60 protein-coding genes and 1 tRNA gene (2 of these 61 running past the window's edge) are annotated in these 57,671 nt (G+C 34.2%); 35 read left to right on the forward strand and 26 right to left on the reverse strand.

Features of this window, described 5'->3' with window-relative positions; translation table 11 throughout:
* The 9 genes in view from moaA to moaCB are tightly spaced (at most 39 nt apart) and all read left to right on the forward strand, a layout consistent with a single transcriptional unit that may run on beyond the window.
* Positions 1-261 carry the end of a GTP 3',8-cyclase MoaA gene (gene moaA / locus ASG22_RS08840; protein ID WP_055983102.1) on the forward strand. 720 nt of this gene lie to the left of the window's left edge, so the window shows 261 of its 981 coding nt (coding positions 721-981); the start codon falls outside the window, past its left edge; its stop codon occupies positions 259-261.
* Positions 261-842 (forward strand): NTP transferase domain-containing protein, encoded by a 582-nt coding sequence (locus ASG22_RS08845; RefSeq protein WP_055983103.1) that lies wholly within the window; start codon positions 261-263, stop codon positions 840-842. Before moaA ends, ASG22_RS08845 begins: the two co-directional genes overlap by 1 nt.
* Positions 839-2,023, forward strand: coding sequence for a gephyrin-like molybdotransferase Glp (gene glp, locus ASG22_RS08850; RefSeq protein ID WP_238586885.1), 1,185 nt, complete (start codon positions 839-841; stop codon positions 2,021-2,023). The genes ASG22_RS08845 and glp overlap by 4 nt, the downstream gene beginning before the upstream one ends.
* A gap of 39 nt (positions 2,024-2,062) precedes the next feature.
* A complete protein-coding gene (locus ASG22_RS08855; RefSeq protein ID WP_055983105.1) occupies positions 2,063-2,797 on the forward strand; it encodes a sulfite exporter TauE/SafE family protein in 735 nt (244 codons plus the stop codon).
* A gap of 1 nt (position 2,798) precedes the next feature.
* Positions 2,799-3,296 carry a molybdopterin-binding protein gene (locus ASG22_RS08860; RefSeq protein WP_055983107.1) on the forward strand — a complete coding sequence of 166 codons (498 nt, stop codon included), beginning with the start codon at positions 2,799-2,801 and terminating at the stop codon, positions 3,294-3,296.
* Between the two features lie 2 nt (positions 3,297-3,298).
* Positions 3,299-3,526 (forward strand): MoaD/ThiS family protein, encoded by a 228-nt coding sequence (locus ASG22_RS08865; RefSeq protein WP_055983109.1) that lies wholly within the window; start codon positions 3,299-3,301, stop codon positions 3,524-3,526.
* A 1-nt stretch (position 3,527) separates the two neighbouring features.
* The gene (locus ASG22_RS08870) at positions 3,528-4,649 is read left to right on the forward strand and encodes a ThiF family adenylyltransferase (RefSeq protein WP_055983111.1); all 1,122 of its coding nucleotides are present in this window, start codon (positions 3,528-3,530) and stop codon (positions 4,647-4,649) included.
* On the forward strand, positions 4,633-5,073 hold the full coding sequence (locus tag ASG22_RS08875; RefSeq protein WP_055983113.1) for a molybdenum cofactor biosynthesis protein MoaE: 441 nt from the start codon (positions 4,633-4,635) through the stop codon (positions 5,071-5,073). The genes ASG22_RS08870 and ASG22_RS08875 overlap by 17 nt, the downstream gene beginning before the upstream one ends.
* A 1-nt stretch (position 5,074) precedes the next feature.
* Positions 5,075-5,983 carry a bifunctional molybdenum cofactor biosynthesis protein MoaC/MoaB gene (moaCB, locus tag ASG22_RS08880; protein ID WP_055983114.1) on the forward strand — a complete coding sequence of 303 codons (909 nt, stop codon included), beginning with the start codon at positions 5,075-5,077 and terminating at the stop codon, positions 5,981-5,983.
* Positions 5,984-6,020: 37 nt separating this feature from the next.
* On the opposite strand, the gene ASG22_RS08885 is transcribed toward moaCB, so the two are convergent.
* Together ASG22_RS08885 and ASG22_RS08890 are read right to left on the reverse strand one after the other, a co-directional pair.
* The gene (locus ASG22_RS08885; protein WP_055983116.1) at positions 6,021-7,157 is read right to left on the reverse strand and encodes a cysteine desulfurase family protein; all 1,137 of its coding nucleotides are present in this window, start codon (positions 7,155-7,157) and stop codon (positions 6,021-6,023) included.
* 191 nt (positions 7,158-7,348) lie between these two features.
* The gene (locus ASG22_RS08890) at positions 7,349-7,762 is read right to left on the reverse strand and encodes a winged helix-turn-helix transcriptional regulator (protein WP_055983118.1); all 414 of its coding nucleotides are present in this window, start codon (positions 7,760-7,762) and stop codon (positions 7,349-7,351) included.
* A 107-nt stretch (positions 7,763-7,869) separates the two neighbouring features.
* On the opposite strand from ASG22_RS08890, the gene ASG22_RS08895 reads away from it, so the two are divergent.
* The 3 genes from ASG22_RS08895 to ASG22_RS08905 all read left to right on the forward strand — a co-directional run bounded on the left by ASG22_RS08895 (position 7,870) and on the right by ASG22_RS08905 (position 10,916).
* The gene (locus ASG22_RS08895) at positions 7,870-8,961 is read left to right on the forward strand and encodes an alkene reductase (protein ID WP_055983120.1); all 1,092 of its coding nucleotides are present in this window, start codon (positions 7,870-7,872) and stop codon (positions 8,959-8,961) included.
* Positions 8,962-9,136: 175 nt separating this feature from the next.
* Positions 9,137-9,904, forward strand: coding sequence for an SDR family oxidoreductase (locus ASG22_RS08900; RefSeq protein WP_055983121.1), 768 nt, complete (start codon positions 9,137-9,139; stop codon positions 9,902-9,904).
* Between the two features lie 10 nt (positions 9,905-9,914).
* Positions 9,915-10,916 (forward strand): NADP-dependent oxidoreductase, encoded by a 1,002-nt coding sequence (locus tag ASG22_RS08905; protein ID WP_055983124.1) that lies wholly within the window; start codon positions 9,915-9,917, stop codon positions 10,914-10,916.
* A gap of 140 nt (positions 10,917-11,056) precedes the next feature.
* Here the strand turns inward: ASG22_RS08905 and ASG22_RS20735 are convergent, their stop codons facing one another.
* Together ASG22_RS20735 and ASG22_RS08910 are read right to left on the reverse strand one after the other, a co-directional pair.
* Positions 11,057-11,188 (reverse strand): hypothetical protein, encoded by a 132-nt coding sequence (locus tag ASG22_RS20735; RefSeq protein ID WP_117590784.1) that lies wholly within the window; start codon positions 11,186-11,188, stop codon positions 11,057-11,059.
* Between the two features lie 161 nt (positions 11,189-11,349).
* Complete coding sequence (locus ASG22_RS08910) at positions 11,350-11,721, reverse strand: hypothetical protein (RefSeq protein ID WP_055983126.1); 372 nt, start codon at positions 11,719-11,721, stop codon at positions 11,350-11,352.
* Between the two features lie 471 nt (positions 11,722-12,192).
* On the opposite strand from ASG22_RS08910, the gene ASG22_RS08915 reads away from it, so the two are divergent.
* Positions 12,193-13,131 carry an IS1595 family transposase gene (locus ASG22_RS08915; protein WP_082504976.1) on the forward strand — a complete coding sequence of 313 codons (939 nt, stop codon included), beginning with the start codon at positions 12,193-12,195 and terminating at the stop codon, positions 13,129-13,131.
* Between the two features lie 94 nt (positions 13,132-13,225).
* On the forward strand, positions 13,226-13,540 hold the full coding sequence (locus ASG22_RS08920) for a hypothetical protein (protein ID WP_055983131.1): 315 nt from the start codon (positions 13,226-13,228) through the stop codon (positions 13,538-13,540).
* 1 nt (position 13,541) lies between these two features.
* Here the strand turns inward: ASG22_RS08920 and ASG22_RS08925 are convergent, their stop codons facing one another.
* The 8 genes from ASG22_RS08925 to ASG22_RS08960 all read right to left on the reverse strand — a co-directional run bounded on the left by ASG22_RS08925 (position 13,542) and on the right by ASG22_RS08960 (position 21,568).
* On the reverse strand, positions 13,542-13,745 hold the full coding sequence (locus ASG22_RS08925) for a hypothetical protein (protein ID WP_055983133.1): 204 nt from the start codon (positions 13,743-13,745) through the stop codon (positions 13,542-13,544).
* A 90-nt stretch (positions 13,746-13,835) separates the two neighbouring features.
* Positions 13,836-14,795, reverse strand: coding sequence for a polysaccharide deacetylase family protein (locus tag ASG22_RS08930; protein ID WP_055983134.1), 960 nt, complete (start codon positions 14,793-14,795; stop codon positions 13,836-13,838).
* Positions 14,796-14,813: 18 nt separating this feature from the next.
* Positions 14,814-15,287, reverse strand: a complete 474-nt coding sequence (locus ASG22_RS08935; RefSeq protein ID WP_055983136.1) for a nuclear transport factor 2 family protein — start codon at positions 15,285-15,287, stop codon at positions 14,814-14,816.
* Between the two features lie 101 nt (positions 15,288-15,388).
* Positions 15,389-16,762: an alginate export family protein gene (locus tag ASG22_RS08940; protein WP_055983139.1), complete on the reverse strand. Its 1,374-nt coding sequence runs from the start codon at positions 16,760-16,762 to the stop codon at positions 15,389-15,391.
* Positions 16,763-16,800: 38 nt separating this feature from the next.
* Positions 16,801-17,733 (reverse strand): MBL fold metallo-hydrolase, encoded by a 933-nt coding sequence (locus tag ASG22_RS08945; RefSeq protein WP_055983141.1) that lies wholly within the window; start codon positions 17,731-17,733, stop codon positions 16,801-16,803.
* Positions 17,734-17,844: 111 nt separating this feature from the next.
* On the reverse strand, positions 17,845-19,614 hold the full coding sequence (locus tag ASG22_RS08950) for an amidohydrolase (RefSeq protein WP_055983143.1): 1,770 nt from the start codon (positions 19,612-19,614) through the stop codon (positions 17,845-17,847).
* Positions 19,615-19,739: 125 nt separating this feature from the next.
* Positions 19,740-20,750, reverse strand: a complete 1,011-nt coding sequence (locus ASG22_RS08955; protein WP_082504977.1) for an alpha/beta fold hydrolase — start codon at positions 20,748-20,750, stop codon at positions 19,740-19,742.
* A 29-nt stretch (positions 20,751-20,779) separates the two neighbouring features.
* The gene (locus ASG22_RS08960; protein WP_055983145.1) at positions 20,780-21,568 is read right to left on the reverse strand and encodes an alpha/beta hydrolase; all 789 of its coding nucleotides are present in this window, start codon (positions 21,566-21,568) and stop codon (positions 20,780-20,782) included.
* 251 nt (positions 21,569-21,819) lie between these two features.
* Between ASG22_RS08960 and ASG22_RS08965 the strand changes: the two genes are divergently transcribed.
* The 4 genes from ASG22_RS08965 to ASG22_RS08980 all read left to right on the forward strand — a co-directional run bounded on the left by ASG22_RS08965 (position 21,820) and on the right by ASG22_RS08980 (position 27,559).
* Positions 21,820-24,054, forward strand: a complete 2,235-nt coding sequence (locus ASG22_RS08965) for a histidine kinase dimerization/phosphoacceptor domain -containing protein (protein ID WP_055983147.1) — start codon at positions 21,820-21,822, stop codon at positions 24,052-24,054.
* Positions 24,055-24,059: 5 nt separating this feature from the next.
* Entirely contained in the window at positions 24,060-25,991 is a 1,932-nt protein-coding gene (locus ASG22_RS08970) for a sigma 54-interacting response regulator (RefSeq protein WP_055983149.1), read from the forward strand.
* A 162-nt stretch (positions 25,992-26,153) separates the two neighbouring features.
* Positions 26,154-26,906, forward strand: coding sequence for an SDR family oxidoreductase (locus ASG22_RS08975; RefSeq protein WP_055983151.1), 753 nt, complete (start codon positions 26,154-26,156; stop codon positions 26,904-26,906).
* Between the two features lie 71 nt (positions 26,907-26,977).
* Positions 26,978-27,559, forward strand: coding sequence for a TetR/AcrR family transcriptional regulator (locus tag ASG22_RS08980; RefSeq protein WP_055983153.1), 582 nt, complete (start codon positions 26,978-26,980; stop codon positions 27,557-27,559).
* Between the two features lie 444 nt (positions 27,560-28,003).
* Here the strand turns inward: ASG22_RS08980 and ASG22_RS08985 are convergent, their stop codons facing one another.
* Complete coding sequence (locus ASG22_RS08985; RefSeq protein ID WP_055983155.1) at positions 28,004-29,542, reverse strand: hypothetical protein; 1,539 nt, start codon at positions 29,540-29,542, stop codon at positions 28,004-28,006.
* A 1,027-nt stretch (positions 29,543-30,569) separates the two neighbouring features.
* Positions 30,570-31,331 carry a hypothetical protein gene (locus ASG22_RS08990; protein WP_055983156.1) on the reverse strand — a complete coding sequence of 254 codons (762 nt, stop codon included), beginning with the start codon at positions 31,329-31,331 and terminating at the stop codon, positions 30,570-30,572.
* A gap of 1,101 nt (positions 31,332-32,432) precedes the next feature.
* Here ASG22_RS08990 and ASG22_RS08995 point away from each other — a divergent pair.
* From ASG22_RS08995 to ASG22_RS09010, 3 genes are all read left to right on the forward strand, one after another.
* On the forward strand, positions 32,433-32,696 hold the full coding sequence (locus ASG22_RS08995) for a hypothetical protein (RefSeq protein WP_055983159.1): 264 nt from the start codon (positions 32,433-32,435) through the stop codon (positions 32,694-32,696).
* Positions 32,697-34,129: 1,433 nt separating this feature from the next.
* Positions 34,130-34,258, forward strand: coding sequence for a hypothetical protein (locus ASG22_RS21480; RefSeq protein ID WP_262483949.1), 129 nt, complete (start codon positions 34,130-34,132; stop codon positions 34,256-34,258).
* 277 nt (positions 34,259-34,535) lie between these two features.
* Positions 34,536-37,814 carry a glycosyl hydrolase gene (locus tag ASG22_RS09010; protein WP_055983166.1) on the forward strand — a complete coding sequence of 1,093 codons (3,279 nt, stop codon included), beginning with the start codon at positions 34,536-34,538 and terminating at the stop codon, positions 37,812-37,814.
* Between the two features lie 61 nt (positions 37,815-37,875).
* On the opposite strand, the gene ASG22_RS09015 is transcribed toward ASG22_RS09010, so the two are convergent.
* The 3 genes from ASG22_RS09015 to ASG22_RS09025 all read right to left on the reverse strand — a co-directional run bounded on the left by ASG22_RS09015 (position 37,876) and on the right by ASG22_RS09025 (position 41,242).
* The gene (locus ASG22_RS09015) at positions 37,876-39,168 is read right to left on the reverse strand and encodes a nucleoside hydrolase-like domain-containing protein (protein WP_055983168.1); all 1,293 of its coding nucleotides are present in this window, start codon (positions 39,166-39,168) and stop codon (positions 37,876-37,878) included.
* Between the two features lie 178 nt (positions 39,169-39,346).
* The gene (locus ASG22_RS09020; protein WP_055983170.1) at positions 39,347-40,159 is read right to left on the reverse strand and encodes an AraC family transcriptional regulator; all 813 of its coding nucleotides are present in this window, start codon (positions 40,157-40,159) and stop codon (positions 39,347-39,349) included.
* 57 nt (positions 40,160-40,216) lie between these two features.
* Complete coding sequence (locus ASG22_RS09025) at positions 40,217-41,242, reverse strand: SDR family NAD(P)-dependent oxidoreductase (protein ID WP_055983172.1); 1,026 nt, start codon at positions 41,240-41,242, stop codon at positions 40,217-40,219.
* A gap of 186 nt (positions 41,243-41,428) precedes the next feature.
* Between ASG22_RS09025 and ASG22_RS20970 the strand changes: the two genes are divergently transcribed.
* The 5 genes from ASG22_RS20970 to ASG22_RS09060 form a co-directional block, all read left to right on the forward strand.
* On the forward strand, positions 41,429-41,626 hold a 198-nt coding region (locus tag ASG22_RS20970; RefSeq protein WP_238586886.1), incomplete at its 3' end, for a hypothetical protein.
* 1,951 nt (positions 41,627-43,577) lie between these two features.
* On the forward strand, positions 43,578-43,931 hold the full coding sequence (locus ASG22_RS09045; protein ID WP_055983178.1) for a hypothetical protein: 354 nt from the start codon (positions 43,578-43,580) through the stop codon (positions 43,929-43,931).
* Between the two features lie 253 nt (positions 43,932-44,184).
* Positions 44,185-44,649, forward strand: coding sequence for a DUF2628 domain-containing protein (locus ASG22_RS09050; RefSeq protein WP_082504978.1), 465 nt, complete (start codon positions 44,185-44,187; stop codon positions 44,647-44,649).
* A gap of 92 nt (positions 44,650-44,741) precedes the next feature.
* Positions 44,742-45,155 carry a hypothetical protein gene (locus ASG22_RS09055; RefSeq protein WP_055983183.1) on the forward strand — a complete coding sequence of 138 codons (414 nt, stop codon included), beginning with the start codon at positions 44,742-44,744 and terminating at the stop codon, positions 45,153-45,155.
* Between the two features lie 459 nt (positions 45,156-45,614).
* The gene (locus tag ASG22_RS09060; RefSeq protein ID WP_055983185.1) at positions 45,615-45,923 is read left to right on the forward strand and encodes a hypothetical protein; all 309 of its coding nucleotides are present in this window, start codon (positions 45,615-45,617) and stop codon (positions 45,921-45,923) included.
* 381 nt (positions 45,924-46,304) lie between these two features.
* On the opposite strand, the gene ASG22_RS09065 is transcribed toward ASG22_RS09060, so the two are convergent.
* From ASG22_RS09065 to ASG22_RS09080, 4 genes are all read right to left on the reverse strand, one after another.
* Positions 46,305-46,907: a hypothetical protein gene (locus ASG22_RS09065; RefSeq protein WP_131726176.1), complete on the reverse strand. Its 603-nt coding sequence runs from the start codon at positions 46,905-46,907 to the stop codon at positions 46,305-46,307.
* 5 nt (positions 46,908-46,912) lie between these two features.
* Entirely contained in the window at positions 46,913-47,290 is a 378-nt protein-coding gene (locus tag ASG22_RS09070; RefSeq protein WP_131726177.1) for a hypothetical protein, read from the reverse strand.
* A gap of 229 nt (positions 47,291-47,519) precedes the next feature.
* Positions 47,520-47,894 (reverse strand): hypothetical protein, encoded by a 375-nt coding sequence (locus tag ASG22_RS09075; RefSeq protein WP_131726178.1) that lies wholly within the window; start codon positions 47,892-47,894, stop codon positions 47,520-47,522.
* 26 nt (positions 47,895-47,920) lie between these two features.
* Positions 47,921-48,463 carry a hypothetical protein gene (locus ASG22_RS09080; protein WP_055983193.1) on the reverse strand — a complete coding sequence of 181 codons (543 nt, stop codon included), beginning with the start codon at positions 48,461-48,463 and terminating at the stop codon, positions 47,921-47,923.
* Between the two features lie 666 nt (positions 48,464-49,129).
* On the opposite strand from ASG22_RS09080, the gene ASG22_RS09085 reads away from it, so the two are divergent.
* The 5 genes from ASG22_RS09085 (at position 49,130) to ASG22_RS09095 (ending at position 51,167) form a co-directional block, all read left to right on the forward strand.
* The gene (locus ASG22_RS09085) at positions 49,130-49,552 is read left to right on the forward strand and encodes a hypothetical protein (RefSeq protein ID WP_055983195.1); all 423 of its coding nucleotides are present in this window, start codon (positions 49,130-49,132) and stop codon (positions 49,550-49,552) included.
* Positions 49,553-49,599: 47 nt separating this feature from the next.
* Entirely contained in the window at positions 49,600-49,842 is a 243-nt protein-coding gene (locus tag ASG22_RS21650; protein ID WP_409991375.1) for a hypothetical protein, read from the forward strand.
* Positions 49,761-50,279, forward strand: a complete 519-nt coding sequence (locus tag ASG22_RS09090) for a recombinase family protein (protein WP_055983197.1) — start codon at positions 49,761-49,763, stop codon at positions 50,277-50,279. The genes ASG22_RS21650 and ASG22_RS09090 overlap by 82 nt, the downstream gene beginning before the upstream one ends.
* A 319-nt stretch (positions 50,280-50,598) precedes the next feature.
* A complete protein-coding gene (locus ASG22_RS20845) occupies positions 50,599-50,871 on the forward strand; it encodes a recombinase zinc beta ribbon domain-containing protein (RefSeq protein WP_117590786.1) in 273 nt (90 codons plus the stop codon).
* The gene (locus ASG22_RS09095; RefSeq protein WP_055983199.1) at positions 50,865-51,167 is read left to right on the forward strand and encodes a hypothetical protein; all 303 of its coding nucleotides are present in this window, start codon (positions 50,865-50,867) and stop codon (positions 51,165-51,167) included. The genes ASG22_RS20845 and ASG22_RS09095 overlap by 7 nt, the downstream gene beginning before the upstream one ends.
* A 63-nt stretch (positions 51,168-51,230) precedes the next feature.
* On the opposite strand, the gene ASG22_RS09100 is transcribed toward ASG22_RS09095, so the two are convergent.
* Positions 51,231-51,310: transfer RNA gene (locus tag ASG22_RS09100), tRNA-Leu, on the reverse strand.
* 79 nt (positions 51,311-51,389) lie between these two features.
* Entirely contained in the window at positions 51,390-52,157 is a 768-nt protein-coding gene (locus tag ASG22_RS09105; RefSeq protein WP_055983201.1) for an MBL fold metallo-hydrolase, read from the reverse strand.
* Positions 52,158-52,211: 54 nt separating this feature from the next.
* On the opposite strand from ASG22_RS09105, the gene ASG22_RS09110 reads away from it, so the two are divergent.
* Together ASG22_RS09110 and ASG22_RS09115 are read left to right on the forward strand one after the other, a co-directional pair.
* Positions 52,212-53,639: a hypothetical protein gene (locus ASG22_RS09110; RefSeq protein ID WP_055983202.1), complete on the forward strand. Its 1,428-nt coding sequence runs from the start codon at positions 52,212-52,214 to the stop codon at positions 53,637-53,639.
* A gap of 12 nt (positions 53,640-53,651) precedes the next feature.
* Positions 53,652-54,101: a GAF domain-containing protein gene (locus tag ASG22_RS09115; protein WP_055983204.1), complete on the forward strand. Its 450-nt coding sequence runs from the start codon at positions 53,652-53,654 to the stop codon at positions 54,099-54,101.
* Between the two features lie 123 nt (positions 54,102-54,224).
* On the opposite strand, the gene ASG22_RS09120 is transcribed toward ASG22_RS09115, so the two are convergent.
* From ASG22_RS09120 to ASG22_RS09130, 3 genes are all read right to left on the reverse strand, one after another.
* Complete coding sequence (locus ASG22_RS09120) at positions 54,225-54,962, reverse strand: ABC transporter substrate-binding protein (protein ID WP_055983206.1); 738 nt, start codon at positions 54,960-54,962, stop codon at positions 54,225-54,227.
* A gap of 26 nt (positions 54,963-54,988) precedes the next feature.
* The gene (mgtE, locus tag ASG22_RS09125) at positions 54,989-56,332 is read right to left on the reverse strand and encodes a magnesium transporter (protein WP_055983208.1); all 1,344 of its coding nucleotides are present in this window, start codon (positions 56,330-56,332) and stop codon (positions 54,989-54,991) included.
* Between the two features lie 95 nt (positions 56,333-56,427).
* A complete protein-coding gene (locus ASG22_RS09130) occupies positions 56,428-56,979 on the reverse strand; it encodes a hypothetical protein (RefSeq protein ID WP_055983210.1) in 552 nt (183 codons plus the stop codon).
* Positions 56,980-57,151: 172 nt separating this feature from the next.
* On the opposite strand from ASG22_RS09130, the gene rpsO reads away from it, so the two are divergent.
* The gene (rpsO, locus tag ASG22_RS09135; RefSeq protein WP_027386233.1) at positions 57,152-57,421 is read left to right on the forward strand and encodes a 30S ribosomal protein S15; all 270 of its coding nucleotides are present in this window, start codon (positions 57,152-57,154) and stop codon (positions 57,419-57,421) included.
* A 244-nt stretch (positions 57,422-57,665) separates the two neighbouring features.
* Positions 57,666-57,671, forward strand: the start of a protein-coding gene (locus ASG22_RS09140) for a polyribonucleotide nucleotidyltransferase (protein WP_055983212.1). It continues 2,283 nt past the right edge of the window; the window shows 6 of its 2,289 coding nt (coding positions 1-6); its start codon is at positions 57,666-57,668; the stop codon falls past the right edge of the window.

Consider the following 57,671-nt stretch of genomic DNA (forward strand, 5'->3'; position numbering starts at 1 on the left):
ATCAGTACGATGAGCCAGCCGTTTTGCGATACCTGTAACCGGATGAGATTAACTGCCGACGGGAAATTAAAAAACTGCCTTTTCAGTAAAGAGGAAACCGATTTATTGGGAGAGCTACGAAAAGGTAAAGATATTTTACCATTAATTCAACAGACAATGATAAAGAAAGCAAAAGCTTTAGGTGGACAGTTCAGTGGTGTTTTTGAAAATATCGATGCATCAAAATTGGAAAACAGAAGTATGATCACAATCGGAGGATAATGGAAACAGCAATACTTATTTTAGCAGCAGGAAATTCTTCCAGACTTGGCGAACCAAAGCAGTTATTGAATTTTGAAGGGAAAACACTATTGAAACACGTAGTTGAAGAAGCTTTGAAAGTTTCTAAATCCGTCGTTGTCGTCACAGGTTCCAATCATTTTCAAATTTCAAAGGAAATAGAAAATCTGCAAGTTAAAATTATTGAAAATATGAATTGGAATGAAGGGATGGGTTCATCGATCAAGATTGGAGTTAATCAACTTTTAGATTTATTTCCAACGGTTGAAAACTGCATTATTTCGGTTTGCGACCAGCCATTTATTAAAGCACCAGTTTTTTCTGAACTCATTCAAAAGCAGAAAGATTCTCAAAAAGGAATTGTTGCCTCGAAATACTCTGAAACTTTAGGAACTCCGGTTTTATTCACTAAAAAATATTTTAAAGATCTTTCAGAACTTTCCGGACAGGAAGGTGCCAAAAAGTTACTCCCAAAATTTAAAGACGATATCGCCAAAATCAATTTTGAAAAAGGCGAAATTGATATTGATACGCAAAGCGATTACCAAAAATTAATTCAATGAAAATGATTTCTGTAAACGAGGCAAAACAAATAATTCTACAATTTGCTTTACCAAAAAAAAGCAGCGTGATAGATATTTCCGAAGCGTTTGGATTGGTAACTTCTGAGGATATCATCGCATCAACCGATATTCCAAATTTCGCACAATCGTCCATGGATGGTTATGCAATGAAATTTGCAGATAAAAATAAATCACTTTCAGTTATTGGTGAAATGGCAGCCGGAGTTTCAAAGCAATTGAAAATTGAAAATGGTGAAGCCACAAGAATTTTCACGGGTGCTCCTTTACCCGAAAATGCCGATACGGTTGTAATGCAGGAAAAAATTAAGTTTGAAAATAATTTATTGTTGATTGAAGATGAAAATCTGACGCAGGGAATCAACGTTCGCCAAAAAGGTGCTGAAGTGAAGAAAGGAGAAGTTGCCATGAAAGAAGGTACGTATCTTTCCGCTGCCGCCATTGGATTTCTGGCAGGAATTGGATGTTCAGAAGTTTCAGTTTATACGCCGCCGAAAGTTGCAATTATTCTTACAGGAAATGAACTTCAGGATCCGGGAAATCCATTAGAATTCGGGCAGGTTTACGAAGCCAATTCATTTCAGTTAAAAGCAGTTTTACGTCAAATTAGAATTAAAAATATTGAGGTTTTCAGAGCTGAAGACAATCCTGAAGAATTACATAAAGTCTTAGAAAAAGCAATCGAAGACAATGATGTTGTTTTATTGAATGGCGGTGTAAGTGTGGGCGATTACGATTTTGTAACTCAGGTTGCCGATACTTGTGGTGTCGAGGAAAAATTTCACAAAATAAAACAAAAACCCGGCAAACCTCTTTTCTTCGGAACCAAAGAAAATAAACTGGTTTTCGGACTTCCCGGAAATCCTTCCTCATCATTGACTTGTTTTTACGAATATGTTTTACCTGCACTCGAAAATTGTATGGGATTACCTTCAACTTTGATAGAAACAGAAGCAAGGGTAACTCATGATTATTCAAAACCTGCGGGATTAACACATTTTCTGAAAGCTTTTTACAGCAACGGAAAAGTAATTCCGCTTCATGCGCAGGAATCATTCCGATTGCATTCATTTGCGCAGGCAAACTGTTTTATTGTATTGCCTGAGGAATCTTTAGGTTGCAAAGAAAATGAACACGTCATAATTCATCTTTTACCAAAATAATTGAATTAAAAAAGTAAATAAACTCAATTCAAAAAGCATATGTCTGTAGAAATATTTTATGTCATTCTTTTTTTCGTCGCATTCTTGTACGCAGCAGTCGGACACGGCGGTGCCAGTGGTTATTTGGCATTAATGGCTTTGTATGGCGTTGCGCCCGAAGAGATGAAACCGACAGCTTTGGTTCTCAATCTTTTTGTTTCATTGACTTCATTTATTCAGTATTATCGTGGCGGTTATTTCTCCAAAAAACTCTTTATACCGATTGCTGCAGCCTCGATTCCGCTGGCATTTATTGGAGGAATGATTACGGTTGAAGAAAATATTTACAAACGAATTCTTGGGATTTTACTTCTGTTTCCGGTTATCCGTTTTTTCTTTTTTAAAAATGTAGAAGACAGCGAATTGAAACCTCACAATACTACAATCGCAGTTGTCACAGGTGGAGTTGTAGGTTTACTTTCCGGAATGATTGGCATTGGTGGCGGAATCATTCTTTCACCCATTTTGTTATTGCTTTGCTGGACGAATCAAAAGCAAACCGCAGCAATCAGCGCCGCTTTTATCTTCGTTAATTCTATAGCAGGACTTGGCGGAATGATTACTCAGGGAATATCGTTTACCGGCGATATGATAATGTATATTGTTGTGGCATTCAGCGGTGGATTATTGGGGGCGTATTTAGGTTCAAAAAAATTCAATCAGAATGTTTTGAAATATGTTTTGGCTACGGTTTTACTGATGGCATCTTATAAATTATTATTAACAAAAGCTTAGTATGAAAATTCTATCACTTATTATTTTATTTTTGGGTTTAACATTAAACGCACAGGCTTCCAAATCGATTTCTGTAATGGGAGATGTCGTGAAACCACTGACAATCAGTTTTAATGATTTGAAAAGTTATCAGACACATTCTCTCGACAGTTTGGTGATTTACAATCATAAAATGGAATATAAAAGCACGCTCAAAAAAATAAGTGGAGTTTTACTTAAAGATGTCTTGGCAAAAATTGATTTCAAAGCAGATTCTCCAAAATTATTAAGCGAATTTTACTTGGTTTGCATCGCCGATGATGGTTACAAAGTAGTCTTTTCCTGGAACGAAATTTTTAACAGTAGGAACGGAGACCAGGCGCTCATCGTGACTGAGCTTAACGGTTCTGATGTTTCTCAACTAAAAGAAAATATAATGTTAGTTACGCCAACCGACAAAGCAACCGGAAGAAGATATGTGAAAAATCTTTCCGGAATTTTAATTCAACAAGTGAAATAATCATGGAAATAAAAATAATTGCATTCGGTCAGATTGCAGAAATTACAGGAAAGGAATTGATGTTGGAAGCAGGAGATATTGATTCATTAAAACTTCATTTAATTCAAAAATTTCCCGAACTTTCGGATAAGAAATTGGCGTTTGCAGTCAATAAAAAATTAACACAGAATAATGTAACTTTAAATCAAAATGATGTTGTGGCTCTGATGCCGCCTTATTCCGGAGGATAAAATGGAAAATGATAACGAAAGATATGCCCGACATTATGCTTTGTCTGACTTCGGTTTTGAAGGTCAGCATAAACTGCTGAATGCAAAAGTTTTGGTGATTGGCGCTGGCGGTTTAGGTTGTCCGGTTTTACAATATTTGGTGGCTGCAGGAGTTGGAACGATTGGAATTGCAGACCACGACCATATTTCGTTAAGCAATCTTCAGCGGCAAACTTTGTATTCTACAGACGATGTTGGAAAAAAGAAGGTAGAAGTAGCTTTTTTAAAACTTGAGCAATTAAATACGGAAATTAATATTACAACGTATCCGATAGAATTAACGTCAAAAAATGCCTGGAATATCATTTCAGAATATGAAATTATTGTCGATTGTACCGATAATTTTGCGACTCGTTATCTGATAAATGATGCGTGTGTTCTTTTAAATAAACCTTTAGTATTCGGAGCAATTTATAAATATGAAGGTCAGGTTGCTGTATTTAATTTAAATTTAAAAAAGAGCAAACCTGTAAATTACAGAAATCTTTTTCCCAATCCTCCAAAACCGGAAGATGTTCAGAATTGCAATGAGGTAGGGGTTTTAGGCGTACTTCCTGGAATGATTGGGATGATGCAGGCGAATGAAGTCATTAAATTAATTACAGGTTTAGGCGACGTTTTGGATGGAAAACTTTTAACATTCAATATGCTTAATTATGAGATTTTCACCGTTGATATTTCCAATGAAGATTCGGTTGAAAATTTGATTCCTGAAAATAGGGAAGCTTTCGAATTAACCGATTATGAGTTTCTTTGTGGAATTTCAATTAAAAATATCGAAGATTTAAGTCCGGATGATTTCATTAAAAAAAATTCGGCGGAAAATACAATTACTATTGATGTTCGAGAAGTCGGAGAACTGCCAAAAGCTGATTTTGAGCATATTCAGATTCCACTTTCAGAATTAAATGATAAATTGACTGAAATAAAACGTGAACACATTATTTTATTCTGTCAAAGTGGAAAAAGAAGTTTGAAAGCGGCGGAGATTTTGATGGAATATTTCGGAACTCAAAAAAAGATAAGCCATCTGAAAGGTGGAATGACAGCGTTAGAGCAGAGAAAAAATGAGCAGAACAATTAAAAATATATTTAATGAAGGACCGATCAGTCCAACTTTTATTTCTGAAAGTATTGCAAAGCATGCCTCGAAAAAAGAAATCGGTGCGCACAGCATTTTTCTCGGACAGATTCGGGAGGATGTTGTTGGTGGCAAAACCGTTACAGCAATTGAATACACGGCGTATGAAGAAATGGTTTTGGAAAAGATGCACGAGATTCGTGAAGCGATATTTGTAAAATATGATCTTACTTGTATGCACGTTCATCACAGTTTGGGAATCATAAATGCAGGTGAGATTTGCCTTTTTGTTTTTACCTCATCAAAACACAGAATTGCAGCAATGGAAGCCTGTAATGAAATTGTAGAACTTATAAAATCAGAGCTTCAGATTTGGGGCAGAGAAATTTTTAATGATGAATCTCATCAGTGGAAAGTAAATAAATAATATGGTCGACATTACACATAAATCATCCACACTTCGTAAGGCGATTGCGACAGCGACAGTGAAAACTTCTTCTCTTGAAACCATTTCGGCAATTGAAAACCGGACGGTTCCGAAAGGTGATATTTTTGAATTTTCCCGGGCTTCGGCATTGTTTGCGGTAAAAAAAACAAGTGATGTTATTCCGGATTGTCATCCGTTGCCGGTAGAATTTACTTCCATTACTTTTAAAATAGAAAATTTATCGGTTATTATTTCTGTTGAAGTTCATACCATTTATAAAACCGGAGTTGAGGTGGAGGCGATGCACGGCGCATCTGTAGCAGCATTGGTGATGTACGATATGCTGAAACCGATTGATAAAAATGTGGAAATCCAGAACATCCGTTTGCTGGAAAAACAAGGCGGAAAATCTGACAGTAACAAATTTATTAATTCTAATTTGAAAACGGCTGTCATTGTTTGTTCAGATTCTGCATTTAAAGGAGAAAAAGAAGATACATCGGGCAAAACGATTTGTAATTTATTAGAAAAATATCAAATTAATGATATTGATTACCAGATTATTCATGATGATTTTAATACCATCCAGTCTTCGTTGATTGGCTGTAAAGAAAAGAATTTTGATTTGGTTATTTTCACCGGCGGAACAGGACTTTCATCCAGAGATGTCACTCCGGATGCAGTTTTACCGTTAATTGACAGAAATATTCCCGGAATTATGGAAACCGCCAGAAGTTACGGACAACAGCGAATAAAAACGGCGATGCTTTCACGCGGAGTTGCAGGATTTTCAGGAAAAACATTGGTTTTGACTTTACCAGGCTCCAAAAAAGCAGTAGAAGAATCTATGGAAGCACTTTTTCCTCAGCTATTGCACGTTTTTCAATTGAATGAGAATCAGATTCATTAAAGAAAATATCCTAAATATTTGATCAAATGAGATAAATTTATGTTCGCAACTGATGGACTAGTTCGGTAACTTTTTTAATGGTAAAATCAATTTCCTCTAACGTTGTAAACCGTCCAAGGCTAAAGCGAATGGAACTCAAAGCATCGTCGTCTGATAAACCTAAAGCTTTCAGAACGTGCGAAGGTTTTGAGGTTACAGACGAGCAGGCAGAACCGTTTGAAACCGAAATATTTCCTAAAGACATAATCAGCTGTTCAGACCAAACTCCTGGAAAACAGATATTGGTTGTGTTATACATTCGGTGACTGACTGAGCCGTTTACAAAACTGTCTTCAATTTTCAACAATTCTGTTTCAAGTTTATCCCGAAGTTGGCTGATTCTTATTTCATCATCTTTCATTTCTGCCTGTGCAATTTCGCAGGCTTTTCCCAAACCGATAATTCCGGGTACATTTAAAGTTCCGCTTCGGTAATTTTTCTGTTGACCGCCGCCGTGAATCTGAGCATTAAGTTTAAGCTTAGATTGATTCGAAACATACAGCGCTCCAATTCCTTTCGGACCGTAGAATTTATGAGCTGATATCGTCAACATATCTATCCCCAAATCAGTGACATCTATTGGTATTTTGCCGACAGCCTGAGTGGTATCACATAAAATAATCGCACCTTTGGAATGGGCAATTTCTGATATTTTTTTAATGTTTTGTATCGTTCCTGTTTCATTATTTACCATCATAACAATGACAATGAGGGTGTTATCATCAATTTGATTTTTGAGATTTTCAATATTGATAAGACCATCTTGTTCTACAGGTTCATATTTGACATCATAACCAGCGGCTTCCATAAAAGCACAGGTATCTAAAACCGCTGAATGTTCGGTTGAAAATGTGATGATTTTTTTTCGGTCTAAATGCTGTAATCCCTTTATTGCTAAATTGATACTTTCCGTTGCGCCGGATGTGAAAATAATTTCATTCTGTTTGGCTCCGATAAGGTTTGCTGTCTGAAAGGTCGCATTTTCTACAGCTTCTTTCACGTTCAAACCATCGAGATGTATGCTGTTGGCATTTGAATAATATTCGGTAAAATAGGGAAGCATCGCATCCAACACACGCGGATCTATTTTTGTAGTGGCGTTATTATCCAGATATATCCTCTGATCGTTTAGCATAAAATTCTAAATGTTTTCAGTAATTTTTCTCAAGTTAAAAAATCAAATCGAGATAAAAAATTCTTCTTTTAAAATGTTAGTTTTTTAACTTCGAAATACAATATTATTAAGGGAGAAAACTTATGCAATTTTCTCTGACTAAATGATAAAATTCTCAAAATTATTACTTCATCGAAAGTCCTTTTTTATAGTCATAAATCAGCTGAAAGCTCATCCATCTGTTTTCGGACAAATCCTTCCTTATCCTTCTTTGTCTCGTCCAATACCCATCTTTGATTTTCGGGAATTTCAGAATATTTTTCCGCCCATAAATTGATTTCAATTAACAGTGGAAGTAGATTAATCCCCTTTTCTGTAAGTTTATACAAGACTTTTGCTTTGCTGTCCGGATGATTCTGCTTACTGATGATGCCGTTTTCTTCAAGCATTAAAAGACGTGATGCCAGAATATTGGTAGCGATTTTCTCCTCAGATTTTAAAAAATCACCATAGGTACATTGTTTTGAAAACATAAGATCCCTCACGATCAGCAAAGACCATTTATCACCCCAAACATCTAATGAACTGCTGATAGGGCAGTCTGACCGCTTTTTTGTAGTTGACATAAATTTATTTTAATAAATATTAAAAAATCCACTTGCGTTTCAAAAGTAATTATTTACCTTTGTACTTGCAAAACGCAAGCAAATTTACGAATTTAATTTTAATAATAATGGAAAACATACTTTTTGATGCTTTTAAAAGCGATAATCTGGATTTAAAAAACCGAATCGTAATGGCTCCGATGACCAGAAGCCGTTCCGATAATCAGGAACACAAAGCTACCGGACTTACAGCACAATATTACGAGCAAAGAGCATCGGCAGGCTTGATTATAACGGAAGGAACCTTCATCAGTCCCGAAGCTGTCGGCGTTGTCAACGTTCCGGGAATCTACACTCAGCAGCAAATTGACGGCTGGAAGCTAAGCACAGAAGCCGTTCACAAAAAAGGAGGTAAAATCTTCGCTCAACTCTGGCATACCGGCGCTTATTCGCATCCGGATCTTCACGAGGGCAAAAACCCATTGGCACCTTCCAACGTCAATCCTGAGCAGCAGATTTTTACACCGACAGGTTTCCAGCTTTCCGGAGAGCCACAGCCTATGACAACAGAAGATATCAAACGAACAGTCAATGATTTTAAACAGGCGGCAGTTAATGCTTTTGAAGCAGGTTTCGATGGAGTAGAACTTCACGGAGCCAACGGTTATCTCCTACAGCAGTTTTTTAGCAAAAATAGCAACCTGAGAACCGATGAATACGGTGGTTCAGTAGAAAACAGGGCAAGAATTCTTTTTGAAATTCTGGATGCCATCAGAGAAGTAGCAGATCTCCGAAAAGTCGCTGTCCGTCTGAATCCTTCTCTCAACGGTATTATGGGAATTTTGGTGGATGACGAAACGATTGAGCTTTACAACTACATTGTCAACAGATTAAACGATTATAATCTGGCATATTTACACCTTATAGAGCCATTCACCGATGTTTCCGGGAATTCCGAAGCGATCCAGGAAGTGGCAAAACATTTCCGTAAAATCTACAAAGGAACCATTATTATCAACCGTGGTTTTAACAAAGATACGGCTACGAAAGTTCTTCAGGACGGCGATGCGGATCTGGTTTCTTTTGGGGTTCCGTTTATTGCAAATCCAGATTTGGTAGAACGTTTCAAGACCAATGCACCGCTTAGTCAGCCGGAAGAGAGTACTTTTTACACACCGGGCGAAAAAGGATATACAGATTATCCTGTGCTTCAGAATTAGAATGATTTGGGCGACCGGGCGGGCTTTTCGCTATATCTTTTGTTCCGCTGAAGCTCCACAAAAGGATGTCGCTGCAATCCCTGTCGCAGATCGTTCATCAAAACAAACATTCATCTCATTCACCATCAAAATAGATTTCAATTTTGATGGTGAATTTTAAACAAAAATAATTGCTATGAATCTAAAAGGAAAAACAATTCTTATTACGGGTGGTGCTTCAGGAATCGGATTTGAAGCCGCAAAACAATTTTTAGAGATTGGCGCTAAAGTCATTGTGACAGGCAGAAATCAGGATAAACTGAACGATGCTAAAAAAAGATTTCCAAATCTTACAGTCATCAAAAGTGATGTTTCCAAAGCGGAAGATGCTAAGGCACTTTTTAAGAAAGTTTCTGAATTGGGTGGCATCGATATTCTGTATAATAATGCGGGAGTTGGTGTGCCGCCAATGAATTTAGGGATTCCGAATGAGAAACACATTGAAAATGCAGCTTACGAAATGGAAGTGAATTATTTGGGGGTTATCCGTCTGAATAATTTGTTTTTAGAGATGCTGAATTCAAAAAAAGATGCGGCAATCATCAACACGACTTCTATCCTGAGCTATGTTCCATCTTTAACAGAAGCAACCTATTCTGCTACCAAAACAGCTTTGGCATTCTACACAAAATCGTTGAGAGAACACCTGAGAATCATCAAAAGCAATATCAAAATATTCGAACTGCTTCCGCCGGTCGTGGATACAGAAATGACTGCTGCTAGAACTGATAAGAAGATAACGCCTGCGGAACTTGTAAAAGCTTTAATTTCAGGATTACAAAAAGACCAATACACCATTCGAGTGGGAGACTCAAAAATCATCTACTTCCTGCATCGTTTTTTTCCTAAATTAGCTTTTGGATTAGTGAACCCCAAAAATTCCGAACAGTCTCTGAAAAAATAAAAATAATACTATGAAAGCATACTATATCAAACAATATAAGAAAGGTGGCGATCTTCAGTTTGGTGATCTTCCTAATCCTACGATAAAGGACCATCAGGTTTTGGTGGAAATCCACGCTGCGAGTGTGAATCTTTTGGATTCAAAAATAAGAGACGGTGAGTTTAAAATATTGCTTCCCTACAAAATGCCGCTTGTCTTGGGGCATGATGTGGCTGGAATCATTAGAGAAGTTGGTTCAAAAGTCAAAAATTTCAAAGTTGGAGACGAGATTTATTCCCGACCTTCGGATTATAATATCGGAACTTTTGCAGAATTTATCGCTATAAACGAAGAAGATATAGCCCTAAAACCAAATAATCTGACGATGGAAGAAGCAGCATCTATTCCTTTGGTGGGCTTAACGGCTTGGCAGGCTTTGGTAGAAAAGGCAGATCTGAAAAAGGCAGATAAAGTATTCATCCAGGCGGGTTCCGGAGGTGTGGGAACATTTGCTATCCAGCTGGCTAAACATTTAGGACTGAAGGTTACAACTACAGCGAGTGAAAAAAGTTTTGATTTTTTAAAAACCTTGGGAACAGATGTTTTAATTGACTATAAAACACAAAATTTTGAAGATATCCTAACCGATTACGACTTTGTTCTGAACAGTCAGGATGCAAAAACGTTGTATAAATCATTTGATGTGGTGAAAAAAGGAGGGAAAATCATTTCAATTTCCGGACCGCCAACACCGCTGTTGGCAGATGAGCTCCATTTGCCGTGGTACATAAAGATTATTCTTAAATTTTTAAGCAGCAAAGTGAGAAATAAAGCCAAAAAGGAAGGAATCAATTACGATTTTCTTTTTATGAAAGCCAGTGGAAATCAGCTCAAAGAAATCACCAAATTAATAGAAACCGGGATTATAAGACCTGTTATTGATAAAGTTTTTGAATTCAGTCAAACCAACGAAGCTATGAAATATGTGGAAAGTGGCCGGGCAAAGGGAAAAGTGGTCATAAAAATCAGATAATATTTTTATATACATTAAGACTAAGGGAAAATAAAATCCGTTAATTGAACATATTCACTTTTCCCTTAACATAATTTCTTTTACTCCACCTTTTGTAAAAATTATAGAATTATATATTCCTGTTTTTCAAGTATATATTTTCATCCTTTTACGGTTCCCGGAATATCGCCTGGCTGAGTAGATCTGGACCGAGTCATAGGCGCCATTACGAATCTGTTCTCTAATTGGTTTTCTCCTAATTGATAAGGTTGAAATAATTGATTATACTTCATCTTGATATTATTAAATGGTTATAGTTTTCTTAAGTTTTAAGGATGATCGAAATTGTAATTAATTAAGGCACCTACATACTATTTTACACTAAGTTAAAATACAAATAAATAAGAGCCTATCTAATTAGATAGGCTCTTAAATGTCTTATTTCTTTATTTGATTAATCTCCATAACTATCTTGAATTACCAGCCATTTATGATGTATGTCATTATACCTATCACTTTGATTCCAAGTCATTGATTTCCCAACAGATAACAGTCTTATTTGTACATCATACATTGGTTTGATTATTTTAGGATAATTTTTTTCTACATAAGTTGTGCTTTTATGTTTTTTAACAAGAGTTACATATTGATCTGTCAATGAATTGTATTGAGTTAATGCTTTATTGACATCATTAATAAACTTTTGTTTTTGTTCATTAGCGTATCGTTGAGAATATTCTCTTTCTTGTTTGTATTGCTGATATGACTTTTGTGCTGATACATATATGCCACAGAATAGAACTGTTACATAAATAATTTTCTTCATAATTTTTTAAAATTGTTTTAATAGTTTAAACTCCACAAAGCTATTTTGTAGATAGATAATTTCCTTACGGATTTCCGTAATACGGATAAACATAAATTGATTTTGTTTTCTTCTGAGTTCCGAAGAAGAGTTGTTATTAGATAAAAAGAAAGCGTGGAACTGCTAACAAATTCTATCTAACGGGCTCTGGTAAGCCTTGGACTAAAATAAGTAGCAGCCCACGCCATAAGAGTATAGCGTAGGTCAGTCTACTTATTATCGTCCTAAATTAAATTTACCAGATTCGTTAGAGACAATAAGTTAAACGTTTTCTATGTGTTCGAAAATGTCTTATTAGGATTTCATATATCCGTAATATTTAACAAATATAAAGAGTTTTTTCAAAGTTGAAAATATCATGTGTTTTTTTAGCGCAACATTAGCTCTTCAATCTTATAATTCATTCATAAAACGGATAGTATTCTTCTAACAATAGAAGATATGAATATTTTTAATGAACTAAAAATCAAATCATTAAAACAATTAATTTTGACGTTTTCGGATGAACAAACGTGCATTAATTTTTTAGAAAAGATTTTTTGGGATGGAAATCCAGTTTCGCCTTTTGATAAAAGTTCAAAAGTTTATAAATGTAAAGGGAATAGATACAAGTGTAAAAACACAGGAAAATATTTTACAATAAGAAATATTGGAATTTTTAAGAATTCAAACCTTAAGCTTCAAGATTGGTTTATCGCAATATGGTTATTTACAAGTCATAAAGGTGGTCTATCATCAATGCAATTGCAAAGAGAGCTGAATTTGACACAGAAAACGACATGGTTCATTCTTAAAAGATTAAGAGAATGTTCCAAATTTGAAAATCAACATTTTTTATCTGGAGAGGTTGAAATTGATGAAACCTACGTAGGTGGCAAAAATAAAAATCGTCATGCAGACAAGAAAGTAAAACATTCACAAGGACGTAGTTTTAAAGACAAAGTTCCTGTTTTAGGAATGATTGAGCGTAAAGGTAAAGTTGTTGCTCATGTGGTAGAATCTGTAAGTGCTGAACAATTAGAACCTAAAATATTAGAGACAATAAACTTATTTGATACTGTCTACACAGACGAATGGAAAGCATATAATGACTTACATAAATATTATAATCATTCAATTGTAAATCATGGTAAGAAAGAATATGTGAATGGTAATACAAGTACAAACTGTATTGAGAATTTTTGGGGGAATTTAAAGCGTGGAATTATTGGTGTCTATAGAGTTGTATCAAGAAAACATCTTCAGAAATATATCTTTGAATTTGTATTCAGACACAACACAAGAAAGATGAGCCCGAGTGAAAGATTTATACACTTGATTTCAAATGTCAAAGGATGTAATTTGACTTATCAGAGACTTATAGCTAAATAAAAATCTCACTATAATGAAAAATAGTGAGATTTTATTGTGGGTTTCCGTAATCAATGTATGGTGATTTCTTTGTAATTTTGTGAAAATTAAAATTATGAAACAATATCATTTATCTTATGATACAAAAGAAAAAAGAGAAAAAATTTTAGAAGTTATATTTGAACATACTGAAGTAAGAAAAGTAGAATCATTTTGTGAAAGTACATTAATTTTACATTTCGAGAAATCTCAGCCTAATCTCTTTAATACATTATCAAATAATTTAGGTAAAAACTTTTATTTTGTAGTGTCTTTAGTTACTCAAATTAAAGATCCTTCAGATAATTCTATCAAAAATATTATTAAATATAAACCAGTTCCTAATTTAAATGATAATCTACAAATTGAGTTGGAAAGATTTAAAAAATAAATTAAAGTAAATTAGTATCTTCAAGTATTTCATAATGATAAAATTCTTTCAAATAAAAAGCAATTAAAGTTCCATCAACTTTAACAAAATTTTTATTGTTGGTTAGTTCAATTGATTTTGGTTGTTTTTTATATCTAACAACATAATCTAACCATACAAACGATTTCCAAAAGAAATTAAAGATTTTTAGTTTTAAAAAATTCATAACACATAGTATTTAAAGTTATTTTTATATACTATGTGTTATGAATTTTGATTTTTAAATTAAGTGTAAAATAGTATGTAGGTGCCTTAATTAAAATTCTCGGATTACGGATTTGTCATTATAAGCCATTTCTGCAATTTCGTCTTTGCGTTTAAAGCTGACTCCTTTATGATGTTTGATATAATTCATAATTTCAGTAGTTGCTGCAACCATTTGCGGTGTTCCGCCAATGCGGTCGTGAAAACTGATAGACATTTGACGTTGTTTCTTTTCAGATTCCTGGTAAAGTTGATCAAATTCCAGCTTAACCTGGCGAATAAACTGGTCTGCACTAAAATTTTTTCCTTCGATCAAAACAATGTCATTACATCTTATGGTATAAGGAACAACTGCAAATTCTTTCCCTTTTATTCTAATTAAAAAAGGTTCATCGCGGCTCAAATCATCGATATGATATTTGAAACCCAGTTCCTGCAAAATCTCCAGTGTATTGGCTCCACGTCTGAGCCAATTGGCGTTGTAACCGACAGGAGTGAAACCAGTCACTTTTTTAATCGCATCAGCACCATCTTTAATGAATTTCTTTTCGGTTTCGTAAGACATCGAGTATTGCGTTGCCCAATTCATACCATGTGCAGCTGCTTCATGGCCTCTTTCCACAATTTCTTTAGCAAGTGCCGGATTTTTCAGTACTGCTGATCCTACCATATGCGAGGTAACTTTTATTCCAAGCCTATCCCAATTGTCAAGCATTCTGGGGATTCCTTCTTTGTAACCATATTGATACCAGGTTTCTCCAGGAAGATCCACAAATCCTTTTTGCATATTTTGAGGGAATGGACTCTCAGCATTTACCGGTTGTCCGCCGGCTTCAAACTGCATTGATACCGAAACCACCAAACGTGAACCGTCTGCCCACTTTGCACTTTCATTTTTATAATCAACATTTTGATCAATATTTGGAGGAGATGCGAATACTTTTAAAGGTTGTACAAGGCCTGCAAGTCCAATTAGACTTGTTTTCTTTATAAAATCTCTTCTGTTACTCATTGTTATTAGATTTTAAATTTATTGAAATGCCTTTTCGATGATCAAAGTTTCTTCATACATAGAAAATTGGGTTATCAAATTATTTTCTACGGTAATGTGCATGGCAAAAGGCATCTTAAAATGTTTTTCGGTTTTCTTCACAGTTCTTTCAACCATTCCAAATACCGCAACCTGATTGCCTCGAAGCAAAAAAGATTGAGCTTCAAACTTATCAGATCCTTCAACAAAATAGGTGAAAAGTGTTCTGAATAATGCTGAAATCTCCTCTCTTTTGGAACGGTGTCCTGTCCAGGGCATATATTTGGATTCAAAAATATACCAGTCGACTTTCTCAGCCACAACCGACGATATTTTTTCCGGATCTTTTGATCCTACGTATTCAAAGAATTTTTCTACCGTTTGTTTTGTCTTAATTTCCTGATCAGTAAAATTCTGTGCCTGCGCAGGAAAACTGAAAAGCAGAATGAATATGAATAGTTGTAAAGTTTTCATTTTGATTGATTTATAAAGGTTTTAATGAGTTTTTTGAACAATTACACCTTAGTTTACCATCCTGATTTCTATGACAAACTAAGAGGTTAATCTTTCAAGAATTAAAATCGGACCTGTGAAGTAATTCCCGTAAAGAATATATTTTTTCCTATTCCTGAAGCTTTGATATAATCTTTTGCCAGGAACCAAGTCGCTTCGAGCCTGAAATAAAGAAATGGAGTAGGCTCCCAGATAATTTCACTTTCAAGCTGATTGCCGATTTTCTTTTTTGTCGTGGTATTTGACGGGTAAATCATAGAAGTGTTTGGCGCATAAATCCCATCATTTCCACTGTATCGCCAAAACATATCGTAATCAACCACCCAATCGATGTTTTTGGTGATTTCAAAACTGATGGAAGGATGAAGATCAATAAGGTTGGAAGGTCCAATCACAGAAGCCAATCCAAAATAGGCACCTCTCGGGAAAAGCGGATTGAAAGTCTGCAATTTTGAATCACCTTCATATTTGTCTCCGCTTATCACTTCAGTTTTGAAGCCGATTTCCGGATGAAATTTTATGGAATTAAAACGATAACCTGTATTGATTGAAGCTGTCCATGCATTGATATCTTTGCTTCCAACATCACCAAATTGATACACCGCTTCTCCATCATAACGCCAGCTTTCAGATTTCCCCCAAATCCTTGCTCCTAAAGAATGACGAATTTCCTTTCCCATTGCGTCGTTAAAATTAGCTTTCAATCTTTCATATCCTAAATAATAAAGATCAATATTTTTAACAACCGGGATTTTATTAAATACGAAATAACTTCCCCAGAATTGTCGATCCTGATTAGAATTGTCATCGAAAATTCCATCTTTTGCCACAACATAATGACTGAAAAATAAATCGGCGGAGACATTTTCTTTTCCTGCCATCACTTTTACGCCGTCGAAAGATTGTCGGTTGTTGGGACCATCACGAAGCGCTACTAAACGTTGCGAACCATACGAAAGTTCCTGCCTTCCTGCCCTCACAATCAATCTTTTACCGTTTTCATTAATGAAATTAAAATCTGCAAAAGCCTGATGAACGTCAAGAGGATTTTGATCGATCGGGCTCGGATCGATTCTTCCGTCCGCCAAACTGCTCTGTACCTGAACAAAAGCTCTGAAAAATTTTCCTGCATGAAAATCGGTGTGGAGGAAATATCGCGATAATACATAACCGTCATTGTCCTGTTCGCCATCTCCCCAGTTCTCATTTTTAGCATAGAAATATTGAAATCTGATATCGCCTCCAAAACTGAAATAGATATTTTTTGATTTGTCTGCCGGGAGAAACTTCATGGTTTTGTACCAATTTCCTTTTGTTGAATCTTTCTTTAGAAAACTGTAATCTTCATCTTGCCGACTCGATTTAAAAGACGGATATTCCTGTGCAAAGCATGATAATGGAATCAATGAAACCAGTAATAACAGTTTATTTTTCATAATCAAATAGTTAAAAATTAATTATTGCTAATAGTTTGTTAATTAATGTTTTGCTTAATGTCTTTATAAGCATTCGGAATATTAAAATTGAAATGTAGCCAGTTGAAAAGTTCGTAACCTTTATCAAATTCTTTCATGGTTACGGTTGCTTTTGTCTGTTCCAAACTCAATCCTTTTTTCACAGCTTCTTCTACATTTTTCTGCAAAGCTGTGACGTAATCAATTGTGTACTTAATACCTGCTTTATTAGTAATTCTTCCATGTCCGGGAACGACAATATCTTTATCAGAAATCATATTATAGATTTTGTTGAGGTTTTTCACGGGTTCGAGGAAATAACCGTCAAACAACCATGGAATTGCCGGACTTTCCGCAATAAAAGGATTTCCAGCCCATAAAACATTTCCCGTAGGAGATTTAAGATAAACAAAAAGATCCGCCGGAGATTGCGCAGTTCCTACATTAATGATCTCAACGATATTTCCTTTTCCAATATCGATTTTCATGGTTTGATTGATGGCAATTGTAACATCTGCAGGCCTGTAAACACTTTCTTCAATGCCACGCCCGCTTCCAAAAAGTCCTATCATAAACTGTTTGATATTATCATAATTCTTTGAAAGATTTTCTTTGCAGAATTCATTTTGAATAATAATGGTTTCTTTTGGCAGGAGATAATTTCCAAAGCAATGATCGCCGTGATCGCTTGTGTTAATCGCATAAACAATAGGCTTATTGGTCACTGATCTGATTAATTTATATAACTGATCGTACAATCCTTTACTTAGCATTGTTTCAATTAATAAAACACCTTTGTCACCTACAATAAATCCCGCTGAGGTTGCTTGCGGAATCCCTTTTGTGGTTTCGGTTTCGGTGGTGCTTGGTGAAACTGTGTATACATTTTCTGAAATTTTATGGAGTTTCAAAGTCACTTTATTCGCATCCCAGATTGGTAGGTGTTTGGGCATAGCGAATTGTGCGTAAATATTGTTAGTGAGCAAGCAAAATGCAAAAATCAATAGTATTGAAGTTATTTTTTGAAGTTTCATAAGGGTAGTTTTTGAATTGTTAAAATGGTTTTAAGGTTTTTTCACATAACCGCCAAAATATTTTACCGGCGACCATTCTGGAATTACCGGTTCAATTCCCGGATCATATGTTTTAAAATCTCTTGCGCCGTAAACAACTTTTCCGTTTACAACCGTTAAGTCAGATTCAATATTTCTGACTTTATCATTCGGAATTGTAAAATAATCTTCTGATAAAATGGAGAAATCGGCATACATTCCTTTAATCAATTTTCCTTTGTCTTTTTCCTCTCCGGAGAACCAGGCGCTTCCCGAAGAGTATAATTGTAACGCTGTGAACTTGTCTAAAATCTGGTCTTTTGGCCAGAATTGCATTCCTCCTAAGGTTTTTCCGGTAATTAACCAATGCATCGCCATCCAGGGATTATAGGTTGAAATTCTCGTGGCATCAGTTCCCATTCCGACAGGAATTCCCATTGCCAACATTTTCTTGATGGGAGGCAATTGAGTTTTCGGCGTACCATACAATTTTTCGTATAATTCTCCCTGAAAATACATTCTGAACTGAACGGCAATTGCGCCATTAAGCTTTTTCACTCTTTCCAATTCCTGCGGTGTAATGGTTTCAGCGTGATCGAAAAACCAACGCAATCCGTTAAAAGGGGTGTCTTTATTTACTTTTTCAAATACATTAAGCATTCTGTCGATCGATTCGCCATACGTTGCGTGCAGCCGAAACGGCCATCTGTTTTTAACAAGAAGCCTGATAATCGGTTCAAGATCGCTTTCCATTTCGTCTGAAAGAACAATTCTTGGTTCGAGAAAGTTTTCAAAATCGGCAGCTGAAGCCACGATATTTTCTCCGGCACCTTCTTCAGTGTACCCATTGGCAACCAAAAGATTGTCATTTTTATTAATGATCGTTTCTTTCACCCACTTTTCATAATCCTCAAGTTCTTTTCCTTTTTGTTGAGCAAACAGATAGTAAGAAATTCTAAGATTCAGCTTTCCTTGCTTTGCAAGTTCCATTGAAGTTGAATAGTCTGCCGGGAAATTTTGGGAACCGCCTGCGGCATCAATAACAGAGGTTAATCCAAACCGATTGAGTTCACGGTTAAATTGAAGTGAACTGTTGATTCTTTCTTCAGGCGTTAATTTAGTGGTTAATCCCAAAGTGGTGTAAATAGCTTTCGGCGTTTCTTTGGCGAACATCAGACCTGTCAGGTTTCCGTCTTTATCCTGTTCTAAAACACTTCCTTCATAATGGATGTCTTTGCTGTAGCCTAAAACTTCAATTCCTTTTTTATTCAGAAAAGCTTTTCCATATAAATAAGTGATAAAAACGGGTTTGTCCGGAACGGCAGCGTTGATTTCTTCAATGGTAGGTTGTCTTTTTTCCTCAAATCCATACTCATTCCAGCCTCCAATTACTTTAATCCAAACTCCGGGAGGCGTTCTTGCAGCCTGCTCCTTGAGCATTTCCATAGCTCTTTTCAAAGTTTTTATCCCATCCCAACGCAATTCTGCATTGTAATTAAGGCCTTCACGAATAACGTGAATGTGACTGTCATTCAAACCTGGCACTACGGTTTTGCCTTTAGCATCAATAGTTTTAGTGGATGAGTTCTTATATTTTTCCAGGATATTTTTTGAAGTTCCGGTCTCTAGAATGATTCCTTCTTTTGTTGCAATTGCCTGAGCAAATTCTCCGGCTTTTTGCATCGTGGCAATTTTACCGTTATAAACAATAAGGTCTGCTTTTTCCTGGGCCTGTATCAGCAGAGCAAAGGAAAATAATAAAAGTAGAAATAGTTGTTTCATAAATCTGTAAGTATATTTTAACTTAAAAATGTATAGTAGTAATGTCTCAGAAACCGCAAGGCGCAACGTCGTTTATTGCGCCTGTTGGGTTTCCACTATAAAGGGGAATAGATATATAACAAGATTTATTTTGAAAGAAAAAATGCTAATAAGTCTTTCTGTACCTGAGCGGTGTTTTCCTGAACAATCCAATGTCCTGCACCCGCAATTTTAGATTCAGTTACATTCTCTGCAACAAGTTTAGAATGATCTTTTAAGAATGCTGCCGCAAAATATTCTCCGCCCATCGCCAGCAATGGCATTTTTAGTTTAGTCTGCATCAGGACCAAATTGTCTTTTCCATCCTGAGGGAAATTGGCAAACCATTTGAAGCTGGATCTCGCACCATCTTTCACGGAATAAGCACGGATGAATTCTGTAGTTTCTTCGGCTGTGAAAGGATCTTTTGCGTGACCAACAACCGGCCAGAAATTGGTTAAATATTCTTTTTCTTTTCCGGTCACGATATCTCCTGAAGCAGGCCAGGCGAAAAATCCGAACCACCAAGCTGAAGCTGAAACCTGTGACCATACAGGCTCTACTCCAGGAAGCAGTGCATCCATCAAAGCTACTTTTTTAACCTCGTCACCATATTGTGCTGCATAAGCGTAAGCCACCATCAATCCAATGTCGTGTCCCGCAAGATTGATATTGTTGTAACCTAATTTTTTCACAAGTTCGTGGATGTCTTTCGCCATATTTTTTTTGTCATAACCTCCATACGGTTTATCAGACTCACCAACTCCTCTTAAATCAGGTGCAATGACGGTGAAGTGTTTGGAAAGTTCAGGAAGGAGACGATTCCACATAAACCAGTTTTGACCAAAACCGTGGATCAATACTAAAGGTTCACCTTTTCCTCCGATTACATAATGTATTTTAACCCCATTCACCATAGCGGTCTGGTGTTTGAAATTAGCAGGTGGGTTGGCAGGCTTTGGATCTGTTTCAAGCAATAAGGTTTTTGTATTTGCTGAATCTGTCTTTAATGTAACTTCTGCTTTAGTGAAAGAAGTAAGTAAAAAAAAGTTAATTGCCAATAAGCTTAAAAAAAACGCTCTGTTTTTTTGATTGGGATTTGTAATAAGTGATTTCATAATTGATAATTTAAATGAGTTATAATTTTTTAATTTTTATTTTCCTGAAGCCATTCTGAAATATAGAGCGCGACTTCCTGCCACCCAGGCTGTCCCAAAACGAAGTGATTTCTGCCCGGAAAAGCTTTAAAGTCGGTCACCGAATTTTTATCGCTATATTTTTTGTAATTATCGAGATTCAACTGTTTTGGAATGGTGTGATCATTTTCACCCGCGATAAACAGCAAGGGAGAATGTGGCCTGCTAAATTCTACTTTTGCAGCTGATGTTATTGTATCTCTCACAACCAGTTTAGATTCTGGAATTGATAACTGTTGATAACCCTTTTCCTGCCACTCCAAGGGAAGTCCGTTGGCAAATGCGTACTGCCATTGCTGGAAGCTCATCTGAAATGTTTTTTTCGTGGAAGTGAAAAATCCCAGCGGACCCCAACCTGCTTTTAGAAAAGAAAATTTGAAAGTCATAATCCCCTGCGGAGGAACAGAATGAATTGCCACAACTGATGACGCCAAACCTTTTTGATTCAAAATTTGACCAATTAGACCACCAATAGAATGACCGATAATGATGGGTTTTTCATCAAATGATCTGGCAATTTCTCCGAAATGATCAATCAATTGTGTAAGTCTAATGGAGGCTACTTCTGCATCTGGATGTCTTTTTCGCAAGATCTCCGGAGATGCATCTTTGAATGGCCAGGGTGGAGCAATGGTTTTGTATCCTTTGTTATTGAAGAAGTCTTTCCATTCGTTCCAACATTCGTTGCTGACGAAGGCTCCCGTAATAAATAGGATGGTTTTTCGGTGGTCTGTTTGCATAACTGAGTTTTATATGGTTGTTATGCCATCAACCTTGACAAAAATCGAGCATTATATTTAATCGATTTATAATCAGCGATTTGTAAATTTTTCTCAATTTTTAATCCAACGATATATCGTTGTAAAACGAAAAATAGTAGCTGTATTTCGTTGGCTGAAAAGCTTAAATTTTTTCTTATTAAGCATTGTATTTCAGTACCTTAAATTGTAACTTGCCTCTTTGCTTTATTACATTCAATACGTTGAAATCGATGAAATCATATTTACGTTTTACCGACTTTTTAGTGGTTTTAATTTTAATTTTTCTTCCTGTCTGTTTTGAGGCAAAGAATAATGATATTACCAAATACAATGTTGAGTTGGCAGAAAGACAATTGAAATCTCTTGATGATGATAGAGAAAAGGTAGATATGCTTTTAGCATTAGGAAATTATTATTTTGAAAGGGATAAATACAATCTTATGCCTGTCACGAAAGCAATCAACTATTCTAATAAAGCTTTTGAACTCAGTAAAAAACTCAGATACAAAAAAGGTATCGGAGCATCTTATTTATTGAGTTCTATGCTTGAGCAGCACGATAATCATTTTGTTAAGAGCCATTCTTATGCTGTTGCCGCGATAAATAACCTCAGAGATATCAATGAATATGATCTCATAGGAGAATCCTGGATAATGATCTGGTCAAGCAAAACACTAATGGGACTTAAATATGAAGACCGGATTATTTACCTTGACAAAGCAATCGGCTATTTTGAAAGATCAGGAAATAAAAAACGTCTTGGAGACTGTTACAGAGAAAAAGGTGACATTTACCTTTTGTTAGGAAATGGTATCGAATCACTTAACTGCTTAAAAAAATCATTGTCATTATATCAAAAAAGCAATTATAAAAATTTAGAGAATCTTTATGATCTGTTGGGAGCTATTTACATTTTTTTAGGAGATTATAAGGAAGGGTTAAAATATTGTTTTCTGGCTCTCAATACTACTGAAAAAGTGGGTAATAAGAAAGAATTTAATTACGTGATTTACAATAGAATTGGTATGGCGTACGAAGAAATGACTGATTATGATAATGCCTTACTCTACTATCAGAAATCTTTACAGATCTCTGAAAAATTTAAAAATACTGATGATATCAAAGCAATTGTAGGAAATATCTCCCACACAATGCTAAAAACTGGCCATTACGATGATGCTTTGAAACTCATTACTAACATAAAAAAGAAATATAAAGCTATTGGAAATGGCAATTCTTTTAAGTTGGACTGTATTACAATCCGCATTTTTTTACATAAGAAACAGTATGATAAAGCAGTTCCTTATCAGAAAAAATTAGTTTCCAATATAGACTCTGTGAATGATTATGATATTTTGGCTTTGATATATACCACTTTAGTTGACCTGAATTTAGCTCTAAAAAACTACGAAAATGCTGAATTTTACAACCGGCTTCAATACAATATCTGCAAGAAAATTAATAAAGACAGTTACTTCGCAGATTTTAATCTCTGGGAATATAAAATAGATTCGGCAAGAGGAGATTTAAAACCAGCGTTAGAACATTACAAGGAGTACGTGAGATTCAGTAAAAAGTATTTTGATGAAAAAAAATCAAAAGAAATCAGTAAGCTGAATGTTCTTTATGAAACTGAAAAGAAAGATAGATATATCAGCAATCTCACCAATAAAACTACCTTACAGAATGCCAGTCTCGAAAAAGCATCTTTAACTAGAAATATTATGTTAGGAGGCTTCATTGTGTTAATGTTTTTTGTATGTTTTCTTTATAGAGCATATCGTCTGAAGCAGAAAAATAATCTAATTCTAAGCCGGCAGCAGGATCAGATAAAACAGACTAATACCTCACTCAATAATGCCATCACAGAGAAAGAATGGTTGCTGCGGGAAATTCATCACAGGGTAAAAAACAATCTGCATATGGTTGTCGGATTATTGGCCAGCCAGAATGAATATTTGGAAGGTAGAGAAGCGATTGAAGCCAATTTAGAGAGCCAAAGAAGGGTAGAAGCGATGTCGATGATTCATAATAAACTCTATCAGTCGGAAAATCTTTCGATGATCGATATGCCCTCGTATATTTTAGATTTGACTTATTATTTATCTGATTCTTTTGATGTCAGAAAACAAATAAGATTTTCTCTAAATATTGATAAAGTAGATTTTCCGTTATCGCATTCTGTTCCTATTGGTCTGATTTTAAATGAAGCAGTGACCAATTCCATCAAATATGCTTTTCCAAATAAGGAGCAAGGTGTCATCACAATCAATTTAAATAAGGAAAATGAAAAATTCCGACTCACGGTTTGTGATGACGGGATTGGAATTCCAGAGCCAATCGATATTGAAAACTCGAAATCTTTAGGTTTAAAATTGATGAAAGGTTTGAGCGAAGATATTATGGCAGAATTCCGCATAAGCAATGAAGCAGGAACAAAAATCGAATTAATTTTTACAATTTAGAATCAATGAATACAAACACAAAAATACTGATCGTAGAAGATAATTTTGTGGAAGCTAATCACTTAAGATTAATGTTGAAAAATGCTGGATATACTGTTTCGGGAATTGCACGAAGTGTCGATGATGCCAAAGAAAATATTGCCAAAGAAAAACCGGGTCTCGTACTGCTCGATATTTTTTTAACAGGGAAAGAGACAGGAATTGATTTAGGTAAATTTTTGAAAGAAGAAAATATTGGTTTTATCTATTTGTCCGCCAACTCTGGTCAGGATATTTTGAGTGATGCCAAAGCAACCCATCCTTACGGTTTTCTTGTGAAACCATTTCGTGAGCAGGATCTTTTAATTATGATGCAGATTGCAGGTTATCATCAAAAACATAATGTAGAATCTTCTATCAGAAAAGAACAATTGTTTCAGAGACAGCTTAAAGATCTGATTTCAAATTTCGGAACCTGGGATCAATATCTGATGCAGATCTGCACGGCTTTACAACCTTTAATTCCATACGAACTGATGATTGCCAATTATGTATCGGATGAAACTCCGAAAAATATTTTTTTCGGTTTTCTCAGAACAGGTTTTAATGAGTATCAAAAAATCACCTTGGAAAGTCTGCAGGAGCTCACGAACTTAAAACTCCACGAGCTGGAATTGATCCTGAAAAACACAACGACCGAAAATAAAATCATCTGCAGTAATGAATATGATTTTCAAAAGAAAAAAATGGAACCCACATTGCATAAAATCGCTGGAAATCATCTTGGTATGAAATCAAATCTAACGCTGCCAATTCCTTTGTCCATCACGAAAAAAGGTAAATTTGTATTTTCATTTTACAGCAAAAACTCTTCTGTATTTGATGAGGATCATTTGGAGATTTGCAAAAGACTGCAGGATAATTTTATTTATAATGTAGAGAATATTATTGCCAGTCAAATCGTCGAAAGTCAAAAATCAGTCACAGTAAAACCATTAGAAAATCAATTTGAAGGAATTATCGGGAAAAGTCCTGTTTTGCTTAGCGTTTTTGATAATATAAGTCAGGTTGCACCAACAGACACTACTATTCTGATCACCGGCGAAAGCGGGACAGGAAAAGAGAAAATTGCTACTGCTATTCATAATTTATCGTCGCGGAAAAATCAGCCTTTTGTCAAGATAAATTGTGCGTCACTGCCTTCCAGCTTAATAGAAACAGAACTTTTCGGACACGAAAAAGGTTCATTTACAGGAGCTTTGCATCAACATATCGGGAAATTTGAGCAGGCAGACAAAGGCACTTTATTTTTAGATGAAATAGGGGAGATTCCGTTGGATGTTCAGGTAAAATTACTGAGGGTTCTTCAGGAAAAAGAAATCGAGCGTGTGGGAAGTATTAAATCCATTAAAGTTGACATCCGAATTATTGCCGCTACCAATCGAAATCTTGAAAAAGAAGTTGGTGAAGGAAGATTTCGTCTGGATTTATATTATAGACTTTGTGTATTTCCTTTGCAGGTACCGGCTTTGAGAGAAAGGAAAGATGATATCGGAATTTTAACCCAACATTTTATAAGTAAATTTTGTGAAAAATTAAATAGAAGTGAGTTATCACTTTCCTCAGAATCATTAAAAAGCCTGCTCAATTACAATTGGCCGGGAAATATAAGGGAATTGGAGAATTTGATTGAAAGAAGTGTCATTATGACTAAAGGTGATCATATTAATATCATCCCTTTACCTGTAGAAGATGATTTAGGCAGTTCTCATATAGATGAAGACTTTTTGCAACACAGAACAATTGAGGAAAATGAAAGAGCACATATTCTTAAAGTACTCAACCAATGCGGAGGAAGAATAAGAGGTGATGACGGTGCCGCCAAAATCCTAGGTGTTCCGCCTACGACACTCGCATCCAAGATGTTAAAGCTTGGAATTAAGCGGAATCATTTTTAATCAATTATACTTTTTGTGCAGAAAAAAAATTTTTTAAAAATTTTAAAAATCTTACCATACGTTAACCGGAATGAACGTTCCGTTATTGTAACTTTGCCATATCAAAATTCAAAATTCAAAATTCAACAATTAACAATTTAAAACAATTTAAAACAATTTAAAATGAAAAATTTAGACAACAAAGTAGCTATTGTAACAGGAGGAAATAGCGGAATCGGTTTGGCAGCTGCTGCAGAATTATCAGCAAAAGGCGCAAAAGTAATCGTAACCGGTAGAAACAAAGAAGCTCTTCAACAAGCAGAGCAAGAATTAAATGTAACAGGAATTCAGGCCGACCAGTCTGATTTAAAATCCATTGATAATCTGGTAGAGCAGGTTTCCGCTCAGTTCGGAAAAATAGATATTTTATTTCTGAATGCTGGTATTGCAGCTTTTGCTCCTTTAGATTCTGCTTCAGAAAACCATTACGACAGTATAATGAATGTTAACGTAAAAGGAACGTATTTTACACTTCAAAAACTATTACCAATTCTAAACGACGGAGCTTCTATTATTTTTAACACTTCAGTAAATGCCCATTTAGCAATGCCTAATTCAAGTGTATATGCTGCAAGCAAAGCTGCTGTGCTATCGATGAATAAAGTGTTTGCGGCAGAATTGGCTTCAAGAAAAATCAGAGTCAATGCCGTTTCGCCGGGACCTGTTGAAACGCCGCTCTACGGTAAATTAGGTTTGCCTAGCGAACAAGTAGAAGGTTTAGGAGAAATCCTAGGACAGAAAATTTTACTAAAACGTTTTGCGCAATCTGCTGAAATTGCAAAAACAGTCGGTTTCTTAGCTTCAGACGATTCATCATTCATTACAGGAACGGAAATAATTGTTGATGGAGGGTTGACTGTTAATTCTGTAGTATAATTTTTTTTGCCAAAATAACGGAATGAATGTTCCGTTATTTTAGTATCTTTGTTAATATTAACTCTAAAACTATGGCACGAACAAAAGAATTTGATGAAGAACGAGCTTTGGATAAAGCGATTGAGATTTTCTGGCATAAAGGTTATAATGGCACTTCTGCTCAGGATTTGGTAAATCATTTGGCTATAAGCCGCTCAAGTCTATATGATACTTTTGGAGATAAGCAGAAGTTATTTGTAAAATGTTTAGAAAAGTATCAGAAGCAGAATCAGGATGCAATCACCGAGCTTTTCCGCTTTTCAGAAAATATAAAAGATACATTGCAAGCTATTTTTAAACAAGCCGTTATAGAAAGTCTGGAAGATAGAATTACAAAAGGCTGCTTTATGGTCAATTCTTCTGTTGAATTGGCAATGCACGATTCTGAAGTTGCTAAAATAGTACAGGAAAATACAGTTACAATGATTAATATTTTCACGGATGCAATTCAGAAAGGTCAGGGGCTAGGACAGATTTCTAAGAAATCAGATGCGAAAGTTTTAGCAAGATTTATCTTCAATAACTATTCAGGAATAAGAGTTTTGGCCAGAAGTGGTGAAAAGGATAAACAGGTTTATGACGATATTGTGAAGGCAATACTTTCACTGTTGTAAAAGACTTTGTAAATAATCTTACTATTAAATAAAATGGCACCAACTGTCTTTAGTTGGTACCATTTAACTTCTGTACCCATAACCGAAGAAATATCGAAACATTTGGTGGAAGATTTGGAAAGAATTGTAGAACTAAATAATGATTAAATAGGTTCTCTATAAATCTTTTTATTTGTGATTTAAGTCATCTGAGACAAACTAAAAAAGAATTACCAGCATATTCAGATATTTTTACAGTTGAAGCCGTTATTAAATTTACCTTTGAATGTTTAGAAATAAACGGCTTTGGAATAGTATATCCTTGATGGGTTTCATTTGACTTTTGACCAAACTAAAAATTAAGCAAAGATTTTGTGATAGAATTAGGGAGGACTCTAAAATTTTTGCAACGAATTTTTCACACTCATCTTCATTTTGGTAATCGGTATTTTAATGATACTATGACTACTTTTTAAGTAATTCTCTAGCTTCTTCACGAGATGATTCCCTTATGCTATTTTTTAACTTACTAATTTCATCTACATTATTAGAAGATTTCATTGTATTAGTATTCGATTTTTTATTAATGTCAGTTTTGGCTGCTCCTTGACTTGCTAATAATGCTGCTTTTAATTCTGCATATTTTTCAAATAAGTGTGAGTTAATCAAAGGAGACTTAACATTTATTTTTTTTGATGTATTTGTCCTATATAAATTATTATTCATAGAGTGACAAGTAAAACAATTCGTTCCTTCTGCTTGGAATGTGGTCTCCATAGTGACATTTGCTAAATTTAAACTGCCAAAACTTTGCCCATTACCGATACCATCTGGTTTTGATAAATTTCCATCTAGTAACTCATTAATTGGAGCATTAGTTTTTGACCATATAGAGCCGACTAATTTATAGTTCGACCATATTTTAACTTTATCATTCGTAAGGGCTTTTTTAGCTAATTCGTTACTAGATTTAATCATTGTAACAAACTCTTTATCTTCTTTAATAACGTCCATTCCTTGAGATGCCTGATTGTATCTAACTCCTTCAGGATGGGATTGAAATACTTTATTTTTAACTTTTGGAGTAAGAGTGGTTGTATCTTGAATAATTCCATCTTCTGTATTTCCAACAGAGTTCCCATCGAATAATGTGTATTTATCTGATTTAGAATTTACAGGGTCTCCATGAAAACTTGTTCTATCTGGTGCTAAATCTCGTTGATCAAAAGTTGACCACACGCCTTCAGGGTGCTCTGCTGTAACTGTAAATATATGAAAACCAATCATAGACATTCTTTGTAGCTCGACGTTATTATAATTTTCTTCCAAATTTTTATCAGGTTGATTTACAATTGCAGTGATATTAAAAGTTTTAGTAGAATCTACTACTTCAGATGTTTTTATCCAAGCTATTTTAATTTCGGTAGCACCAACTGGATATTGATTTTTACTCTCACGAATAGAACGCTTTAAGCTATCATTTTTTAGTATTTCAGCTGCTTGGCTAATAATTGATGATGCATCGGGTGAATTAAACATCTCTAATATTCCGTCATTAGCATGTATCGAATATCTTACGAGAGAATTGCTCTTGCTACTCAATTTTGTTCCGTCTGCTTGTTGATACAAATCTAAGATTAGTGGTAATTTACCATCTTTTAAGTATGAAGATTGTAATCCTTTCTTTTTTAAAAAATCTATTTTTATTTCTTCACCAAAATCATTAACCTGTTTTAATTCTTTCATAAATACAGGAACATTATCTTCGGTATTTGACGTTAACCATAAAAATTTTTGCCAAGACCAGTCAACAAACATTTGATCATTGTTAAGAACTATGGTATCAACTGTATTTTTAATTTCGTTGTTCTTATTGTAATCTTCAAAAATACTTACTAAGCTTGTTTTAGTTTTAGAATAAGTATTTTTTTTACAAGATGTAAGCCCCAGTAAAGTAGCTGTTGTAATGCTCAAAAGCATCAATTTTTTGAATTTTGATTTCATGGTTATTTAGATTATTAGTTTTTAGTTGATTATATCTTTAAAATTGTAATAACATTCTTTAGTTATAAGCAGGGTGGTTATTAAAAAAATTATTACGCTGTTTTACAAATCCCATTTTATACAATATAAATTGTAAAACTTTAGACTGAAATTGATTTCCCACTTAGGAACTCGAGGATGTTCCATATGCTCTGTTAGCATAATAATAGTTACTAAAATCATGGCTAAATTATGACAACAGATAATCATAGAGAATAACACCAATTCCTAACCTTCGCTCACAGGTTTAGTTGATGCTTTATCAATAAAACAATATTAATGTAATTTCTTTAAAAAGAATTCAGTATTAGTACTGAATTTTGAAGCAATGTATTATGGAATGATTACTAAATTTTCGTGTGGGATTTAATTGAATCTCTTATTTCGCAATTTCATGAACTTCAACTAGGTTGTGGAAAATTATTGAATCCAAAATTTCTGTTAGGGAATTAATCGAGTACTTTTCTGAAGATTAATTAAACAATCAATTAATACAATTTCTAAGATTTGACTCTAATAAATTTTAATAAACTCTTTGAGCGTTAAAATGGACTTGACGAGTGTGTCTTCAAATATTTTTATCGATGATTTTAGTCGTTTGAGCTAAATTAAACAAGAATTGCAAAGCTCATTTTTATTAAATAATTTCTTTTATTCTTTGTCTAAAGCAATTTAATTCTAAGAATTATTAATCAGCAATGGAATAATGAGCCTTAATTTGGCTTTGTTGATCTTATATCCATTAAACTATTTTAGATTATGATATGTTAATCAAAAATGGTGTGCTCAAAAATAAGTTACCATTGTCAATTGTATAAAAAAATATACTATTGCACTCATAACTAAAGCAGACATTCAGGAATTCACTCTCCAAACATTCTGCATTTACTTAATGAAATTAAGTTAGTATTATTTAACGGTGAAATAAAAAAAATTACCGGGAACACTCCCCGGTAATTCAACATTTGTGTATTTAGAATCTGTAATTTTATTTTGTAGCCAAAGTATTTATATAGAATGGAGTTAAATTATAAGATGGCAGATTAGAAGGTGAATTACCTCTAAAAACATACACTTGAATAACATAATTTTGATTAGTAGCTACAGTAGATTTTGCTACATTTATTGAAACTGTCTGGCCATTTCCATTGTTTGAAATTAATCCAAATGAATCCCTTGGTCCTGCTGCTGCTCCACTTAAAGTACTCGGTAATGCTGTACTCCCAGGAGTTAATTTTACTATCACATCACACTGTGCAATTGTACCACTACTGCCTTGTGCATTCAAAATACCAGTCATCACAGTTTTTATATTTGCTCCAATCGAAACAGAAACATTCTGCCTTAAAGCCGGAACCTCTGTCCAATTACCTGAATTATTCGGAATAAGATTCATATCGAACACCGGTGCTAAATCTAATGAAGTGTATTCGATAGTTGTACCACCTGGTCTTTGAACTTGTAGAAATCTCCAATCTGGTGATGTAGGTGTTCCTAAATTCAAATAAAGACCAACGTTCGAAAAATTTGCATTTGTATTAAACACCACTAATCCATTAGCAGGGTTGGGAATCGTACTCGCATCTGTAGCACTTGTTAATGCCACACGAGGAGGCAAAAATCCTTTATTAGAGGATGAAAGTTCCATAATCGAAGATTGATCAGGATTATTTGTTCCTATCCCAATTTGTGCCATAGCAACTGTACTTAATGAAATACACATTGTAACTAATAAATTTTTCTTAATCATTATATATTGTTAAAAGTAAAAATAATTCTTTTTATTGAAATAATAGTGATTGGTATATTAAAAGACGGTAAATTTTCTGTCAAAATGACCGTAAAGTTTCCTGATAAATTTTTGCTTATTTATTATTTAACACTTGAGTAATTATCTTAAAACGGTATTAAAAAACGCTAAGTATTATTTTAACTACTTAATTATCAATGAGTAATGTACTTAATATAAATCATATGTTTTCATACAGAACGAAAAATTAGTTGGACATAGATTCTTTTACTTATTGTTGTGAATGTTCAGAAAGTTCCAGCAAGAAAAATAAAGGATTTGAAAATTGTAAAGGAATATTATCTTTTGCTCGTTATGTGAGAGAAAAAAGAGATATTGGACTGGAAGATTTTGTTTTAAATCTANCTCATTCATCAATTGCTGAGTGAGAATGTTCAGAAAGTTCCAGCAAGAAAAATAAAGGATTTGAAAATTGTAAAGGAATATTATCTTTTGCTCGTTATGTGAGAGAAAAAAGAGATATTGGACTGGAAGATTTTGTTTTAAATCTAATGGGATCGGAAGAATATAATAATTTWAAAAATTTAACAGGATCTAATAAATTATAATTACTTGCGTAAACTCGAAATACGATGGATCTATTCAAAATGTATTAGTGAAATGCTGAATCTTTTATGTACAAGTAAACCAGGAAATAGAGTGGTGGTATTTAACTTTCAATGAAGTTCAGAAAAAGAATAACTAATGTTATTTTTTTAAAGCTAATTGCAGAATGTTTGGAGAGTATATTAGCAATAAAATTATACTTTACAATCTCATAAAATGATAAAATAAAACATCTCTACTAAATTTACCGGATATTTCTTGTATCTCATTTTATTCAAATGGTTAATTTAGATGTTCAAATATTTTAGTTATATTAATAATATTACTTATATAACTAAATAATTGTTTGTATTGTGCAGAGCTATGCTATAATATTGTTATTGTATTCATTGATTTTTTTATTTTTATATGAAAATAAATAATGGAATTAGGAAATTGGATGGTGCGATTTTGATTTTAGTAARCTTGTTTATTGAAAAATTTTAATCGTAAAATATGTATCACATAAACACAACAGAAATAAATAAAACTGAAAGAGTTTCTTATATTGGGGGAACTGCAAATATTGAAAATGAATATTATCCTATTTGCCCCATAACTCAAAAACCAATGTTATTATTAATGACATTGCGTAAAGATATTTTTGATACAGCTTTTAAGCAAAACAATAACGTACTCGAAGATGATGATTTTTTGCCATCATCATATCCACAGTGTAACAAAACAATAACGTACTCGAAGATGATGATTTTTGCGTAAGCATTTTTCTTTCTTCCAAAATTCATGAAGAATATGGTGTAGGAAATGGTATGCCAAGTATGTACACTATCAACCAACTTTCAGAATGTGAAAAAATGAAAAATGGTACAGTTAAAGTCTTACTTCATAAAGATACTCATATTTCGAATTCTTTGCCTGATTTGCCGATAGAAATACCTGCAAGAAAAATTGTGCTAACTGAAATGACCAAAGAAGAAAGAGCTGAAGATATGCCAATNTATTTCGAATTCTTTGCCTGATTTGCCGATAGAAATACCTGCAAGAAAAATTGTGCTAACTGAAATGACCAAAGAAGAAAGAGCTGAAGATATGCCAATGCATAGAGAGTGGTATGAGGGTACGGTTTTGCAAATTTCAAAATTTAATCCAAACGATGCGTCTTGGTTACAGAACCCAATTATTATTGATAGAGAAGTTATTCTCAATTATACGGCAAAAGTATTCAGTCCATCTTTTGGACCAAGACTGATATTGCAAATAGAAGATAGCCTTATATCAAAAAACAGCAAAATACACAGCGGAATTTTAGGGACTGACGGAATGGGATATTTGTATTTACCAACTGTTTTAAGAAATTGGATTAAAAGATATGATAAACCTATTGAAATCGGTAATTTTTTCATCCAAGACACTTAAAAAATTACGGATAACAGGAAGTGTTTTGAGACAATGATTCGAAATACAAAGTTCAATGCTTGGTCTGCAGTTCAATTTTGATTGAAAATCAATAGAAACGAAATGTTTGATTTGCAAGTAAACTAGGAAATAGAGTGGGGGGTATTTAATTTTCAATAAGGTTGCAGAAAAAGAATGCATGACTAATATTAGTTTTAAACCAATTGCAGAATGTTTGGAGAGTATATTAGCAATAAAATTATTTAAACTTATTTAAAAATCTCACAAAACGATAAAATAAAAAAAGTCAAAGAAGATTTACCTTGACTTTTCAAAAAATTCGCCTTTCAAGTAATTACTTATTGTAAGATTGCCAGTTTATATTTCTTTTGCCCTGAAAGAGATTCTGCAATATTGGACAAATCTCTATAAGTAATCGTGTCTCCTGCGATATAAACAATCTTATTTTCGATTGGCAGTTCATCAAAAAATTTCTGCTGACCTTATTGATATAATTTGTTATTTCTCTGGGAGACTACTATACTATATTTTTTTAATATAAACTAACTAAAAAATAGAGCTTATAATTAAGCATATAATTTACAGAAGATAGTCAATCACTCCATATGGGCAAAAGTGGATGCGAGATTCACGAAATGATTCTATTAAACATTGCTTATGAAATAAATGGTAATTTAAATACTTTCTCTGATAATAAAGGCTTCATTGTATTTTATTGCTCAGACTATTATGGGGATAAAAAGTCAATTTTTATCATTCTAAAGTAGTGGAAGATAATGAACAAACAAGAAAGCACTACAAAGCCAACGTCGATCGCAGATCAGGAAAATGTTCGGTTAATAATTTTTGGACACGACAGCGAACAGTGGCCACAATTAAAGAAAGCACCTGAATACTACAGTTAGATATCCAAATTCATTCTTTTTTCACTCAACATTTTAATCGTAATTACTGATTTGAAAAAATTTGATTCTTATCATCACTAAATATCAATTCTCCATTTTTAATTCCTTTTTTCACCTCAGAATTTGAAGATTGTGAGCTATACCTGTTTTGGAATTAAATATTTTCTAAATAAATCCTTAAGTTAATTTTTAGCTTGTTTTTTATATGCAGGATGCTGCAAGACAGAAACATAAGTTGAGTTACTTATATTTGAGCATATTCACTATAACAAATCTTATGTCCTGGAAATCAACAAGTCTTCTTTTAATTATTTTTTTTTCTGCAAGTTTTGCTTCAGTGGCAGCTCAAAAACGCTTTGATTTAGCGTACGTAAAGAAGGGTTTTGTAAATCCTCAAGATAGCACAAGAACAAAAGTATGGTGGTTTCACGGAGAAACAGAAACGACTAGAGAAGGGATTACAGCAGATCTGGAAGCCTTTAAAACAGCAGGAATTGGAGGCATTGTGTATTATGACCAAAGTCACGGTAAGGCAGAAATGGCATCAGCAGGATTTTCTTCAGAATGGTGGGAAATGCTCAAGTTCGCATCCGCCGAAGCTGCAAGATTAGGATTATCCTTCGAACTCCATATTTCTAATGGCTACGTTGCAGGTGGCCCCTGGATTACCAATGAAACAGGAATGAAACGTCTTACCGCGACTGAAACTATTATTGCAGGAGGGAAAAATTTTACAGGCAAGCTACCTGAACCTGAAAATAAATTTAATTTTTATAAAGATGTTGCGGTGCTGGCATTTCCGGTTTTTAAGGGTTCAATGAAAAACTCATCTAATCAAAAAGTAGAAATTACTTCAACCGAAAAGCTAATTGACACTAAAAAGCTCTTTGTCCAAAAGCAAGATTACACTGTACGAATACCTAAAAATGAGAAAGGTGTATTGATCAGTCTAAAGTTTGAAACAGATTTTGAAGCCAGAAGCATCAGCTACAAAATGCAGCCCCGGGGTAAAGCAACAACCAGCGCTACCAATGTTCCTGCGCCGCCGTCCGATATTTTTACCGGTACCGGTTACAGAGTTCTTCCTGATTTCGGACAGCTGGAAGTTTCTTATGATGGTATTCATTACACAAAGGTCTGCGATTTGAAACCTATTTATAAAGCTCACGAGAGCTGGCGACAGAAAACAATATCTTTCAAGGGCGTCAAAGCGAAATATTATAGGCTCTACCTGCACGATTGGTGGGAAAAATCAGAAAAAAACCAGCAACTTCTTCTCAATTCGATTATACTGAATTCTTCGGCAAAAGTAGACCAGTATGAAGAAAAATCGGGCTTATTTTCTGAGTATATTGAGAAAGACAGAACGCCGGATTACGGAAAGGCAGAAGTTATTAATTCTAAACAGATTATCGACATCAGCAATAAGATGGACGAAAACGGAATTCTCAGATGGGATGCTCCCCAAGGTGACTGGATGGTGATGAGATTTGCGTATGAACCCACAGGCGCAAATACGAAACACGGGCGAGCCAATCTTTTAGGCAGAGAAAGCGATAAATTATCGAAAGCTGCCGCTGAACTTCACTGGAATCATTATGTTGCCGTCATTGCCGACTCACTAAAAAACTCGAACAGCGGAAAACTTTCAGGAATTGCGATGGACAGCCACGAAGCAGGTTCACAAAACTGGACAGACAATTTTATTCAGGAGTTTAAAGAGCGGAGAGGCTATGACCCTTTAAAATATCTCCCTTGTATGATGGGCTATGTGGTAGATAACGTCAACAGTTCTGATGCTTTTTTATTTGACATCAGAAGAAATATCGCTGATCTGATTGCAGACAATTATTATGGTACTTTTGATAAGCTTGCCGCAAAGAGAGGTTTGTCTTTTACCGCTCAGGCCATCGGAAATGCGCTGTGCTTTGTTGGAGATCCGATACAGGCAAAAAGTAAGGTACAAAAACCGCAGGGTGAATTCTGGATAATCCATCCGGATGGAAATTATGATATCAAAGAAAGTTCTTCCGCGGCACACCTTTACGGAAAACCTATTGCCTCCGCAGAAGCATTCACTGATGCGCTGTATTCAACTTCGCTGGGTGAGCTTAAATCTCTGGCAGATTATGCCTACGCTTTCGGCATCAACGAGTTTGTGATCTGTGCTTCCGCATATCAACCCTGGACAGACAAAATACCGGGAAGTACCGGTGGGGGTCGCCAATATGCAATCAACAGAAATAACACCTGGTGGAATTACAGCAAACCCTTCTGGGATTATCAGACCAGGTCTGCTTATCTGATGAGATCAGGCAAATCGGTTGCTGATCTTTGTGTGTATCTTGGTGAAAATGCACCTGTAAAAATACTGACGCACAGACTGCCCGATATTCCTGGAGGATTTGACTTCGATGCATTTTCTGCAGATGCCTTACTTACAAGGATGGATGTTGATAAAGGTAAAATCATCCTTCCCGATGGTATATCCTATAAGTTAATGGTAATTGAAGAAAAGGCAGGTTTAACCTTAAAATCTCTGAGAAAAATTGCAGATCTAGTTGCAAAAGGCGGAATAATTTATAGTACTAAACCAAAGCAATCCGGTTCGGCAGAAGACATCGGAAAAGAAAAAGAATATCAGAAACTAGTAACGAAACTCTGGGGGGAAAATCCTTCTGTAAAAGGATCAAGAAAAGTTGGAAAAGGTAGAATATTTTGGGGAGGAACTCTTCAACAAACATTGAAAGATGCCGGAATAGATTCAGATATTACACTAGACAGCTCCGACTGCAAAACTCAAAAAATATATTTTACCCACCGTACACTGGCGGATGCTGAAATGTATTTCATTAAAAATCATAAATCAACTCCGGAAAATAATATTTTCTCCTTTAATGCCGAAGGTAAATATGCGCAAGTATGGAATCCGGTAACCGGCGAAAGAATGCAGGTTAAGACATTGAAGAATAATCACGGAAAAACTTCTCTGGAACTATCATTGGAAGGTTGGGAATCGTTTTTTATTTTCATTACAGATAAGGAAGAAAATCTGCCCTTAATGAATCAAAATAAATCTTCTAAAATTGAAACTTTTAACAACGGCTGGAACGTAGATTTTGACAAGAAAATGGGTGGTCCCGGAAATGTCTTTTTTGAATCACTGCAGGACTGGACAAAATCCGATGACCTAAAAATTAAATATTATTCTGGAACCGCCATCTATAAGAAAGACATTGAATTTGAGCACCAAGGCAAAAAGGTCTTTGCAGATCTTGGGAATCCGGGATTTGTAGCCCGTATCTTTGTCAATGAAAATGATGCAGGTGTTGTATGGTGTTCACCCTGGAAAGTGGATATAACTTCTTACTTAAAAAAAGGTCTGAACAAAATTGAGATACACGTTGCCAATTCACTTATGAACAGGATGATCTATGATTCACAACTTCCGGAAAAAGAAAGAGTGACCTATTCTTATCCTGCCATTGCATCTGAAAAAGACAGCCTGCAGCCATCAGGACTGACCGGATTTAAAATTATTTTGGTAGATCTTTAAAATTAATAAGTACATCTATATCTTATAATTGTATCGTTATCTTGATTTTCGTATTGTAAAACTATTCATTGATCCAGCCCCATCTTTCAGCCCATTCCTTGAGAACCGCTGCTCTCCACTTTGAAACGGTCTTCCCGCCCTGTATTTTCCCAAAGTACAAAGCTTCATCCTGCTTATCGGTAAACCACGAACTTCCCAGTTTATAGTCATTCTTGCTTTTCTTACCCGGCCATCTGTTGGTAACAACAATACTGCCTTTTTTTCCGTTGAATTCAGGGATTGCCGAAGTCAGGTTATATTGTAAAGTTTCTGCCTTTTTGGGAATATACCTCAAACCATACTCACCGTCGCCAAGATAGTATCCAGGCCATTTCTGAACATTTTTTCCGTAGGGAACTTCCATATAGAACTGAACAGATTCTTTTTCAGCTTTTATTTTAGGACCTTTAAATCTAAACTCAATGATTGAGCAAAAAGCAACAGTATCCTTCAGAGATGTTGCCTGATTTACAACCATACGCGGACTGTAATCCGTTTTTTCAAAACTTCCGCCCCAACTTTCACCTTCAGGATGGTCGGGGTTAACATTCATCAGATATAGCAAGGAAGGAGTATCTCCCATTTTAACTTCTCCATTGTAATAATTTTTAAAATCCTTTCCTAAATGACTCTGTGCTTTAATAACGTTATCATAATATTTCGAATCCATCACACTGTCGGGCATATCGCTGTGAGAGAACAGACCGTAGTAAGATGAATTGTTTTCTATGAACCAAAGATTCGGGAAATTTGATGCGATGTAAGCGTAGCTGTTGGCACTCCATTTTTTATTGGGTCCTCCTATCCAGTAAACACGGATATTTTTTTGAATCTCAGGTGCATCGTGAAGCGCCTGAGCCAGATCTTCCAATCCACCCCAACATAAGATCCACAATGGCTGCTTATCTTTCTTTTTAGCTGTCTTGATAATCCAGTCTGAGCCTTCGGTAGGTTTTGAATATCCTATAAATGATACATTTCCCCTATGACCCTGCTTGGATACTGATCTGAGATAAGCCGGATCGGCAAATTCTGAACCGTGTTTTTTTAATTTCGGCAGATCTTTCTCGTAAAGATCAATCATTTTAATGATCTCACTTTTATCACCATCACCAAATGAAGGTGAAGAAATCAATCCTTCAATCTTAAATTTTTCACTATACATCAGTAGATGCGTCATCGACTGATTGTCATCGGGATCCGTACCTCCAATATCAGTACTTATTAAAATTCTGAGAAGGTTCGAATTATTTTTTTGGGCAGATAATGAGATGCATTGGCATACCATCATAAATAAGCCAAGATTTAATCGCATTAATTTATTTTTTAAAGAAGCGCAATCGATTGCACTTTGCTAATATAGTAAATTACGTTAAATCAAGAAAGTCGTTGATTGAGAATTGTAAACCCAAACATATACAGATAGTAAGATGTTTATAAAGATAAAGTTACATCATTTTTTATGAAAATTAAGTTTTATAAAAATGTCATTATTAATGCGACATTAATTCCCGTGGATTAACTCCAAACTGCTTTTTGAAAGCATAAGAAAAATGGGACAGATTCTCAAAGCCGACTTCAAAATAGACATCGATAGGTTTTCTCTTTTTTTCGATCAGCTGAAATTTTGCCAGCTCGAGACGTTTTTGCGTCAGCCATTTCTGGGGAGTTGTGTTGAATGCTTTGCTGAAATCTCTTTTAAATGTAGTCAAACTCCTTCCAGTAAGATAACTGAATTTCTCCAGTGACATATTGAACATAAAATTCTTCTGCATAAATTCCACGAGATTGATCTTATGAGGTTCTGAAAAATCAGATAAGATCGCGTCTACATTTCTGTTGACTGTCCTCAATATCGTTATTGCTTCCCGGATCTTCAGTTCTGAAAGTTCCTGTGGCAATTTATATTCTAAGTCGAAATAAGGGAGCATTGAATCAAAAAAACTATCAAGAAGCGGACTTCTATCCAGATTAACAATTTGATCGGTCTTAAAAACAGGATTGATCTCACTTGGAATGTTCTCGTAATAGGATCTTAAAATATTATGGGTCAATTTCACGACTATTGCTCTGTAGGGTTCACCATCCTTATCCGATTTAACGAGTAAGGCAAGGCGATTTCTGGGAAATAAATGCGTGTCCCCTGCATTGAAAACATAGGTCTCATCCGCTTGGATTACTTTCAATTCGCCAGAGAGAATACGTACTACAGAATGTTCCTCCGCAGTCAGTTCCGTGCTGTGCTTAGAAGTTCCACTGCAGGTAAAAACGATATTGGCGTGGTCATTGGTCTGTTTCGTTATCATAATTACAAATTTAAAAAAAATACCAAAGTTCAGCTTGGAACTTTGGTATTTTATGATTTATTTTACTTCAAACTTTGTTCCTGTCAATTCTTCACTCAACGTCCAAAGTTTCGCAGCAGCTACCGGTTCTACCGCAAATGAGGCAACACCTCCGGCTCCGGCAGGGCTCTCTGCAACATTATCACCGGCAGCATAATCCGCTACCTCTACGTCCTGCAGATAAACACCTCCAATGTTCTGAAGTTTGGGGTTTGTCGCTGCCCAAACTGTGGTTGCAGCACCTTCTTCTACAGTCTTCTCAATCTTTTTCATCGCTTCCTGAGCTTCAACATTCGGTGTTCCGTCAGGATGTACCGCTCCGATCGCCACATAATCCTCGAAGGTCAAAGATCTGGATAAGTTGGTCGCCATGATCAGCCCCGGATGGATCGCATAAGAACGAACTCCGAATGGCTGTGCTCTTTTATCCAACTCAACAGTAAAAAGAACATTGGCTGTCTTCGACTGTCCATAAGCTTCAAACTTATCATATTCTTTATGGTTGTAGTTCACATCATCAAAATGTATCGGTGAAGTATGGTGCGCTGAAGATGAAACATTCACTACTCTTGCCCCGTTTGCTTTTTTCAAAGCGTCCCACAAATTGGCTGTCAATTGAAAATGCCCAAGATGATTGGTTGCAAACTGACTTTCATATCCACGGGCATCACGCTGAAGTGGTGTCCACATAATTCCTGCATTATTAATCAACAAATGCAGAGGCCTTCCTGAAGCATTGAACTTTTCAGCAAAGGAAACAATCGTTGCAGGCTCAGAAAGGTTCATCTGTTCTACTTCCACATTAGCAATTCCTGCAAGATTTTGTTTGGCTTTCTCAGGATCTCTTGCTGGAATAATCACGGTTGCTCCTGCCGAAGTCAAAGTTCTTGTAATCTCCATTCCCAGTCCGCCGTCACCGCCAGTTACGATGGCAATTTTACCGAAAAGGTCGATCCCGTTAATAACGTCTTTTGTAGTTGATTTTGCGTTGAAGCCAGAACCTATCGCATTCTGTAACGCTCCGTTGTAATTGGTTAATTCCATTTTTTATTGAATTTTGTTTTACAAAGGTAAAGGCATCATTAAATATTAATTTTGTTTAAACGTCCTAGTTATTTTGTCTGTAAGTCCATTAAAATTTAAAATTAACAAGATAAGCTATTTAGCTTTCTAGTTAATTTGATACATTATTATGTCTCACAAAAATGATAAAATATCTTATAAAACACGATGTATCATATAAATACAATTGAAATAAATAAAACTAAAAAATTCTCTTATATTGGGGGAACTGCAAATATTGAAAATGTATATTATCCTATTTGTCCAATAACTCAAAAACCAATGTTATTATTAATGACATTGCGTAAAGATATTTTTGATACAGCTTTTAAGCAAAACAATAACGTACTCGAAGATGATGATTTTNATAACTCAAAAACCAATGTTATTATTAATGACATTGCGTAAAGATATTTTTGATACAGCTTTTAAGCAAAACAATAACGTACTCGAAGATGATGATTTTTGCGTAAGCATTTTTCTTTCTTCCAAAATTCATGAAGAATATGGTGTAGGAAATGGTATGCCAAGTATGTACACTATCAACCAACTTTCAGAATGTGAAAAAATGAAAAATAGCACCGTTAATGTTAAGTAAAAATAAGTGAAAAACTTATCAAAATCTTTTCCTATCCATCTTTTGGGCAGCACTAAGAGAAATGACATCATGGAATCTGCTATAGGTGATAGGATTGAAACATCAAATAATAGNTTCTTTCTTCCAAAATTCATGAAGAATATGGTGTAGGAAATGGTATGCCAAGTATGTACACTATCAACCAACTTTCAGAATGTGAAAAAATGAAAAATAGCACCGTTAAAGTCTTACTTCATAAAGATACACCTATTTCGAATTCTTTGCCTGATTTGCCGATAGAAATACCTGCAAGAAAAATTGTGCTAACTGAAATGACCAAAGAAGAAAGAGCTGAAGATATGCCAATNTATTTCGAATTCTTTGCCTGATTTGCCGATAGAAATACCTGCAAGAAAAATTGTGCTAACTGAAATGACCAAAGAAGAAAGAGCTGAAGATATGCCAATGGATAGAGAGTGCATGAGGTACGGTTCTGCAAATTTCAAAATTTAATCCAGCCGATGCGGCATGGTTACAGGATCCTATCATTATTGATAGAGAAATTATTCTTAAATATACGGCAAAAGTATTCAGTCCGGCTTTTGGACCAAGACTACTATTGCAAATAGAAGACAGCCTTATATCAAAAAATAGTAAAATACATAGCGGAATTTTAGGGACAGATGGAATGGGATATTTGTATTTACCCACTGCTTTAAGAAACTGGATTAAAAAATATGAGAAGCCTATTGAAATCGGTAATTTTTTCATTCAAGACACTTAGCAAAATTATAGCTAACAGTAAATTTTGTGAGACAGTGATGCGAAACTCCAAAATTCAACGGATTGTCTACGGTTCAACTTTTACTCAAAAAATGAAATTTTCCAGTTCGATTACATGTTTACTGTACAACCGCAAAATTATTGATACATAAGTTAAATCTCAAAAAACGATAATATACGCCAATAGATTGCGTAGGAAGACTATACTTTTTAGAATTGTGAGCAACATAATTAATAAAAGCGGAAATCACTAACTTAAAAATGCATTATAGTAGTGGAAAATTTTATAGGTAAGGACCAGGAAGCATGGAGAAAAAATTTTAGAGTGAATTCTAAAATGAAATCTTTTAATAAAAAACTATTGGCTTTGTAATACATCATTCTCAAAAATGAAAGGACTGATAGCGGTTATTGGTATTTCGTTGGGGCTGATGAATTCATTAATTATTTTTCATATTTAGATATAGATGATTTTCAGGAACTTATTGCTGAAATCCCAAACTGGACTGAAGATCAAAAATTGATTTTAAGAGAGTGTTTATCATATGGCGTCCTAAGATATGATAATCACAGAAAATCTAAAACTTTTGAGAATCAAAGTTTTCTTTTAACGTTTTTATTTTAGGTTACCAATGACGAGGATGTAAAAGCTTATATATTTGAAAATGCTGATATTATAAATGATGGTCAACCGAAACCTTACCATTTATTAATAATGATTAAAACGTGGGCGGACGAAAATATTCCCCACACTTCCAATCAAATTCATTATCAAAATTTAGATGCTGCAATCAAAAAAACTAGCCGTTAGAGGTTGGTACAAGAACTGAATTAATTGCTCATATTAGATCAATATTTACTTGTTCGAACTTATAATTGAAATTAGTAAGACAACTTTAATTATGATAATAATTAAATCTCAAAAAAGTATTAAAAAGTAAATACAGACTATCACAGATGAAAAAAGTAATATTCATTAATAAAGGACTCAATAATGAAGACATTAAAGCAGTAAAATGTGTAGATGATAAATACATGTTATTAAGCTATTTTGTTGGTCAATTCCGTTTTTTAGATGATATACAAGAAGTAATAGATGATTTAGAAAATGTAAAAAATGGATTACAAACGTGGGGCGACATAATATATCCTTTAGGAAATAATTGGGACATTGGTTATGGCAATGGTAGTTTAGATGTTGAAAACAACGTAGCCTATTTTCTGACCGGAAATAAGTATAATAAAAGTTTTAAAATACCAATACAAGAATTTATCGATATAATGAAAGATTGGAAAGTTTTTATGACTTAAAACATTTGGAAATAATATAAATTAGAATTTATATTCCCACAAAATTATAAAACTAATTAATTTATGAAAAAAAAGAAGTTCTATATTTTCACAATAATATTAGTAATTATTGTATTGCTAGCTTTTCTTTCTAATTATGAAAAAGGAGTGGAAGTTGGAACTTGGGGAATAAATAGATCTATAAACTGGAGATGAAACTTTTGCTTCTAAAAATAATTTAATATCAAAATAAGATAAAAAACTAAATAAATTAATGGACAAAATACAACTGTATAAAACCTTTTTTCAAAAAAGTAATTCCTATTATCTGGAGCAATTAAAATACTATGAACAGTGGAAAAAGTTTAGGTTTAGCTATTCAGCTTTAATATTTGGCGTCTTATGGTTTCTGTATAGAAAAATGTATCTGGAATTTTTTATTATTTTCTTTCTTTTCTATTTGGAAACAATTTTTGAAAATTTTGTTTTAACAAAGCTTATTGGAATTGAGCAAACAAAAGTTGTAAATATTTCTGTTACTATTGTTCTTATAATAACTTTAGGAATTATTGGAAATCATCTATATATCAAAAAAGCGAAAAGAACTCTGAAAAATGCTGAAGTAAAATATTCCGAAATCGAAAATCAAAAAGAATTTATCATTAAAAAAGGAGGGACAAGTTATATTTATGTAACAATTTTACTAGCTCTATCTATACTTGGATTATTCATTAGTTAAAAGGATTGTAATGCATAACCAACAGTAGTTTTTTAATTTTTCGTATAAAAAAAGTTCAACTCATTTTAAAGTAAGTCTAAAAAAACGATAAAATGATTTATATTGATAAAACCATATTTCCACATTGCTTTGTTGAAGAAAAAAGATTTGAATGGGGGGAGCCATACATTAATATGACGCCAATATTCAATTTGTCAATTAATCCGGGATTATCTGATATTGAATTTACTATTGAAATACTTGGCAAAAATAATTTTAAAAATAACTTAGATAAACTTTATAATATTCTGATCAACAAGGAAGAACATTTTCGTCTAGTAGATTTTAATGAACATATTTTGGATCGAGAATTTCTTATAGGGAAAATATTGAATTTCATCAATGAAAATACAAATAAAATTGCGCCATGGGACAATGAATTTAAGATTTTTGGTGAAGAATTTTATTTGGAAATGATTAAAGATGACTTGAAAAAATCATTAAAATTTGATAGAAAAATATATTGATAAATTGCTATCTGAGTTGCTGTAGTATTAATATTGCAAAATACTAATCCAACATTTAATGTTATTTAACTTCCATGAATTCTAGGATGTAATATCAAAAAACGATAAGGTGAAAAAGGATGGAAAAAGTAATTCAAAAAATCTTAACTACTGCTTTTCATCCCGATACCACCACACATAAAAACATCCTATTCACTTCGCTAGAAATACAATAGATAAGGCAAATGCGGTGGCTTGTGTTTATTGCCAATGGACAAAACATTTAATAAATGCGGATGATCGGTCGAGAGCTGTTCAAGACTCTGACAACTTATTCCTATTTTTGAAAATATTAACTATGTAAGAATTAGTGTAATGAAAAATAAAACAGTAATCAATATCTATTTTCAATATAATTCTAAACCGTCTTTACCAAACAGTAAATGTAATTAGGTGTAATCCTTATTTGAAAGAAATATTATGGAACTGAAAAATGAAATATTAGAAATTATTAAAATAACAGAAGCTAAACATTTAAATGATCCAACTGTTTCAAATGAAATGGATCTATTAACACAATTAATGCTGATTGATGTTAATAATACTATAGTAGTATTGGAAGAATTAGAAATTGAAAATATATTGTGGCTAAGTTCAGATTTTGAGGAGTTATCCTATAAATTTCAAAGCAAAGAATTTATAGAATGTTTGAAAAAACTAGAAGATAAATATCCGAATAAAATGAGTTCAGAAATACAGAATGCTATCGAAGCATATTATGGAGATTAATAGAAATAAGTTTATTTATTGTAAAATGGAAAAAAATCACTAAAAAAATGGTTGTCCTGTATTTTATAAATTAATTTTCTTAGGATTTAAATGCTGACAAATAGATAACAAAACCATAAATACTAATTAATTTATGAAAAAAAATAAGTTCTATATTTTCGCAATAATATTGGTAACTGTAGTATTCCTAGCTTTTTTTTCTAACTATAAAAAAGGAGTAGAAGTTGGAACCTGGGGAGTAAATAAATCAATAAACTGGGGATGGAACTTTGGTTTCTAAAAATAATTCAATCTCAAAAAACGATATTAAATTAATCTTACAAAACGGGCGGTGATTATTTTAAAACCTTGCTATAAATATAATAGCAAGGTTTTAAATGATTATGGGTAAATTTGAATATAAGTGTATTTTGTTCCACCAGAAGTAATTGAAAACCATTCACCATCCCCAAAGCTTGTTGAAACGTAGGAGCTCCCTGCGCTACAAGGAGTACCATCTCCCAATGTTCCGTTAAAATAGGATAGGGGTGATCCACCACTTACTGATGTATTAGTACCCGCATAAGTCATAAAAAACTTTGCATACCTCCAGTCTGTGTACGTTGCAATAGCACCCATAGGATTTAAAGAAGGAAAGGTTGGAGGTTGAAATTGCTGTGAAGTTGGTGAAGTTGATATATGATATATGTAAATAGGGTATAAACCATTGAAAGCAGGGGCTGCCGAATCCTTATAATTTTTGTAAACAAGTTGTTGTCCGTTTATATCGCTCGAATTTGCCGGAACTACAATTTGTGAAGGATTGGTAGCATTACCATCAAAGCCTATAGAAACCGAAGGATAGCATGGTGTCGAATCCGTTGCAGCGAATAATGCCGTATGAAAATCATAAGTTGAATAGTTGTTAACTGTCAAAATACTCTGTTGTGCAAACATATTTGTAAACAACAGAACTCCTGTAATGATAGTAAGTTTTTTTCTCATGATAATTAATTTGATTGTTTAGCTATTTTAAGTGTTTCTGCATTTTTCCGTTGATGAATTTCTATTGCCCAGACCAGTATGGCGCTGACGTCCCCTTTTGTTTTGTCTTGTATTTGCGTATCTGTAAAACCTTCGGATTTTATCAAATCTTTAGCTGCCGGAAGAAGTATTTGTTTTCTTCGATCACTAAGCTCATGACCAGATTGTCTTTTTTCTTCCTCGGTGGGCCTGTTTTCAGGATTTCCCAAACTTCTCATTGCTTTTGAAAAGTTTTCCATCTGCGGTGTTTTGAGGCTTTCAAGGTTGTTGACGGTAGTACTTTCTGTACCACAGGCTAATAGGCTAAAAGCTGCTAATGCATAGATTAACATGTTTCTTTTCATAATAAAATTTTAAATGGTTGTTAAATTTATGAATTAATTCAAAATAATGTGATAATTATTTAAGTTAGTGAAGATTGTCTATTGAATAATTGCAGAATTGGATTTCTTGTTCAGTTTTTCTACGACATCTTTTTTTATGAATATTTCAGATTCAGTCAAATAATTTTTCTCTCGAATCTTTCTAATCACATTTCTTCAGGATAATTAAATTAAAATTTAGAAGTTTTAATTAGTTGAGCTTTCTGCTGTTTCTAATCTCATCATTTTTTTTCAAATTAATTTTTAATGCCCAAACTATAATTGCTGTAATATCACTATTTGTCTGCTTTTTTATTTCATCTTCACTAACACCTGTTGATTTGATTAAGTCTAATGATGCCGGAACCAATAATTGTTTTCTTCTTTCACTGAGCTCAGCCGACCCACTTCTTTTTTCTTCTGCTGTAGCCCTATTCTGAGGATCCCTGAGACTTTTCATGGCTTTTTCAAAATTTTGCATTTCTACTGTTCTGCCAGGTTCGTTTAATACTGTAGCATTATCAGTTGCGCACGACATAAGTGTTAGAAACATTAAAATAAGTGTATATGTAATACTTTTTTTCATATTGGAAATTTTAAAATTATCTTTAATTAGAATACTTGAACTACGGTATAGGCTGTCCCACCTGATGTAAGTGTAAACCATTCTGCTTCAGCATATGTTCCGACCTGATATGTATTGAGTGTTCCGTTGCAAGTTCCTGTACCCATCGAAAAGTCACCATATGGATTGTTAGAACTGTCTTGCGCCTGAAAAATAAAATAGGTCCAGTCGGTACTGGTTGATACAGCACTTGTAGGATTTACTGCCGGATGATTGTAAGCTCTGTCTATACCGGGATTTGCTAAAGATGTTCTAACCCACCAGGTGTACACAGGCATAGCCGAAGCATTAGAGGTAGAATATGTGTATTCTGAAATAAATGGTGCCGAAGGTGATCCGGCTGAAAAAGTGTTTGACCCTGTGCCTGGAGCAGGAACGGCTAAGACCGCAGGATAACAGCTTGATGGTCCATTGGCGCCAAATCTTGTCACCAGCTTATAACTCGAATAGTTATATACTGCTAGTTTCGACAGTTGCGCATAAGAATAATTCGCAGCAATAACTGCAATCATAAAAAGTAGTTTTTTCATAGAGATTTGGTTTAAGATTAATATTATGTATTCTAAATGTATTTGATCTATTTTGCAGTTATCCTATAAGTGGCATTCTGAATATATCTATATATTTAATAGGAAATCTGTGGTGAATGGGGTTCATCTACACCTCCAGCTATGTGAAGTTAAAAATCGTTACATGGTAATTTTTAAAACTTTCAACAAAAGTCGGAGACTCCAAATTCTGACCATTATCTTTTGAAAGGAATTAAAAAATGATAGTACTTAATTATTTTATTGATCACTATACAATGATTTAAAACGTTCTGGAAGAACTTTTATGTTTATTACTCTTGGTAAAGAGAAATATAATTCATGCATAATTTTCTAATCATTATGCTGAAAATGAAAGTGTTGTAATGCATATTTTATTTCGTGGTGTGGTGGTTATTAACTTGTTTTTATTATTTTACTATGTCAAATATATGTAAAAATTTTACATATTAATAACTTAATTTTTGATATTTAAACTGAATTATATTGTGTTAAATGTATTTAAAGATGCTTAGACAATAAAATTAAAAATTTAATTCATATATTTTGGAAATATTTAGCAAACGGATATTAAGATAACTAAAGTTATAAATTCAACAGGCGATTAATAACCTCAGTGTACTGAGACTTTGTAAATATAATTAAGCAATGAAAGTATTATTTTTAATTTTTCTGTCATTTTGTTCTGGTACATTGACTGCGCAAAAAATTGACAGCTCAAATATTAAGATCAGTTATATTGTAAAATTCCTAAAAGACACAACCGATCTAACTTCAAAAAAAGAAGAAATAACAGGTTTATGGATTGGGGGAAATACATCAATTTTTAAAAGTGACCAAAAAGCGAAATACGATTCTCTCACTTTAGAAACTGTGAAAAAGAGTATTAAAAATGCAACAGATGGCAACATGATATTAGATTTTTCCAAACTTCCTAAGCCCTCTTTTATTCCTGAAGTATATAAAAAAGACAATAAAATAAATATTTTTGATAAAATCTTAAATACTACCTACGAATTTCAGGCGCAGGAAGAAATTGAATGGATAATTATTAATAAACCAAAACAATAGGAGCGTATAAATGCCGCAAGGCGACTGGTAGGTACAGAAATGAAAATATTACGGCCTGGTATACCGAAGAAATTCCTATTTCAGAAGGGCCATATACTTTTAAAGGGCTGCCGGATTGGGAGGCGTTTGATAATTTTGCACACAATTATATAACCAGAATTATCTGGATGGCAATCTACATTGTAATCTATGCATTTTTAACTATAGCATGGTGGCAGTGGCTGTTCCTGCCTGCTACTGTAATTATGGGTTCACAAGAAACTATATCACCAGAAAACGCAAAACACTGATCCCAACCGATAAAGGCGAAAAGGTCTATGATCTCATCAAAGACCAAAAGATTGCCAATGTCCAGATGACAGCAGAGTGGGAGATGGTATTCCATCAAATTATCTATGAGGATTACTCTGCCAAGTCCTTCAATAGGCCGGAGTGGGTGAAACTACTCGAAACGCTGAAAAGAAAAAGTTCAAAAACAAATCTATTGCTATTCACTAAATGGGATCGTTTTGGCAGAAATGCTGGAGATGCTTATCAGATGATTAACATTCTTAAAAAAGGTCAATGTGAACAACAGGTTATTGAGCAGCCTTTAGACCTTTCAATCCCTGAAAACAAAATGATGTTGGCTATATATCTTGCCGCACCGGAAGTTGAAAATGACAGACGTACTTTAAATACCTACTACGGGATGCGTCGTGCTAAAAAAGAAGGAAGATTGATGTGAAGGGCGCCCTACGGATATGCAAACAAGATATTGGAGAATGGTAGAAAATATGTCACTCAAAAAGAACCAGAGGCTTCAAATATGAAATGGGCGTTTACGGAAATGGCAAACGGAGTATTTTCTGCCAGCCAGATCATGGAAATGATGAATAAAAAAGAGGAAAAAATGTCAAAGTAAGTGCCTTTCTAGCCGGCTTAAGAAATCCTACATATTGTGGGAAAATATTTGTTGAACAGTACAAGAAGAGGAAGCGCACTTTGTACCGAGTATTCACGAACCTCTTATCAGTAAAGAGTTATTCGAGCGAGTTCAAAATATCATGGATGGTAATGCACACCTTGCCAGACCGAATGTTAAAATATTATGCGATGATAATCTTCCACTTAGAGGTTTTCTTGTTTGTCTAGACTGCGGTCATTTAATAACAGGTAGTGCATCAAGCGGACTTTCAGAAAACAAATATTACTATTACCATTGTCAGTCGCCTTGTAAATATCGCTATAAGTCAGAAATAGTTAATAACAGATTTTTGGAAGTACTTCAGGCTTTAGAAATGAGAGAGTCAATAAAAAAATATTTGAAAAGGTGTTAAAGCAAAATTTTGAAAAGTTTATCAATAATCCCAATCATGAAAGAAAAGCAGTCCTATTAGAAATCGATCGTCTGAACAACAGATTAAAAATTGCACGAAGCAAGTTGTTAGAAAATATAATTGATAACGAAGAATATTTTGAGGTAAAGAAAGAATGTAAGGACCAACTTGAAAAGCTGGAAGGCAAATTGACCAAGGTAGAAGACAAGAAAAAAAATAGATTTACCGAAACTACTAGACCGTGCACTATCGAACCGCCCGATTCAATGTTTTACTATCCTATATCTATCAAGTAAACAACGAGTTAGGAGTTAAAAAAAACCGGAAATAAAGTGAATTTTCACCTCTTTCCGGTCTTGTACCCAGGACCGGGATCGAACCGGTACTCCTAAGAACTGGTGTTTGAGACCAGCGCGTCTACCAATTCCGCCACCTGGGCAGGTGTGTTACCTTGTTTCTAATTGGTGTGCAAATATATGAACTTTTCGTAATACTCCAAATTTTTTGTAAGAATTTTTTTAAAAAAATATCTCTAAACCATCGTAGGCAAGGTGTATTCCGGATGGAAGTTGTTTATCTTCAATATCATGCAACCCTAAATGATGACTGATGTGGGTTAAAAATAATTTTTTAGGTTTTAGCTCTTCAAATAATTTAATAACATCTGGAAGAATAAAATGTGCAGGATGTGGATCAAACTTCCTGATACAGTTCAAAATTAAGATATCAAGATTCTTTAATTTATCTTTTTCAATATCAGAAATAAAACCTGCATCGGTAATATAGGCTAGATTTTTAAACTTATATCCCAAAGCTGTAATTTTAAAATGGATCACTTCAATCGGAATGATTTCTGTATCTAAAACGGTGAAAGTTTCATTTTCAATTTCATGCAAATCAAATGCGGGAGCTCCGGGATATTTTTCGTCTGCAAAAGCATAAGGAAAACGGTTTTTAACCTCAGATCCGACTCTTTTTGAGCAATAAAGCGGCATATTTTTTCCACTTTTGAAAATCAACGGACGCATATCATCAAGTCCGATCACATGGTCGTTGTGTTCGTGAGTGAGCAGAGCAATATCGATGGTATCTTCTTTGTTAACAAGCATTTGCTGCCTGAAATCTGGTCCGCAATCGATCAGTATTTTCTTGTTTTTATCCGTCGTTACCATCACAGAAGATCGCAGTCGACTGTCTTTGGGATTTTTTGAAGTACACACTTCGCAAGTGCAGCCAATAACGGGTACGCCTTGGGAAGTTCCCGTTCCTAAAAATTTCAACTTCATTTTCTTTTGAGGTTGGTTTAATTTTGGTAAATTTACGAAAAATTTAATGTCCTAATGTATCAGAAACTAACTCCTAAACAAAAAGCATTAACAATTAATCTAGATCCTACTATTTATGGTACTTTCGCAGAAATTGGAGCAGGGCAGGAGACTGTTCGACACTTTTTTAGAGCAGGAGGGGCTTCGGGTACAATTGCTAAGGCAATGTCGGCGTACGACAAAGATTTTAGTGATGCGATCTACGGGAAAGAGGTAAAAAACAGGTATGTTACCCAAAACAGACTTCGAAAAATGCTTCGTTATGAAGTTGCATTGATCGAAGAAAGAATTTCCAGAGAAAACAACCCAAACAGAAAGTTTTTTTCTTATGCAAATACCGTTACGACTATTAATTTCGACAAAACGGTAAGAGGTCACGGTTGGGTAGGAATCCGTTTTCAGGTGAAAGAAAATGAGGATTATAACGAAATTGTAATTCACGTAAAATTCAAAGAAAACGATGCTACTTTACAACAGGAAACGTTAGGGAATCTTGGGGTGAATCTTATTTTTGGTGCATTTCATTATTACGACAATCCGAGAAATTTAGTTGAATCTTTATACGATGATGTTGCCAAAGACAACCTTGAAATTGATATGATTGATTTCAGCGGTCCGGCATTTGAATATGTAGATAACAGACTGATGTCTTTACAGTTAGTGAAACACGGAATGACAGATGCCGTGATTTTCAACTCTGAAGGGAATAATATGCTTCCTGCCGATATTTTGTACAAAAAAAATATTTTTGCGGTAAGAGGAAGTTTCAGACCTGTAACGAAGGTAAATATTGATATGCTGAAAAACGGTATGGATATGTTTCTGAAAGATGCTATCTGTACTCAGGATGAAACGGAAGTTCTGATCGAAATTACGATCTCAAATCTACGTGCAGACGGAGATATTGATGAGAGAGATTTCCTTGACAGAGTAGATGTTTTGGCTAAATTAGGATATACGGTTATTGTTTCAAATTATTCCGAATATTATCGATTAATTGATTATTTTGCGTCCTACACAACCGGAGAAATTGGTGTGGCGATGGGGGTAAATAACCTATTGATGGTGTTTGACGAGAAATATTATAAAAATTTATCAGGTGGAATTCTGGAAGCTTTCGGTAAATTTTTCAGAAATGGAATGAGAGTGTATTTGTATCCTTACAAAGATCCTGAAACTCATGAATTACTGGATTCTTCAACGTTGAAAGTGGAAGATAACCTAAAAGAATTGTATAAATATTTTAAGCTTAATGATCGTATTGTAGATATTACAAATTACAATCCTGAGTTTTTGGAAATTTATTCAAGAGATATTTTAAAGAAAATAGGCTGCAATATAAAAGGCTGGGAAAACCAGGTGCCGGAAGGTGTTGCAGAAATGATTAAAGAACGCGGAATGTTCGGCTACAAAGAAGAACTTTCATTAAAACAATTCTCTTAAAAACAATATATAATGTCAGAATTAAAAAAAAGACTTTCATCGATTCTTGAGAGTCCTAAACATAATACGGAGGAGAAACTTGAAAAAGTTTGTCACCTTTTGGATCAGGAAATTTCTTATTTCAACTGGACGGGTTTCTACTTTAAAAATGGAGATAAAGACGAGTTAAAATTAGGTCCTTACGTTGGCGCACCGACGGATCACGATATTATTCCTTACGGAAAGGGTATTTGCGGTCAGGTTGCAGTTTCCAATGAAACGTTTGTCGTTCCTGATGTGAAGGAAGAAAGCAATTATTTAAGCTGTTCAATCGATACGAAAGCTGAAATTGTTGTTCCTATTTTCAAAGATGGACAAAACGTTGGTCAGATTGATATCGATTCTCACACCGTCGATCCTTTTACAGCTGAAGACAGAGAATTGCTGGAATGGCTTTGTAACGAAGTTTCAAAGATTTTATAATTGAATTTATAAAAGTAAAATATAAGCTCCGGTTCTTTTGAATCGGAGTTTTTTTTTGTTAAATTTGTCAATAGGATAGGACTTTAGCCCACTTTAAATAATAGAAAATAAAACCCAAATAAATTAAATTTTAATCGATTCAACTTCAGCAATCAATTCCTTAAAATAATTTTCACACTTTGCAATATGTGTTCCGTACCAGGAAAATGCTTCTCCATCAACAATCATAATTTTTTTATCAGGATAAAATTCTTTCAGCTCTTCAATATGTTTTTCTTTAAAAGGAAATGGTTCGGAAGATAACATAATAATATCTGCTTTTGCTAAATCTTCAGTTTGAATTTCAGGATATCGTTTTTGATCTTTAAATATATTTTCAAAACCGATTTCTCCCAGAATTTTATGAATAAAAGTGTCTGAACCAACCGTCATATAAGGATTTTTCCAAATAAGGTAAGCTACTTTTATATTGGATTTTATTTTAGATTGATTGAGAATTTCGTAAATTTTAAGATTGAAATTTTGAGCTCGCTCTTCTTTGTTAAAGATTTTTCCTAAATTTTTAAGTAAATAGTAATTGTCTTCAATATTTTCTACATTCGTAACAATTACTTTGAAATCATTCATCAAAGCTTCAACTTGCTCTTTGATGTTTTCTTCTTTATTGGCAAGAATTAAATCAGGCTGTAATGCTTTAATTTTATCAATATTGATATTTTTTGTTCCACCGATAATTGCTACATTTTTTACTTTTTCTTCAGGATGAATGCAGAATTTTGTGCGTCCGATAATTTCATTTTCCGTTAAACCCAAATCAAATAGAGCCTCAGTAATCGAGGGAACAAGAGAAACAACTTTCATTATAATATTTTAGATGTTGCCTAAAATTACAAAAGTTTACCCGTTAAGAAAAGTCCTGCGACAGAAAAATAGATAATTAAACCTGTTACATCTACTAAAGTTGCTACAAATGGAGCAGATGAAGTGGCAGGATCGAGTTTTAATTTCTTAAGAATAAATGGAACCATAGAACCGGATAAAGTTCCCCAAAGTACAATTAATACTAATGAAACACCAACGCTTAATCCTACGTAAGCCCAATGCATTCCATAATTAAAAAGACCTGTTTTGTGCCAGATCATGATTCTCAAGAAACCAATAATTCCTAAAATTCCACCCAAAAATAATCCGGTGAAAATTTCTTTTTTCATGACGTACCACCAATCTTTCAGACCTATTTCCTGAAGTGCCATTGCCCGGATAATCAATGTTGCAGCCTGCGAGCCGGAATTTCCTCCGCTCGAAATAATTAACGGAACAAATAAAGCCAAAACCACTGCTTTCTGAATTTCATCTTCAAAATAACCCATTGCGGAGGCGGTCAGCATTTCGGAGAAGAAAAGGATAATCAGCCACATTCCTCTCTTTTTCACCATTTCAATCAGCGAAGTTTGAGTATAGGGAAGGTCTAAGGCTTCAAGTCCACCGAATTTTTGAATATCTTCTGTATTTTGTGATTCAATTTGATCTAAAATGTCATCAATGGTAACAATCCCTACCAAAACTCCAGCTTCTGTCACAATTGGGAGTGCTGCTCGGTCATATTTTTCGAAATACTGTACGGCATCTTCTTTTGAAGTGGTTGTAGTAATGGCAACAAAATGATTATCAGTAAGATCTGAAATTAATGTATCTTCTTCAACCAATAATAAACTTCCCAGCGCAATATCGTCTATCAATCGGTTTCTTTCGTCAACAACGTACAGATAATTCATTGTTTCAACCCTGCTTCCGACTTTTTTGATCTGTTGAAGACATCTTTTCACCGTCCATTCTTTACGGATCTGAATATAATATGGGGTCATCAGTCGGGCAATAGAATCTGAATTGTAACCTAATAATTTCAGGGCAATTCTTCGTTCCTGCGGATTAAGATGGTTGATGGAATATTTAATTAATTCATCCGGAAAATCCTCAAAAAGAGCTGTTCTGTCATCAGGAGTCATGGCATTCAGAATTTCAGAAACTTCATCGCTTCCGATAATTCTGATGGTTTCTTCCTGAAAATCGGGATCTAAATGGGAAAAAACATCGGCTTTGTATTCTTTAGGAACTTTCAAAAATGCCAAAAGCCTCTCGTCAGCGTGAAGTTCGCTAAGAGTTTCGGCAATATCGGCGGGATTGAAGATAAGTTCGTCTTTAGAATTCAAAACGTTATTTTTTTGGATCATGCAAAAATAATTCAAATTTTTAAAACTCGCCAATGAAGTGGGAAATTTAAGGATTAATTTAAATTAGAAATGTTTTTAGAGAAATATTACAACTGCTAAAATCCAGCTTCTGATGAAGGTTTTATTTTTCTCAATTGTTTTAAAATAGCTTTTATGGCGCCGTTGGTTCCTATTTTTACAGAGTTTACGCTAGAGCCCAAAAGTCGCATATTCTTTTTATATGTATCGTAATCAGATTCTGTGAGAAGATTTCCTTCTGCGTCAAAAAGCTTCATGCTTATCACCACCTGATTAGAAAAAACATATTTTCCGATACCGACTTTGAAATATTTAACTTTCGGAACAACGGCAAAATCTGCATCATTATTCTTGCAGTAATCTATAATAGTCTGTTTATCGATTGTATCAAAAGAAATTTGTGTTTCAGTTTTAAGCATTTTGTTTTTTCTTTCGCTTAAATTATCTGAAACAGCACTGAAGAATGCAGTATTGGTAGGTTCTTTAATTTCTTCAATATCAGGATCTACCTCAGGATTGAAGTAAAGGACTTTTTTAATCTTATCTTCAGTATTTTTCTGTGCTTTTAAAGAAGAAATACCTACAAAAAGAAGGAAAGTGAATGTTGTAAAAGATATAATTTTTTTCATCTTGAATTCGTATGCAAAATTACTGCCTTTTAATGGGATAGCATAATTTTTTTAAGAAATATTTAACATTTTTATCTATTGATTTTAATTTATGAAATCGATAATGCTTGCGGAATCGAAATAAAGTCGTAATTTTGCAGCCGTTACATAATAATCATTAAACAATATTGGAATGTACTTAACAACAGAAAAAAAAGCAGAAATTTTCGCAAAGCACGGTAAATCTGCACAAGACACAGGAACAGCTGAAGGGCAAGTAGCTCTTTTTACTTTCAGAATTAATCACTTATCTCAGCACTTGAAGGCTAATCGTCATGACTTCAATACTGAAAGATCTTTGGTGAAATTAGTAGGTAAAAGAAAAAGCTTATTGGATTATCTTAAGAAAAAAGATATTACAAGATACAGAGCTATTATCGCTGAGCTAGGTTTAAGAAAATAATCTACAGAGATTTTCAAATAAAAGCAACTTCGAAAGAGGTTGCTTTTTTTATGTCTGCTTATCATTATAAATATATCAAAACAAGATATAAATGATTTACTATTTCACTGAAAATCGTCTTTATCGGCATATATTTATATCTGAAATTCGATAAATCATTATAATACGTTATCTTTGCAAACGAAATTTTAGACGAAATATAATTATTAAAGCACTCAATACGGAGTGCAACACAAAACAATTTATGAGT

The sequence above is a fragment of the Chryseobacterium sp. Leaf405 genome (assembly GCF_001425355.1).
In the GTDB taxonomy this organism is placed as follows: Bacteria; Bacteroidota; Bacteroidia; order Flavobacteriales; family Weeksellaceae; genus Chryseobacterium.

Bases quoted from the DNA above. Each gene is read 5' to 3' on its own strand.
- ASG22_RS08860 (WP_055983107.1), top strand. From the start codon at position 2,799: ATGAAAATTCTATCACTTATTATTTTATTTTTGGGTTTAACATTAAAC.
- ASG22_RS08990 (WP_055983156.1), bottom strand. From the start codon at position 31,331: ATGATTAAGAAAAATTTATTAGTTACAATGTGTATTTCATTAAGTACA.
- ASG22_RS08970 (WP_055983149.1), top strand. From the start codon at position 24,060: ATGAATACAAACACAAAAATACTGATCGTAGAAGATAATTTTGTGGAA.
- ASG22_RS08905 (WP_055983124.1), top strand. From the start codon at position 9,915: ATGAAAGCATACTATATCAAACAATATAAGAAAGGTGGCGATCTTCAG.
- ASG22_RS09025 (WP_055983172.1), bottom strand. From the start codon at position 41,242: ATGGAATTAACCAATTACAACGGAGCGTTACAGAATGCGATAGGTTCT.
- ASG22_RS09010 (WP_055983166.1), top strand. From the start codon at position 34,536: ATGTCCTGGAAATCAACAAGTCTTCTTTTAATTATTTTTTTTTCTGCA.
- ASG22_RS09110 (WP_055983202.1), top strand. From the start codon at position 52,212: ATGTATCAGAAACTAACTCCTAAACAAAAAGCATTAACAATTAATCTA.
- ASG22_RS08995 (WP_055983159.1), top strand. From the start codon at position 32,433: ATGTATCACATAAACACAACAGAAATAAATAAAACTGAAAGAGTTTCT.
- ASG22_RS09050 (WP_082504978.1), top strand. From the start codon at position 44,185: ATGGACAAAATACAACTGTATAAAACCTTTTTTCAAAAAAGTAATTCC.
- ASG22_RS09075 (WP_131726178.1), bottom strand. From the start codon at position 47,894: ATGAAAAAAAGTATTACATATACACTTATTTTAATGTTTCTAACACTT.
- ASG22_RS09020 (WP_055983170.1), bottom strand. From the start codon at position 40,159: ATGATAACGAAACAGACCAATGACCACGCCAATATCGTTTTTACCTGC.
- ASG22_RS08980 (WP_055983153.1), top strand. From the start codon at position 26,978: ATGGCACGAACAAAAGAATTTGATGAAGAACGAGCTTTGGATAAAGCG.
- ASG22_RS08925 (WP_055983133.1), bottom strand. From the start codon at position 13,745: ATGAATTTTTTAAAACTAAAAATCTTTAATTTCTTTTGGAAATCGTTT.
- ASG22_RS08855 (WP_055983105.1), top strand. From the start codon at position 2,063: ATGTCTGTAGAAATATTTTATGTCATTCTTTTTTTCGTCGCATTCTTG.
- mgtE (WP_055983208.1), bottom strand. From the start codon at position 56,332: ATGATCCAAAAAAATAACGTTTTGAATTCTAAAGACGAACTTATCTTC.
- ASG22_RS20735 (WP_117590784.1), bottom strand. From the start codon at position 11,188: ATGAAGTATAATCAATTATTTCAACCTTATCAATTAGGAGAAAACCAA.
- ASG22_RS08920 (WP_055983131.1), top strand. From the start codon at position 13,226: ATGAAACAATATCATTTATCTTATGATACAAAAGAAAAAAGAGAAAAA.
- ASG22_RS08875 (WP_055983113.1), top strand. From the start codon at position 4,633: ATGAGCAGAACAATTAAAAATATATTTAATGAAGGACCGATCAGTCCA.
- ASG22_RS08865 (WP_055983109.1), top strand. From the start codon at position 3,299: ATGGAAATAAAAATAATTGCATTCGGTCAGATTGCAGAAATTACAGGA.
- ASG22_RS09065 (WP_131726176.1), bottom strand. From the start codon at position 46,907: ATGAGAAAAAAACTTACTATCATTACAGGAGTTCTGTTGTTTACAAAT.
- ASG22_RS09070 (WP_131726177.1), bottom strand. From the start codon at position 47,290: ATGAAAAGAAACATGTTAATCTATGCATTAGCAGCTTTTAGCCTATTA.
- ASG22_RS09105 (WP_055983201.1), bottom strand. From the start codon at position 52,157: ATGAAGTTGAAATTTTTAGGAACGGGAACTTCCCAAGGCGTACCCGTT.
- ASG22_RS09115 (WP_055983204.1), top strand. From the start codon at position 53,652: ATGTCAGAATTAAAAAAAAGACTTTCATCGATTCTTGAGAGTCCTAAA.
- ASG22_RS08945 (WP_055983141.1), bottom strand. From the start codon at position 17,733: ATGCCCAAACACCTACCAATCTGGGATGCGAATAAAGTGACTTTGAAA.
- ASG22_RS09015 (WP_055983168.1), bottom strand. From the start codon at position 39,168: ATGCGATTAAATCTTGGCTTATTTATGATGGTATGCCAATGCATCTCA.
- ASG22_RS08960 (WP_055983145.1), bottom strand. From the start codon at position 21,568: ATGCAAACAGACCACCGAAAAACCATCCTATTTATTACGGGAGCCTTC.
- ASG22_RS09120 (WP_055983206.1), bottom strand. From the start codon at position 54,962: ATGAAAGTTGTTTCTCTTGTTCCCTCGATTACTGAGGCTCTATTTGAT.
- ASG22_RS08950 (WP_055983143.1), bottom strand. From the start codon at position 19,614: ATGAAACAACTATTTCTACTTTTATTATTTTCCTTTGCTCTGCTGATA.
- ASG22_RS08845 (WP_055983103.1), top strand. From the start codon at position 261: ATGGAAACAGCAATACTTATTTTAGCAGCAGGAAATTCTTCCAGACTT.
- ASG22_RS09130 (WP_055983210.1), bottom strand. From the start codon at position 56,979: ATGAAAAAAATTATATCTTTTACAACATTCACTTTCCTTCTTTTTGTA.
- ASG22_RS08985 (WP_055983155.1), bottom strand. From the start codon at position 29,542: ATGAAATCAAAATTCAAAAAATTGATGCTTTTGAGCATTACAACAGCT.
- ASG22_RS09090 (WP_055983197.1), top strand. From the start codon at position 49,761: ATGGTGGCAGTGGCTGTTCCTGCCTGCTACTGTAATTATGGGTTCACA.
- ASG22_RS08895 (WP_055983120.1), top strand. From the start codon at position 7,870: ATGGAAAACATACTTTTTGATGCTTTTAAAAGCGATAATCTGGATTTA.
- ASG22_RS08900 (WP_055983121.1), top strand. From the start codon at position 9,137: ATGAATCTAAAAGGAAAAACAATTCTTATTACGGGTGGTGCTTCAGGA.
- ASG22_RS09045 (WP_055983178.1), top strand. From the start codon at position 43,578: ATGAAAAAAGTAATATTCATTAATAAAGGACTCAATAATGAAGACATT.
- glp (WP_238586885.1), top strand. From the start codon at position 839: ATGAAAATGATTTCTGTAAACGAGGCAAAACAAATAATTCTACAATTT.
- ASG22_RS09080 (WP_055983193.1), bottom strand. From the start codon at position 48,463: ATGAAAAAACTACTTTTTATGATTGCAGTTATTGCTGCGAATTATTCT.
- ASG22_RS09055 (WP_055983183.1), top strand. From the start codon at position 44,742: ATGATTTATATTGATAAAACCATATTTCCACATTGCTTTGTTGAAGAA.
- ASG22_RS08890 (WP_055983118.1), bottom strand. From the start codon at position 7,762: ATGTCAACTACAAAAAAGCGGTCAGACTGCCCTATCAGCAGTTCATTA.
- ASG22_RS08955 (WP_082504977.1), bottom strand. From the start codon at position 20,750: ATGAAATCACTTATTACAAATCCCAATCAAAAAAACAGAGCGTTTTTT.
- ASG22_RS08975 (WP_055983151.1), top strand. From the start codon at position 26,154: ATGAAAAATTTAGACAACAAAGTAGCTATTGTAACAGGAGGAAATAGC.
- ASG22_RS08965 (WP_055983147.1), top strand. From the start codon at position 21,820: ATGAAATCATATTTACGTTTTACCGACTTTTTAGTGGTTTTAATTTTA.
- ASG22_RS20845 (WP_117590786.1), top strand. From the start codon at position 50,599: ATGGATGGTAATGCACACCTTGCCAGACCGAATGTTAAAATATTATGC.
- ASG22_RS09085 (WP_055983195.1), top strand. From the start codon at position 49,130: ATGAAAGTATTATTTTTAATTTTTCTGTCATTTTGTTCTGGTACATTG.
- ASG22_RS08885 (WP_055983116.1), bottom strand. From the start codon at position 7,157: ATGCTAAACGATCAGAGGATATATCTGGATAATAACGCCACTACAAAA.
- ASG22_RS08935 (WP_055983136.1), bottom strand. From the start codon at position 15,287: ATGAAAACTTTACAACTATTCATATTCATTCTGCTTTTCAGTTTTCCT.
- ASG22_RS08940 (WP_055983139.1), bottom strand. From the start codon at position 16,762: ATGAAAAATAAACTGTTATTACTGGTTTCATTGATTCCATTATCATGC.
- ASG22_RS09060 (WP_055983185.1), top strand. From the start codon at position 45,615: ATGGAACTGAAAAATGAAATATTAGAAATTATTAAAATAACAGAAGCT.
- ASG22_RS08910 (WP_055983126.1), bottom strand. From the start codon at position 11,721: ATGAAGAAAATTATTTATGTAACAGTTCTATTCTGTGGCATATATGTA.
- moaCB (WP_055983114.1), top strand. From the start codon at position 5,075: ATGGTCGACATTACACATAAATCATCCACACTTCGTAAGGCGATTGCG.
- ASG22_RS08870 (WP_055983111.1), top strand. From the start codon at position 3,528: ATGGAAAATGATAACGAAAGATATGCCCGACATTATGCTTTGTCTGAC.
- ASG22_RS21480 (WP_262483949.1), top strand. From the start codon at position 34,130: ATGAACAAACAAGAAAGCACTACAAAGCCAACGTCGATCGCAGATCAG.
- ASG22_RS08930 (WP_055983134.1), bottom strand. From the start codon at position 14,795: ATGAGTAACAGAAGAGATTTTATAAAGAAAACAAGTCTAATTGGACTT.
- rpsO (WP_027386233.1), top strand. From the start codon at position 57,152: ATGTACTTAACAACAGAAAAAAAAGCAGAAATTTTCGCAAAGCACGGT.